General features: G+C 39.4%; 59 protein-coding genes, 2 pseudogenes and 1 riboswitch (2 of these 62 only partly in view). Of the genes and pseudogenes, 44 read left to right on the plus strand and 17 right to left on the minus strand.

Translation table 11 applies throughout. The features are described from left to right. The 3 genes from LM917_RS05295 to LM917_RS05305 form a co-directional block, all read right to left on the minus strand. Positions 1-478: the beginning of a phosphodiester glycosidase family protein gene (locus LM917_RS05295; RefSeq protein WP_232696434.1), read on the minus strand. Its footprint begins 566 nt before the window's first position; 478 of the gene's 1,044 nt are visible here — the first part of the coding sequence; its start codon is at positions 476-478; the stop codon falls past the left edge of the window. Then, positions 468-884: a hypothetical protein gene (locus tag LM917_RS05300; RefSeq protein WP_232696435.1), complete on the minus strand. Its 417-nt coding sequence runs from the start codon at positions 882-884 to the stop codon at positions 468-470. Before LM917_RS05300 ends, LM917_RS05295 begins: the two co-directional genes overlap by 11 nt. 419 nt (positions 885-1,303) lie before the next feature. Beyond that, entirely contained in the window at positions 1,304-1,495 is a 192-nt protein-coding gene (locus tag LM917_RS05305) for a hypothetical protein (RefSeq protein WP_232696436.1), read from the minus strand. A gap of 216 nt (positions 1,496-1,711) precedes the next feature. Here LM917_RS05305 and LM917_RS05310 point away from each other — a divergent pair, with 216 nt between their 5' ends. Continuing rightward, positions 1,712-2,053: a hypothetical protein gene (locus LM917_RS05310; RefSeq protein WP_232696437.1), complete on the plus strand. Its 342-nt coding sequence runs from the start codon at positions 1,712-1,714 to the stop codon at positions 2,051-2,053. Between the two features lie 79 nt (positions 2,054-2,132). On the opposite strand, the gene LM917_RS05315 is transcribed toward LM917_RS05310, so the two are convergent. After that, positions 2,133-3,437 carry a homocysteine synthase gene (locus LM917_RS05315; protein WP_232696438.1) on the minus strand — a complete coding sequence of 435 codons (1,305 nt, stop codon included), beginning with the start codon at positions 3,435-3,437 and terminating at the stop codon, positions 2,133-2,135. A gap of 281 nt (positions 3,438-3,718) precedes the next feature. Continuing rightward, a riboswitch (SAM riboswitch) is annotated at positions 3,719-3,826 on the minus strand. 757 nt (positions 3,827-4,583) lie between these two features. Here LM917_RS05315 and LM917_RS05320 point away from each other — a divergent pair. Both LM917_RS05320 and LM917_RS05325 read left to right on the plus strand, forming a co-directional pair. Further along, a complete protein-coding gene (locus LM917_RS05320) occupies positions 4,584-5,132 on the plus strand; it encodes an MOSC domain-containing protein (RefSeq protein ID WP_373688763.1) in 549 nt (182 codons plus the stop codon). Between the two features lie 287 nt (positions 5,133-5,419). Then, a complete protein-coding gene (locus tag LM917_RS05325) occupies positions 5,420-6,706 on the plus strand; it encodes an NCS2 family permease (protein WP_232696440.1) in 1,287 nt (428 codons plus the stop codon). Positions 6,707-6,830: 124 nt separating this feature from the next. Here the strand turns inward: LM917_RS05325 and LM917_RS05330 are convergent, their stop codons facing one another. From LM917_RS05330 to LM917_RS05340, 3 genes are all read right to left on the minus strand, one after another. Then, the gene (locus LM917_RS05330; RefSeq protein ID WP_232696441.1) at positions 6,831-7,724 is read right to left on the minus strand and encodes a class I SAM-dependent methyltransferase; all 894 of its coding nucleotides are present in this window, start codon (positions 7,722-7,724) and stop codon (positions 6,831-6,833) included. Between the two features lie 281 nt (positions 7,725-8,005). Then, positions 8,006-9,256 (minus strand): dicarboxylate/amino acid:cation symporter, encoded by a 1,251-nt coding sequence (locus tag LM917_RS05335; protein ID WP_232696442.1) that lies wholly within the window; start codon positions 9,254-9,256, stop codon positions 8,006-8,008. Between the two features lie 180 nt (positions 9,257-9,436). Continuing rightward, positions 9,437-10,486 carry a DctP family TRAP transporter solute-binding subunit gene (locus LM917_RS05340; RefSeq protein WP_232696443.1) on the minus strand — a complete coding sequence of 350 codons (1,050 nt, stop codon included), beginning with the start codon at positions 10,484-10,486 and terminating at the stop codon, positions 9,437-9,439. A gap of 157 nt (positions 10,487-10,643) precedes the next feature. On the opposite strand from LM917_RS05340, the gene LM917_RS05345 reads away from it, so the two are divergent. The 4 genes from LM917_RS05345 to LM917_RS05360 all read left to right on the plus strand — a co-directional run bounded on the left by LM917_RS05345 (position 10,644) and on the right by LM917_RS05360 (position 16,012). Beyond that, on the plus strand, positions 10,644-12,251 hold the full coding sequence (locus tag LM917_RS05345) for an ATP-binding protein (protein WP_232696444.1): 1,608 nt from the start codon (positions 10,644-10,646) through the stop codon (positions 12,249-12,251). 1 nt (position 12,252) lies between these two features. Beyond that, positions 12,253-12,939 (plus strand): response regulator, encoded by a 687-nt coding sequence (locus tag LM917_RS05350; RefSeq protein WP_232696445.1) that lies wholly within the window; start codon positions 12,253-12,255, stop codon positions 12,937-12,939. 112 nt (positions 12,940-13,051) lie between these two features. Then, positions 13,052-14,320 (plus strand): tyrosine--tRNA ligase, encoded by a 1,269-nt coding sequence (tyrS, locus tag LM917_RS05355; protein WP_232696446.1) that lies wholly within the window; start codon positions 13,052-13,054, stop codon positions 14,318-14,320. A gap of 267 nt (positions 14,321-14,587) precedes the next feature. Beyond that, complete coding sequence (locus LM917_RS05360; protein ID WP_232696447.1) at positions 14,588-16,012, plus strand: hypothetical protein; 1,425 nt, start codon at positions 14,588-14,590, stop codon at positions 16,010-16,012. Positions 16,013-16,246: 234 nt separating this feature from the next. Here LM917_RS05360 and LM917_RS05365 read toward each other — a convergent pair whose 3' ends face one another. Then, on the minus strand, positions 16,247-16,495 hold the full coding sequence (locus LM917_RS05365) for an aspartyl-phosphate phosphatase Spo0E family protein (protein WP_232696448.1): 249 nt from the start codon (positions 16,493-16,495) through the stop codon (positions 16,247-16,249). 599 nt (positions 16,496-17,094) lie between these two features. On the opposite strand from LM917_RS05365, the gene LM917_RS05370 reads away from it, so the two are divergent. The 5 genes from LM917_RS05370 (at position 17,095) to LM917_RS05390 (ending at position 21,103) form a co-directional block, all read left to right on the plus strand. Further along, positions 17,095-17,532, plus strand: coding sequence for a transcriptional regulator GutM (locus tag LM917_RS05370; RefSeq protein WP_232696449.1), 438 nt, complete (start codon positions 17,095-17,097; stop codon positions 17,530-17,532). Positions 17,533-17,690: 158 nt separating this feature from the next. Next, a complete protein-coding gene (gene srlA / locus LM917_RS05375; protein ID WP_232696450.1) occupies positions 17,691-18,230 on the plus strand; it encodes a PTS glucitol/sorbitol transporter subunit IIC in 540 nt (179 codons plus the stop codon). 20 nt (positions 18,231-18,250) lie between these two features. Next, complete coding sequence (gene srlE, locus LM917_RS05380; protein WP_232696451.1) at positions 18,251-19,279, plus strand: PTS glucitol/sorbitol transporter subunit IIB; 1,029 nt, start codon at positions 18,251-18,253, stop codon at positions 19,277-19,279. A 59-nt stretch (positions 19,280-19,338) separates the two neighbouring features. After that, on the plus strand, positions 19,339-19,704 hold the full coding sequence (locus tag LM917_RS05385) for a PTS glucitol/sorbitol transporter subunit IIA (protein WP_232696452.1): 366 nt from the start codon (positions 19,339-19,341) through the stop codon (positions 19,702-19,704). 106 nt (positions 19,705-19,810) lie between these two features. Further along, positions 19,811-21,103 carry an NAD(P)H-dependent oxidoreductase gene (locus LM917_RS05390; RefSeq protein WP_232696453.1) on the plus strand — a complete coding sequence of 431 codons (1,293 nt, stop codon included), beginning with the start codon at positions 19,811-19,813 and terminating at the stop codon, positions 21,101-21,103. Positions 21,104-21,432: 329 nt separating this feature from the next. Here LM917_RS05390 and LM917_RS05395 read toward each other — a convergent pair whose 3' ends face one another. The 3 genes from LM917_RS05395 to LM917_RS05405 form a co-directional block, all read right to left on the minus strand. Then, positions 21,433-22,224, minus strand: a complete 792-nt coding sequence (locus tag LM917_RS05395) for a hypothetical protein (protein ID WP_232696454.1) — start codon at positions 22,222-22,224, stop codon at positions 21,433-21,435. A 262-nt stretch (positions 22,225-22,486) separates the two neighbouring features. Beyond that, entirely contained in the window at positions 22,487-22,879 is a 393-nt protein-coding gene (locus LM917_RS05400) for an NUDIX hydrolase (protein ID WP_232696455.1), read from the minus strand. A 67-nt stretch (positions 22,880-22,946) separates the two neighbouring features. Next, a complete protein-coding gene (locus LM917_RS05405; protein WP_232696456.1) occupies positions 22,947-23,690 on the minus strand; it encodes a metallophosphoesterase family protein in 744 nt (247 codons plus the stop codon). Positions 23,691-24,157: 467 nt separating this feature from the next. On the opposite strand from LM917_RS05405, the gene LM917_RS05410 reads away from it, so the two are divergent. The 4 genes from LM917_RS05410 to LM917_RS05425 all read left to right on the plus strand — a co-directional run bounded on the left by LM917_RS05410 (position 24,158) and on the right by LM917_RS05425 (position 26,975). Then, on the plus strand, positions 24,158-25,063 hold the full coding sequence (locus LM917_RS05410; protein WP_232696457.1) for a phosphotransferase family protein: 906 nt from the start codon (positions 24,158-24,160) through the stop codon (positions 25,061-25,063). Positions 25,064-25,255: 192 nt separating this feature from the next. After that, entirely contained in the window at positions 25,256-25,573 is a 318-nt protein-coding gene (locus LM917_RS05415) for an antibiotic biosynthesis monooxygenase family protein (protein WP_232696458.1), read from the plus strand. Between the two features lie 152 nt (positions 25,574-25,725). Beyond that, on the plus strand, positions 25,726-26,091 hold the full coding sequence (locus LM917_RS05420; protein WP_232696459.1) for a VOC family protein: 366 nt from the start codon (positions 25,726-25,728) through the stop codon (positions 26,089-26,091). 173 nt (positions 26,092-26,264) lie between these two features. Further along, the gene (locus tag LM917_RS05425) at positions 26,265-26,975 is read left to right on the plus strand and encodes a DUF554 domain-containing protein (protein WP_232696460.1); all 711 of its coding nucleotides are present in this window, start codon (positions 26,265-26,267) and stop codon (positions 26,973-26,975) included. A gap of 126 nt (positions 26,976-27,101) precedes the next feature. Here the strand turns inward: LM917_RS05425 and LM917_RS05430 are convergent, their stop codons facing one another. Next, entirely contained in the window at positions 27,102-27,470 is a 369-nt protein-coding gene (locus LM917_RS05430; protein ID WP_232696461.1) for a VOC family protein, read from the minus strand. A gap of 257 nt (positions 27,471-27,727) precedes the next feature. On the opposite strand from LM917_RS05430, the gene LM917_RS05435 reads away from it, so the two are divergent. From LM917_RS05435 to LM917_RS05460, 6 genes and pseudogenes are all read left to right on the plus strand, one after another. Beyond that, complete coding sequence (locus LM917_RS05435) at positions 27,728-28,594, plus strand: AraC family transcriptional regulator (protein WP_232696462.1); 867 nt, start codon at positions 27,728-27,730, stop codon at positions 28,592-28,594. A gap of 128 nt (positions 28,595-28,722) precedes the next feature. Further along, complete coding sequence (locus LM917_RS05440) at positions 28,723-30,264, plus strand: FAD-dependent oxidoreductase (RefSeq protein WP_232696463.1); 1,542 nt, start codon at positions 28,723-28,725, stop codon at positions 30,262-30,264. 177 nt (positions 30,265-30,441) lie between these two features. Further along, positions 30,442-30,654 (plus strand): annotated as a pseudogene (locus LM917_RS05445) (YHYH domain-containing protein); the annotation flags it as partial. 578 nt (positions 30,655-31,232) lie between these two features. Further along, positions 31,233-31,658 carry a MarR family transcriptional regulator gene (locus LM917_RS05450; RefSeq protein ID WP_232696464.1) on the plus strand — a complete coding sequence of 142 codons (426 nt, stop codon included), beginning with the start codon at positions 31,233-31,235 and terminating at the stop codon, positions 31,656-31,658. 1 nt (position 31,659) lies between these two features. Next, positions 31,660-32,982, plus strand: coding sequence for a hypothetical protein (locus LM917_RS05455; RefSeq protein WP_232696465.1), 1,323 nt, complete (start codon positions 31,660-31,662; stop codon positions 32,980-32,982). A gap of 355 nt (positions 32,983-33,337) precedes the next feature. Next, complete coding sequence (locus LM917_RS05460) at positions 33,338-34,933, plus strand: amidohydrolase (RefSeq protein WP_232696466.1); 1,596 nt, start codon at positions 33,338-33,340, stop codon at positions 34,931-34,933. A gap of 110 nt (positions 34,934-35,043) precedes the next feature. Here the strand turns inward: LM917_RS05460 and LM917_RS05465 are convergent, their stop codons facing one another. From LM917_RS05465 to LM917_RS05475, 3 genes are all read right to left on the minus strand, one after another. Continuing rightward, positions 35,044-36,243 carry an MFS transporter gene (locus LM917_RS05465; protein WP_232696467.1) on the minus strand — a complete coding sequence of 400 codons (1,200 nt, stop codon included), beginning with the start codon at positions 36,241-36,243 and terminating at the stop codon, positions 35,044-35,046. Positions 36,244-37,392: 1,149 nt separating this feature from the next. Then, positions 37,393-38,007, minus strand: coding sequence for a creatininase family protein (locus LM917_RS05470; protein ID WP_232696468.1), 615 nt, complete (start codon positions 38,005-38,007; stop codon positions 37,393-37,395). Between the two features lie 26 nt (positions 38,008-38,033). Beyond that, a complete protein-coding gene (locus tag LM917_RS05475; RefSeq protein ID WP_232696469.1) occupies positions 38,034-38,444 on the minus strand; it encodes a nuclear transport factor 2 family protein in 411 nt (136 codons plus the stop codon). Positions 38,445-38,648: 204 nt separating this feature from the next. Between LM917_RS05475 and LM917_RS05480 the strand changes: the two genes are divergently transcribed. The 8 genes from LM917_RS05480 (at position 38,649) to LM917_RS05510 (ending at position 45,302) form a co-directional block, all read left to right on the plus strand. Beyond that, positions 38,649-39,083 (plus strand): VOC family protein, encoded by a 435-nt coding sequence (locus LM917_RS05480; protein ID WP_232696470.1) that lies wholly within the window; start codon positions 38,649-38,651, stop codon positions 39,081-39,083. A 154-nt stretch (positions 39,084-39,237) separates the two neighbouring features. Continuing rightward, complete coding sequence (locus LM917_RS05485; RefSeq protein ID WP_232696471.1) at positions 39,238-39,633, plus strand: VOC family protein; 396 nt, start codon at positions 39,238-39,240, stop codon at positions 39,631-39,633. A 192-nt stretch (positions 39,634-39,825) separates the two neighbouring features. Further along, complete coding sequence (locus tag LM917_RS24730; protein WP_373688755.1) at positions 39,826-40,071, plus strand: dienelactone hydrolase family protein; 246 nt, start codon at positions 39,826-39,828, stop codon at positions 40,069-40,071. A gap of 37 nt (positions 40,072-40,108) precedes the next feature. Then, positions 40,109-40,222: a dienelactone hydrolase family protein gene (locus LM917_RS24735; protein WP_373688756.1), complete on the plus strand. Its 114-nt coding sequence runs from the start codon at positions 40,109-40,111 to the stop codon at positions 40,220-40,222. A gap of 492 nt (positions 40,223-40,714) precedes the next feature. Continuing rightward, entirely contained in the window at positions 40,715-41,869 is a 1,155-nt protein-coding gene (locus LM917_RS05495; protein WP_232696472.1) for a HesA/MoeB/ThiF family protein, read from the plus strand. Between the two features lie 34 nt (positions 41,870-41,903). After that, positions 41,904-43,142: a PqqD family protein gene (locus tag LM917_RS05500; protein ID WP_232696473.1), complete on the plus strand. Its 1,239-nt coding sequence runs from the start codon at positions 41,904-41,906 to the stop codon at positions 43,140-43,142. 209 nt (positions 43,143-43,351) lie between these two features. Beyond that, the gene (locus tag LM917_RS05505; RefSeq protein WP_232696474.1) at positions 43,352-44,038 is read left to right on the plus strand and encodes a TetR/AcrR family transcriptional regulator; all 687 of its coding nucleotides are present in this window, start codon (positions 43,352-43,354) and stop codon (positions 44,036-44,038) included. Beyond that, positions 44,019-45,302 carry an MFS transporter gene (locus LM917_RS05510; protein ID WP_373688757.1) on the plus strand — a complete coding sequence of 428 codons (1,284 nt, stop codon included), beginning with the start codon at positions 44,019-44,021 and terminating at the stop codon, positions 45,300-45,302. The genes LM917_RS05505 and LM917_RS05510 overlap by 20 nt, the downstream gene beginning before the upstream one ends. Positions 45,303-45,796: 494 nt before the next feature. On the opposite strand, the gene LM917_RS24370 is transcribed toward LM917_RS05510, so the two are convergent. Continuing rightward, positions 45,797-45,919, minus strand: a complete 123-nt coding sequence (locus LM917_RS24370) for a hypothetical protein (protein ID WP_255667922.1) — start codon at positions 45,917-45,919, stop codon at positions 45,797-45,799. Positions 45,920-46,484: 565 nt separating this feature from the next. Here LM917_RS24370 and LM917_RS05515 point away from each other — a divergent pair. The 13 genes and pseudogenes from LM917_RS05515 (at position 46,485) to LM917_RS05575 (ending at position 55,877) form a co-directional block, all read left to right on the plus strand. Next, positions 46,485-46,919, plus strand: a complete 435-nt coding sequence (locus tag LM917_RS05515) for an SRPBCC family protein (protein WP_232696476.1) — start codon at positions 46,485-46,487, stop codon at positions 46,917-46,919. 93 nt (positions 46,920-47,012) lie between these two features. Continuing rightward, positions 47,013-47,187, plus strand: a pseudogene (locus LM917_RS24740) (transposase); the annotation flags it as partial. Between the two features lie 154 nt (positions 47,188-47,341). Next, positions 47,342-48,817, plus strand: coding sequence for a protein adenylyltransferase SelO (locus LM917_RS05525; RefSeq protein WP_232696478.1), 1,476 nt, complete (start codon positions 47,342-47,344; stop codon positions 48,815-48,817). A 336-nt stretch (positions 48,818-49,153) separates the two neighbouring features. Then, positions 49,154-49,414, plus strand: coding sequence for a GntR family transcriptional regulator (locus LM917_RS05530; RefSeq protein ID WP_373688758.1), 261 nt, complete (start codon positions 49,154-49,156; stop codon positions 49,412-49,414). 156 nt (positions 49,415-49,570) lie between these two features. Further along, complete coding sequence (locus LM917_RS24745) at positions 49,571-49,705, plus strand: ATP-binding cassette domain-containing protein (protein ID WP_373688764.1); 135 nt, start codon at positions 49,571-49,573, stop codon at positions 49,703-49,705. Continuing rightward, complete coding sequence (locus LM917_RS05540) at positions 49,702-49,980, plus strand: hypothetical protein (RefSeq protein ID WP_232696568.1); 279 nt, start codon at positions 49,702-49,704, stop codon at positions 49,978-49,980. The genes LM917_RS24745 and LM917_RS05540 overlap by 4 nt, the downstream gene beginning before the upstream one ends. Then, positions 49,973-50,182, plus strand: coding sequence for a cysteine-rich CWC family protein (locus tag LM917_RS05545; protein WP_232696479.1), 210 nt, complete (start codon positions 49,973-49,975; stop codon positions 50,180-50,182). The genes LM917_RS05540 and LM917_RS05545 overlap by 8 nt, the downstream gene beginning before the upstream one ends. Positions 50,183-50,608: 426 nt before the next feature. Continuing rightward, positions 50,609-51,559: a magnesium/cobalt transporter CorA gene (gene corA, locus LM917_RS05550; RefSeq protein WP_232696480.1), complete on the plus strand. Its 951-nt coding sequence runs from the start codon at positions 50,609-50,611 to the stop codon at positions 51,557-51,559. Positions 51,560-52,084: 525 nt separating this feature from the next. Beyond that, the gene (locus LM917_RS05555; protein ID WP_232696481.1) at positions 52,085-52,759 is read left to right on the plus strand and encodes a PspA/IM30 family protein; all 675 of its coding nucleotides are present in this window, start codon (positions 52,085-52,087) and stop codon (positions 52,757-52,759) included. 27 nt (positions 52,760-52,786) lie between these two features. Next, positions 52,787-53,818, plus strand: coding sequence for a TFIIB-type zinc ribbon-containing protein (locus LM917_RS05560; protein WP_232696482.1), 1,032 nt, complete (start codon positions 52,787-52,789; stop codon positions 53,816-53,818). Next, a complete protein-coding gene (locus LM917_RS05565; protein ID WP_232696483.1) occupies positions 53,815-54,606 on the plus strand; it encodes a TPM domain-containing protein in 792 nt (263 codons plus the stop codon). Before LM917_RS05560 ends, LM917_RS05565 begins: the two co-directional genes overlap by 4 nt. A gap of 20 nt (positions 54,607-54,626) precedes the next feature. Next, a complete protein-coding gene (locus LM917_RS05570; protein WP_232696484.1) occupies positions 54,627-55,610 on the plus strand; it encodes an SPFH domain-containing protein in 984 nt (327 codons plus the stop codon). 117 nt (positions 55,611-55,727) lie between these two features. Continuing rightward, a complete protein-coding gene (locus LM917_RS05575) occupies positions 55,728-55,877 on the plus strand; it encodes a DUF554 family protein (RefSeq protein WP_507236590.1) in 150 nt (49 codons plus the stop codon). 180 nt (positions 55,878-56,057) lie between these two features. On the opposite strand, the gene LM917_RS05580 is transcribed toward LM917_RS05575, so the two are convergent. Then, positions 56,058-57,389, minus strand: a complete 1,332-nt coding sequence (locus LM917_RS05580; protein ID WP_232696485.1) for a sugar transferase — start codon at positions 57,387-57,389, stop codon at positions 56,058-56,060. A gap of 189 nt (positions 57,390-57,578) precedes the next feature. On the opposite strand from LM917_RS05580, the gene LM917_RS05585 reads away from it, so the two are divergent. Beyond that, on the plus strand, positions 57,579-57,671 hold the beginning of the coding sequence (locus tag LM917_RS05585; protein ID WP_232696486.1) for an NAD-dependent epimerase/dehydratase family protein. Its footprint extends 822 nt past the window's final position; only the first 93 of its 915 coding nucleotides appear in the window; the start codon lies at positions 57,579-57,581; its stop codon lies off the right edge, out of view.

Raw genomic sequence — 57,671 nt, forward strand, 5'->3', positions numbered from 1 at the left:
CATTGCTGTATACTTTATCGTCAGCTAATACCATTTTGATTGCATTAGGATTATGAAGACGCACCTTAGCCATCACACCACGATAGCCGGCTTCTTTCAGTGAAAACACTTTAATTCGCGCATTTTTACCAAAGGTTTGTCCAATCGGATCACCCAGCATGTTGGTTAATAGGTTATCCGATACGTCTCCAGTAGTTTTGGTAGTATTTTTACTGGTTGCGACCAGGTTATTAATCATTTTCTGCTGTTCTTCAATTTCTTTCTTTTCCAGGTCGACTGCGACACGAATCTCTTGCAGAACTTTCTTTGTTTCTGAAGAGGTTTCTTCCAGCTTTTCCATCTGATTACTTAATTCTGTGTGTTTAGAAGTAAGCTTGTCCATTTTTCCTAGAAGCGGTGAAGGCTCTACAAATGCAATAACGATTCCACATACGGTAGCGAACAGAAGGAAGAAAAACAGATTCAGCTTAGAAAGCACGAGCTGCATCCTCCAGTTTCTTTAAAGAAGCTTTTAATTGAACAAGCTGTTTATCTAAAGCTGTGATTCGTTCTGATAACGCTTGTTTCGTTTTGTCTGTACCTGTAATCGTTTCGCCAGTAAGAGCCAATTCTTCTTTAATACTTGTCATTTCATTCTCAATCGTCGTAACCTTTGTAAGTAATTCAGTATTTTGTGATTCCACTGCAGTAATTCGTTGGTCTATATAGTTTTGCGAATTGGTAATATAGGTTTGTGCTAACTGGAATCCTCCATAACATAACCCGACCCAGATCAGGACACTACCAGCAATTAATAGACGCTTTCGCTTAAACGTATCCACTTTTCTTTTGGATGGTCGTGAAGCGGCAGCCGTTTTGGAGTGTTCTGCAATACTTTGATTCATTTTTATCCCTCCCGGATGATCATTACGGACTTTCTCCTGATAACCTTGTCCAGCAAAATAGATTCATCATGAGACAGTTATCCTGATGATTCCCGATTTTCCAACATTTTTGTACACGAGTTCATATTATAGCACGAGATTTCGTATCATGTTACCCGGATAATGGGAAGGAATAAAAGTCTATCGGAATTAGAAGCGATTATCAGCTTCCAACTGTCAATTTTGCTATTTCTTGGCTGCATGTAAAATGTAAGCTTTTTGCTATTTTTATCAATTTTTTCAAATCCAGTGTCTTAGACGATACCAGATCGCAGGTTGTTGCAAGCATCTTCACTATAACTGTACAGAAACAAAAAAAAGAAGCCTCCAAATAGTGGAAGGCATTGTAGTAATATGTGCTACATATTCATCTTTTCATGTTATCTTCTGGTCAAAATACAGGGGACTCCATACCCTACTTGACCGCCAAGCTGCATGCGCTTTGCATAGGCAAGTCCTCTTTCACAGGGGGTTTTACAGGCGAGACATACATCATGGGTAACTACCTTCATTTGTGGAATTACGCGTTCGTTAGAGGGGACTTGCTGTTTCTTTTTGGTATTTTTGGCCATATAACTCTTCCTCCTACTTTTCATCTACAGCCATTCTATGAAGAACAGGAATAAAAGATTTCCTCATTTTCTGAAAAACTTTATTACCGAATAGGTGAGTGGTAGAGGAGGAAGTGTCGTTCTATCCCAGTTGTGAAAGGCATACCATGTAAGATAAATGACAACATACTGTATGCGATTCACTATGTATAAGGTAGTAAGGGGAAGGAGCGAACAATGGAAGCTCATTTGGCGCGTTTTTATGAATTAAAACAAAGACAGAAAGAGGTGACTGACGAACTAGAAGAAGTTCGTCGTATTCTGTTAGCAATTTATCCTGAACCAGTGGTGAAAGAAGAGGGGAAATACAAAATCAAGGTCACCAGACAGGAAAAACGTGAATTTGATGATAAGCTCCTGTATGAGGCATTACCTGACCCTGAATTGTGGAGGTTAATGTCGCGAGCAGATACGAGCAAAATAAACAGTCTGCTTAAATTAGGTGTCATATCAGAACAAATTCTGGCAAACACCTTTGAGAAAAAAACCATTCCGGTTATTCAAATCAGTAAAAAATAAGTAAGAAAATAAAATAATACGTTGTTTATCATGATTACGATAAGGAAAAGCACCTCAGAATTAGAGGTGCTTTTCTTTGTTATAGAGGTAATGAAGCGTTTTGAATTGCAACAGAAATCGCTTGCTTCAAATCATCGAGGATATCATCAATCGATTCGGTACCAATAGAAAGTCGAATCATACCTGGTGATACGCCTGCTTGTTTTTGTTGTTCAGGTGTTAGCTGTAGGTGAGTCGTGCTTGCAGGATGAATAATTAGTGACTTGGAATCACCAACATTTGCAAGGTGAGAAAATAATGTCACGGATTCAATCAGTTTTTTACCTGCTTCCAAGCCACCTTTTATTCCAAAGGTAAGGATAGCTCCTTGTCCTTTAGGTAGATACTTTTGGCTGTGCACATAATCTGGACTCTCTTCTAAGCCCGGATAGTTTACCCATTCAACATCAGGGTGAAAATCTAAGAATGTGGCTACTGCTAGCGCATTTTGACTATGACGTTCCATGCGCAAATGCAAGGTCTCTAATCCTTGAAGGAACAAGAATGAGTTAAATGGAGAGAGAGTAGAGCCGATATCGCGTTGCAACTGAACGCGTGCCTTGATGATATAGGCTGCTTTTCCTACTGCTTCTGCGTAGACGATATTGTTATAGGTCGGATCTGGTGTTGTTAAGCCTGGGAATTTCCCATTGTTCCAGTCGAAAGAACCACCATCAATAATTACTCCACCAATTGAAGTACCATGACCACCAATAAATTTGGTTGCCGAATGTACGACGATGTCAGCACCATGTTCCAGTGGACGGCATAAAATTGGTGAGGCAAATGTATTGTCAACGATTAAAGGTATACCGTTTTCATGAGCGATCGCAGCAATTGCAGACAAATCGGCAACATTCATTTGTGGGTTACCAATCGTTTCGCAAAAGATGGCTTTTGTTTTTCCGTTAATTTTTTCTCTGAAATTCTCAGGATTACTTTGATCTACAAAATGAAAGTTGATCCCTAGTTTAGGTAGAGTATGGGCAAACAGATTGTAAGTTCCACCATACAAACTGCTAGATGAGACTATCTCATCTCCCGCACCAGCTATGTTTAAAATAGAAAATGTAATAGCTGATTGACCAGAAGCAGTAGCGAGGGCACCGATCCCTCCCTCAAGCTGAGCAATCCGTTGTTCAAAAACGTCTTGTGTAGGATTCATGATGCGCGTGTAGATATTTCCAGATTCTTGCAGGGAAAAAAGATTAGCAGCATGATCAGTATCTCTAAAAACATACGAAGAGGTCTGATAAATAGGCACCGCTCGAGATCCTGTCGTTGGATCAACTTGTTGACCTCCGTGAAGGGCAATCGTTTCAGGCTTCCAATTTTGGTTACTCATCGTTACTCATCCACTCCTACTAATTATTTTAAATTATTTGAATCATCATGAGAGAGAAGCTGGGTATTTCGTTAACATGGCGTCGTTTCGCCAGTGGCTAGGAATGCTATGCAATCTTAACCATATAAAAAACTTCTATTGAAGTCTTTCGAAGAAGCAGGTCCTTCCTTAGAGGAAATTTTTCATGCGTATCAGGTTGAGTTGCTCGCAGTTTATACTTTCTGATACAGTCAAAAAAAGCCTTCATCTCTAGAGAGAAGAAGGCTCGTTAACACGTAGCAAGTTCATCTCTCAGAATCTTTTTGATCCTGCAGGATTTAGCACCTTGAGCATATTGCTCCGGTTGCCGGGTTTCAACGGGCCAGTCCCTCCACCACTCTTGATGACATATATGGTTTTTATTTATCAGTAGAAGCTATTCTTACTGATATGTGCGAGATATCCTGTAAAGAACCAAGTTCTTCGATAGGAATTCTTCGGTAGTATTATTTTACATTGTAAAAAGTTACTAGCCTTCTGTCAATCATTATTTCAAATGAAAATGTGCCGGGAGTATGGAAACGACTCCTGTTATATGTTGAGCAATGGTTTTGTAAGTGAGCACGACTGATTTGAAATCGTGTAGTGGAGTGGTGTGTTGTGAAAGACGATGCTACTTTCTATTTTGGCTGTTATCAGATGCTATTTTGGATTTTTTGCATGAACGAGCGTTCCTTGATAAGATTTGGAAGACGGTAGAAATGGATTAGGTAACCATTCTAGTTATTTAAACGTAACTACATATGATATCAGGAAGAAAAAGAACGAAAAAAAAGACAACAAGAAGAAATTTAGAAGTGTATCTCCAGAAGAAAAGACAGCTACTTTTCACCAAACTGAAAGCTTGTACCTGGTAAAATCCAAAAAAAGAATAATAGGTTATGCAAATATACAATGATGCATAAACAGATAATCAGCGCCAGTATAGGGGTATTGGTTGTTTGGATGCGACTAATTGTATAAAAATTCATCTATGTATAATTATGCATACACATCTGTATAGTCTTTATATATGTATGCATAAGGTTTTTGTTTAACGAAATTGAACATCTAGATTTTATGATAATAAGTATCTGTTTAATACTATTAAAAAAACGGAGTGGGTAAATCATGAAAGAGTTCATTGTTAAAGTAGAAGCAGTTTTATCTGCGCAATCTGATACTAATTTTGTTACATCCAGACAACCTAATATTGAAGTAACATACGGAGGGATTCCAGGAGATTTACATTTTGGCCTAACTAGATTAGCAGGTTCGAGAGAGAAGATGTATAAGCGTGGGACAGAAATCTTTAACCGTAGACAGCTTACATTGGTCTCGATAGAAGAGTGTGAAGAAGTAGCGAGGAAACTGGGGATACCACACGTATTACCAGAATGGCTCGGTGCTAATATTCTCGTTAGTGGTTACCCGGAAATCACCACCATACCGGTGGGAAGTCGATTCCTCTCTAGTAATGGAGTGGGCTTGTACAATGAAGGAGAAAATGAACCGTGTATTGGACCTGGCGAGATTATTGCGGCACAATATCCTGAGTTTGAAAAGCTTGCACCACGGTTTGTTAAAGCTGCATACAAGTCACGGGGAATCATTTGTTCCGTGGAAGTACCGGGTAATATTAGTGTGGGAGAAGAGTTACGACTTATCCTTGCCTGATAAGAAAAACTTCTATTGAAGTCTTTTCGAAGAAGCTGGTTCTTCCTTAGAGGATGTTTTTCATGCGTATCAGGATGAGTTGCTCCGCTGTTTATGCTTTCTGATACAGTAAAAAGAGTTGCTTTCCCATTGAAAAAAACCTTGGATGTCCGATTTTTTTCCTTTAGCTATTAACGTTTACCATCTTTTTTGTTACTATGGGAAAAGGTGTCTTGCCCTGATACACTTTCAGGGTGAACTGGCACGGGTGGGCCGAGGGATTGTTTCAAGTTAAGAAGGGGTCATCATTGTTTTCTTTTTTCAACAAGCATTTTGATTTGCAAGGTCATCAAACTACATGGAAAAATGAAGTGTTGGCGGGGATAACCACATTTTTTACTGTGGTATATATAATCGCTGTAAATGCATTTATCTTGTCAGATGCAGGTATTCCATTAGAAGCGGGGATAGTTGCTACGATCCTCATTTCGTTCATTGGATGCTTGATTATGGGCTTTTGGGCTAATGCACCAATTGCTCTTGTTCCTGGAATGGGTATTAATGCTTTCTTTTCATACACAATTGTACGTTCGATGGGTTTTTCCTGGGAAGAAGCACTAGCTGTAGTATTTTTATCAGGGATCTTGTTTATTGTACTAACGTTTACACCTGTTGCAGGGCTGTTAGCGAGAAGCATTCCTGATTCGTTAAAAGAAGCGATGACAGTTGGAATTGGTTTATATCTGACTTTTATCGGTTTGCAAAAGAGTGGGCTTGTTGTCCCGAATCCGACTACTTATATTGCGATGGGTGATCTGGGAAGTTTACCTGTACTATTATCAATAAGTAGTCTGGTTATTACTCTGTTTCTTTTTTTACGGAATGTAAAAGGTAGCTTTTTGATCAGTATTATTGTGAATACGTTGATCGTTTTCGCTTTCGGTCAATTAGAACCAGCAAGTGAGAGTGCAGGGTTTTCCTTTGCCAGCTATCTGTCTGTTTTCGGTGCAATGTCCTTTGAAAGAATCGGCACATCTTTATTTTGGGTTGCTATCTTTCCGCTAACGATGGTTATTGTTTTTGAAAACATGGGAATATTGCACAGCATGGTTAAGCCAGCCAAATTCAAGCGTTCTCTTCAAGCTAATGGGATTGTTGCTATGTTATCAGGAGTATTCGGTACGAGTCCGACAGTCTCTTCCGTTGAGAGTACCGCAGGGATATCAGCAGGCGGGAAAACAGGTTTGACTGCTATAACAACAGGAATTCTGTTTCTCTTCTCAATCTTCTTTATCCCTGTGGTTCGCTATATTCCAGATAGTGCAATCGCTCCCATATTAATCATCATCGGTAGTTTGATGATGACGAGTGTGAAAGGGATTAACTTCGAGGATATGTCAGAAGGGATACCTGCATTTCTGATCATTGTCCTGATTCCATTTACTTCGAGTATCGCAGATGGAATAGCGTTTGGTTTCATGTCATATCCGCTGGTTAAACTGGCAATGGGTAAACTAAAAGAGGTTCCACTTCCTCTAATGGTTATCTCCATTCTATTTTTCATTAACTTTGTCGTGTTAACATTGCAAACGTAAGAGTAGGAAAGCCACGAGTACCAAGATGGGTATTCGTGGCTTATTACATGTATCAGAAGGTATTAACTGCGCAGTATTCCTACCAAAATCGAATGAGAAGCATCATTTTTGTTCAATCCTCATTTTATTGTTTAACGGCCAATAGGTAATTCACGTTCTCAAAAGAAGTCATTTCACTACCGTGTTTACTAAAATATCGCTCAGTAATTTCTGAAGGATTCAAATGTTCATAGATTGCAAATCCACAACGCTGAAGTAACTGCTCGATCTGTTCGTAGCTGTATGCTGCAAGCATGGATTCACCGCCATAGCTTGCCATTTCTAGTTGTTTTTTCACCCGATAGCTAGCATTATCTGTAAACGTAAATTCATCCGGATAATCAAAAACCAGACTGCTTCCTTTGATTAATAAATGAGAGATTTTTTGAATCATTCTTTCAAAAGCTTCAGGAGTTAAATAGTAGCTTAGCCCTAGAAGTGTACAAAAGCTGAGCGCCTCTTTTTGAAAGGATCCATTATTAAGTAAGACGTTCTCCCAATCAAGATCGTTGAAGTCGCATGAAAGAAACTCTGTATTTGTTGGGACATCCAAATGTTTCTCGGTAAGCCGATTTTTCTTAAAACTCTGGGTGAGAGGGTGATCTAGCTCAAAAATGTGGAGCTTATCAGAAAAATCAGGTTGTCGCAGGCAAAAGGTGTCCAAACCTGCTCCGAAGATCATGTACTGTGTTACTCCAAGTGTAACAGCGGTTGCGAGACTTTCTTCAGCATAGGCAGTTCTGCCAAGAGGAGTAGGGCTAAGTTGATGGTTTACTACCCAACGTAAAGCCTCGTTATCATCTCCCTTAAAATCTGGATTGAAGAATGAAATACCTTTTGTCATGTTTAATGCGATATTTTCATATTCGTCATCAGTTAGTAAATTAATTCTGTCATCAAAAATCTTTTGAAGATTGTTTTTTGCATGGAATACTCTCGCGAATGCGCTTACCAAGGCTGTTGTGCTTTCCTTTTTCATTACATGACCCCCGATACAATTTTAAATAAAAAACGTTGACAAATAATAAATTTTATGATATAATATTATGTTGTGATTCGGTTATAATATTGTATTGGTTTGCTACATCTTAGTCAACGATCTTTTTCGCAACATGCTTGCCATAGAAAAGTGGAGTATGACATATGTCTTGCGTGGGTATCAGAAGAAGGGGATATCAGACATAATTCTTCGATAAGCAGGTAGGTTAATAAATCACAAAAAAGACGCTTTTTAGCAAGCGTCTTTTTTGCTGGTTACTATTAGGAAGCAATAGCATTTGTATTCGCAGCATTCTGTGCTGGTGGTGTAAATTCTCCCTCAGCTTTTGATATTACAACAGTAGCTACACCGTTACCAATCAAGTTGGTTACTGCACGAGCTTCAGACATAAAGCGGTCAACTCCGATTAGCAGAGCAACACCTTCAACAGGAATGGACGGGAATGCAGCCAGTGTAGCAGCTAATGTAATGAGACCAGAACCTGTTACACCTGCAGCTCCTTTTGATGTTAGCATTAGTACGGCTAGCAACGTTAACTGCTGCACGAGCGTCATTTCAATTCCATATGCTTGAGCAATGAAAAGGGCACCCATGGAAAGATAAATTGACGTTCCATCTAGATTGAAAGAATAACCAGTAGGAACAACCAAACCTACTACTGATTTCGAGCAGCCATATGTTTCCAACTTGCGCATCATGTTAGGAAGCGCTGATTCGGAAGAAGATGTACCAACAACAAGTAGGATCTCATCCTTGATGTAACGGATGAACGAGAAGATGTTAAACTTATGAACCTTACAAATCGTACCAAGAACGATTACGATGAACAGGAACATGGTGATATAAACAGAGCTCATTAACAAGCCAAGGTTTACAAGAGATTTGATTCCGAACTTACCAATCGTGTAAGACATTGCACCAAAAGCTGCGATTGGAGAGACTTTCATGATCATATTTACAACACCGAAGAACCCTTGTGTCAATCTATCAAACAGAGTAAGTACTGGAGCTGCTTTTTCTCCCATTGCTGTAAGAGAAATACCGAACAGTACAGCAAAGAATAAGATTGGAAGTAGCTCGCCGCTTGCAAATGCTGCTACAACGTTACTTGGGACAATGTTTATCAGGAAGTCTACAAAGCTTTCCGATCCAGCAGATCCTGTGTATTTAGAGATGTCCGTACCTGCAGCTGCAGAAGGATCAATGCCGACACCTGGTTTTACCCAGTTAACTACGACAATTCCGATTGCTAATGCGATGGTGGTTACAATCTCAAAATAAAGGAGAGCTTTACCGCCAATACGGCCAACCTTTTTCATATCACCCATACTCGCGATACCATGTACGATGGTAAAGAATACAATTGGTGGGATAACCATTTTAATCATATTGATGAAAACATCTGCGAGAACTTTTAATTTGGCTCCCATTTCAGGGTTAATAAATCCAAAGATAATACCAGCGATTACTGCAATAACTACTTGAACGGTCAGGTTTTTTAAAAATTTCATGTTGGTTTCACATCCTCTTTGAAAGCGCTTTTTTACTATAATGATATTGTAAGAGTTATGTGAAAATTAGAAAATAATCTGGTCGTATTGTTCTTTTTGGTTTTTTTGGTCAACAAAAAAAGCCGGAAAAAGGAGAAAAAATTCCACCTTATTTCCGACTTTATATTTGCAAAACTCAGGTTATTCGTTATGATTCTTTTTAATCATACCCATTAGCTCATCTCCAATAATGGAATGAAATTGGTCATAAACAGGCTGAAGGGTTCGTACCCATTCTTCTTTTTGTTCGGGTGTAAGCTCATAGATAGAAATATTCGTTTTTTCTTCAAGTAATTTTTGCTGTTGATCGTTCATTGCAATTGCCTTCACTCTATTCCAATAGCTTGTTTCTAGCATAGCCTCTTCAATTTGGTCACGTAGTTCAGGTTCCAATGAATTCCAAAAATCCTCATTAACCAATACTGCATACCCAAGATAGGCATGATTACTAATGGTAACGTGACTCTGAACCTGATAGAGCTGCTTTGTATAGATGTTTGAAAAGGTATTTTCCTGGGCATTTACGATACCAGATTTAATATTGCCATATACCTCAGTAAAAGGCATGACAACTGACTTTGCTCCAAGAAGATTCATTTGGCTTTCAATTGCTTTACTGGACATAATGCGGAAGGTATGACCCTTAAAATCTTTCGGGGTCAACAACGGTTGTTTGTCACTTGACATTTGCTTGAATCCATTGCTCCAAAATGCGAGCTGCTTAACATTTTGTTTTTCAATCGAATGAAATAAAATTTCTCCAATAGGTCCATCAAAAGCCTCATGGATGGAAACTTGATCAGGGAAAGCATAGGGGAGATCAAAGATTAAATATTGTGACGAAATGTTTGACAGTTTAGAGAATGCCGGCGCGATCATTTGGACGTCACCGCGTTGTAATGCCTCAAATTCGTTGTTATCCGAATACAAAATACCATTGGGAAAAACCTGTACCTCAACACGATCATTTGTTTTTTCTTTTACCGTCTGAACGAATTTTTCGGCAGCTAATCCTTTAGGGGTGTTTTCTGCCACCACATGACTAAATTTAATCACAATTCGCTCTTTCATTCCTTCTTGCAGCTCATCATATGGTTTTTCGGTGGTCCATAGTTCGCTACGAAATCCGAAAAGTATGGCAGTTAATAATCCGACTACAAGGAAGAAAATAATGCTGACTGCTGATTTCAAGATGTTTTCACCCTTTTCCTAGTTGAAGAATAGTGAATTTTCATCCAAAATAAAACATACAAAACGGTCATTACCGTTTTGTTGGACCGCAAGCGGCTACATCCAATTTTATGAAAAACGTCGAGACGTTTTTCACAGAAAATGACAGGGAAGGAATGTGACCGATCTGCTTCAGAACATGCGTATTCAACATAAAATAACAATCCTTTCACTAGGTATTGTACTATTTTCTCTCTTAATTGGGGGAATAATTGTGGTTGGAACTCTCTCTCATGAAAAAGAAAGAGAAGTGGGGCAACGCCTTCTAGTAACTGCCCGCACTGTTGCTGAGTTTCCAACTATACCTAAACAGATAGTAGATAGAGATCAATGGAAAAATATTCAGCCATTAACGAAGCGAATCCAAATTGTTAATAACGTTTCGTATATTGTGGTATTAAATATGGAGCGGATTCGTTTAGCAGATGTAAAAGAAGACAGAGTTGGAACAAAGTTTTTAGGCAAGGAAGCGGAAACAGCTTTTGCTGAGCATACTTTTATCCAGAAGGTAAAAGGGGAATTAGGTAACGCATTGCGAGTCTATGTACCGATAATGGATCAGGATCACCGGCAAGTAGGCGTCGTTATCGTAGGTCAAGTCTTGCCATCTCTATCTGATGCGATTCGTAGTAACAAAGAGAGTTTAACAATTACCTTGTTGTTATCGCTTCTTTTTGGAATGATTGGTTCCTGGCTATTAGCACGCCACATGAAAAAACAAATGCTGAATCTGGAACCACATGAGATAACCCGACAAATGATCGAACGAACGGCTACTTTCCAAGCGATGCACGAGGGTGCGATCGCCATTGATAAGAACCTGATCATAACGATCTTTAATGAACAGGCAAAACAGATTTTTCGGATCAAGGGTGATGTAATCGGGAAGAAGATTACGGATGTGATACCTGATTCCAGGCTACCGGAAATATTGTTGCTAGATAAACCAATCTATAACAGTGAATTACACATGAAAGATGCGTTAGTCTGGTCGAATCGTTTTCCTATCAAGGTAAATAACAAAACGGTAGGTGCATTGGCGATTTTTCAGGACCGAACGGAATTTGCTAAGATTGCTGAGGAGTTAACAGGGGTAAAAGCTTTTGTAGAAGCCCTTCGCTTGCAGAATCATGAACATTCTAACAAAATGCATACAATTGCAGGATTACTACAATTAGGACAGACAGAAAAAGCCCTTTCTTATCTGTTTGATGTGACAGAACAACAGGAAGAATTAAGTGACTTTTTGACAGAGAACATATATGACCCTATGTTATCAGGTTTGTTGTTAAGCAAAGTAAGGAAAGGGAATGAACGAGGTGTCAACGTCATTATTGATCGAAACAGCAGATTAACGCATTTTCCAGAACGGATGGATCATCATGATTTTGTTCATATGATTGGTAATTTGGTTGAAAATGCTTTTGATGCCTTGGAATCAAGTGAGCAAACCGATAGGGAGATATTTATCAGTCTGTATCAAGACGAGGAGACTCTTTCATTGCTAGTGGAAGATAACGGTTCTGGGATGGATGAAGAGACGAGAAATCAGATATTTACCAGGGGTTATTCAACGAAAACATCTTTGGTCAATCAAGAGAATCAAGGGCTTGGATTATATCTTGTACTAAATTTAGTTAATAAAGGCAAAGGAACGATACAAGTAGAATCTTTGCCGGGAATGGGTACTAGCTTTATCATCCACTTCCCAATGAGAGGAGAATAACATGACATTTCAAGTAGTCATTGTTGAAGACGACCTGATGGTACAGGAGTTGCATCGACAGTTTATTGAACAGGTAAGCGGATTTGAAGTAGTTGGAATGGCTAGTAATGGTGCTGATGGAGTTAAGATGGTGGAAGAGCTGAAGCCGGATCTGGTTATTCTGGACTTTTATATGCCTTCGTTAAATGGGCTTCAGGTGATAAAAACCTGGAGAAGTAATGATATTCATGTTGACGTTATTGCTATTACGGCGGCAAAAGATTTAGATACCATTCAAACAATGTTTCGTAATGGTGTATTTGATTATATTATTAAACCATTTACCTTTGATCGGATGAAGCAGACATTGGTAAAATATCGAGAATTCGTAACCTCGATGAACAAGCAAGAATCCCTGACACAAGCGCAGCTGGACATTATGTTTAAGGGTGAGTTTCATGAGTCAAAACAAGTAAAAGAGGGTGAACTTCCCAAGGGGCTCAATCCTCTAACGATGCATCAGATTAAACAAATCTTAAATGTGCAAATCACATCTATTTCGGCAGAAGAAGTGGCCGAAAAAGCTGGACTTGCCAGAGTTACAGCTAGACGTTATCTGGAATATCTGGAGAAAACCAACATGGTAGAATTGGATATTCGATATGGTGGAGTAGGACGACCTATAAACCGCTATTTGCTTAAGAAATAAGAGGAAGCTACAATATATTCATTCAGATTGATTTTTTTCCTGTAACTTAACCAGACACCTGTGCTATGATTAGAGGATAATTAAATTGATTGTAAAGGAGATTTTGCTAGCAATGGACATTATACATGAGCTTGAAAGCAGAGGACTTATCTATCAAACAACAGATAAGGATGAGTTGAAAAAACGTCTTGATCAAGGGATGCTCACGTTGTATACAGGCTTTGATCCGACTGCTGATAGCTTACATATTGGGCATTTACTCCCGATATTGACACTGCGCCGTTTTCAATTAGCAGGTCATCAACCTATCGCGCTTGTTGGCGGAGGTACGGGAATGATCGGCGACCCGAGCGGTCGTACATCAGAGCGTTCATTAAATACTCCGGAAGTAGTTCAGGGTTATTCTGACAAGCTAAAGGGTCAACTAGAACGTTTTCTTGATTTTGATCGTGAAGGTAATCCAGCGGTTATGGCTAATAACTATGACTGGTTGAGCAAAATTACCTTTATTGAATTTTTACGTGATATCGGAAAGCATTTTTCCGTTAACTATATGCTGGCGAAAGACTCCGTAAGCGCTCGTCTGGAACAAGGGATCTCATATACTGAGTTCAGTTACATGATCATGCAATCTTATGATTTCAAAAAGCTGAATGAAACGCTTAACTGTGAAATGCAAATGGGTGGTAGTGATCAGTGGGGAAATATTACTGCTGGTACAGAGTTGATTCGCAGAACTTCAGGCGATGAAGAGAAAAAAGTATTTGGTCTTACGCTGCCGCTCGTACTTAAAAGCGATGGTACCAAATTTGGTAAAACAGCAGGTGGGGCAGTATGGTTGGATGGAAGTAAAACATCCCCTTATAAATTTTATCAGTTCTGGTTCAACACAGATGATCGCGATGTAATCAAGTTCTTACACTACTTTACTTTCCTAACTCTTGATGAAATTAAGGAATTAGAAGATAAAGTAATAACAGAACCAGAAAAACGTGAGGCTCAGCGCACACTAGCTCGTTCCGTTACTACTTTGGTACACGGCGAAGCGGCAATGAATCGTGCTGAAGAAATTTCTCATTCCCTATTTAATGGTGAATTGAAAAACCTGACTCCTTCTGAAATCGCAGATAGCTTTAGCGATGTTCCTTCCACGACTATTGAAGATGGAGAATTAACAATGGTTGATGTCCTGACTCAGGCTGGAGCTGCTAAATCTAAGCGTGAAGCTCGCGAATATCTGAATAACAATGCCATCACTGTTAATGATGTTCGTTTCAACGATCTGGAAACAAAAATTGCTGATCTGGAACGTCTGGGAGATAAATACTTTGTCATTCGTCGTGGTAAGAAGAACTATTACCTTGTTGAATACAAAGGCTAATACACGAATTACAACGTAAATCGTTTATATCTGAAAATAAATTGTTCAAAGCTGATCTGGTTACATAGATCAGCTTTTTTTCATTTAGGGAAATCATTTTTTTATAAATTCATAAAAGTTGTAACTTTTTCCCTAATTTTGCAGTCTTATTACATGAGAACATGGTGTGTAGAAAAATTAGTTAGTACGAAAGATTTCAACTAGTGCCACCAAACCTTATAAACAATTATGTACGTCAAAAATATGAATTGAATAGGGGTGTATAAGTTGCGAACATGGTCATGGACAAAAATAGTGACCAGTTGCAGTCTTACTGTTATGCTAGTTTCTGGAAATGCTACAATTACGTCAGCTAGTCCATCTACTTTAACTGATGTACATAAAAAGATAGAAACCAAGCACTATTTGGAAAGGGAAAAGTCAATAGTATTTCCAAACGAAGACCGTTACTGGATTAAGCGTATTCAAAACAAGCCTGGTAGCAATCAAAAGTTTCAAACAATCCGATACTTTATTCCCGGAAATACGGGTGTTTATAAGTACAAAGCATTTAATGGTGGCGAGCTTGCTTGGCAGGAAGTAAATCTATCCGGGTCATTACCGTATCAAACAGGGTACATAACCACAGATTATCAATCCGTAATTATGAGTCAACCCCAAGTATACATACCACGTTCTCATCATTCAATGGAAGTAGTTCCAACTTATAATGCGCAGATCAAAATAAATGCGCAGAAAACATTTGGTGGCTATAATATTATCGTCACCATCCCTCTGGAGTCTAATATGTTCGGTGAAATATGGGCATTGACTTCAGCCCATGAACTGATTGACTGGGATAAGAAGAACATGGAACTAATATGGAAAGGTCTTGATTTTGAAGGTAATTTACGTTGGAGCTGGGATGGTTTTTATGCGCGCACACCATCTTCGTACACACCAACAGGGAAGAATTATTTCTTCCGTAACCCTGATAATTATTTTGCCAATTCCTTTATCATCACGAATGGCAGCCGTGCAGCCACTGATCTTGGTTGGATGATGATGCATACCATTCTACCTAATCAGAATAGTCAAGGTTATTGGATAACTCCACCACAATCTGAATGGTTGTTTAAGGATTACGGAATCCAAGCCGGTTTTTATGACACCAGATTTAATACCGATATTGCTTATCTCTTGTTAAAAGGATACCAAAAGTATAACGATCCAAGATTATTTGATTCAACGAAGAGGTATGCCGAGTTCTTTTTAGCTTATAGCGAGACCAACCAGTTCAAAATCACTAAAAATGGAAGAGAAGGAATACTCGTGGCGGACTATACTCATGAAAGCCCCCACAAAATAACACATAGCTCACTTAATCACCATCTTATGGAGATGATCTATCTCTATGAGATGTATCTGCAAACGAAAGATGAACGATACAGAAAATTGGCAGACAAAATGCTTTGGGGGGTAAAACTGACGCGGGACAAATGGGTCATGCCTAATTCCAACTTGCATTATGCTTACTTACCTAATGGAAAGATGGGCCTTTCGGATTATCCATTTTTGACATACAACGATCTCTATAAGACACAAAATGTCTTAATGAAAGTATATAATTGGAGAGACGAAGATCTAGATTATCTCATGCACGCGAAAAGAGAATGGATGGATGCAAACGGCGTAAAAGGATATCTGAAATAGTATGAAAAGGGAAGTGAGGGATCGTAGCAAGATATGATTCCCTTGCTTTTCTTGCGTAGTGGGAAGTAATCCGATGAAGCGATACATCTGTACAATCTAAAAAATGAAGGAGTCTTTGCCTGGATATTCTGGCAAAAGACTCCTTCGTTTTTTTTCTACAAAAATGCAGTTTTTCATGAAATCCTCCGAGCTAGTTACCTACGCAGTTTTCTGTACATGGTTTATTGAGACAAGTTAAGCAAGTTTTATTGCAGAAAACGTTGATCGAAAGGGCTTTTTTCGCATGTGTTGCCTTTGAAACTGAACGATATACAGATCTAGTTTTTGACTAAGATGAATGACAGATTGATCTAGAAAACTACCTTTCTCATTAACCAAATCAACAAGTTGTTTTTGGAGCTCTTTGATTTCTTGTTGTAATACTAAAGTAGATTGGGATTGTCCGGGGGTATCCTCGCCTTCATTCAGATGTTTGAGGTCCATGAAAAATCTCCTTTCAACGTTTTCTTAAGAAAAACTATATGTGGGATTTCAAGAATTAGATGTTTTTCGGTAAGGAAGAAACATCTTACACTCTTCGACAGCATCAGCATTGATTCGAACAGACATGATTCAGCATGAATTATCTGTAAAAAATAATCAAAATGTTAATGCAAAAAGAAAATAATATTGTTAATAGGCGAACGCAACCTTACAAATGTGGTAATCAGTGGAATACAAGGATAATACGCTTTCTTTTCGAATCATTTACATCATGTTTAGCATAACTTCACATAAAAATTAGTTACATTTTAAAAAAGTAAATACGAAAAGGATGCCTAACTTTTACAAAAATTGGGTGGATGAGCAATCCAGCGTTCAATCAATGTCGACTGTTTCTCTATTTTTAGTTAGGCTACCATAATCTTCATCATATAAATATTCAATGATATCCTAAGACACATAAATTTTAGTATTATTTTAAAAAATATAGATTAGTAAATAAAATCTGAATTTATAATAAATTATGATTGACGAGTAACCGCTTGCAAGTTACAATTGTGTCACTAATGAACAAATGTAAGGCGGTGAAGGACAACAAAATGGGATTCTTACTTATTGGTTTATTCGTTGTGATGTGGGTTCTTCAAGCGTATCTATCCATTAGACAAGCCAAACATTATCGAGTTCAGATGAATGAATTGAGACAACAGTCCAGCGGTTATCTGGGAGTAGGTGTACATAAGAAACGGTTTTCTGTTGGTTCTGTTGTTATGATTACTACTAACTTGGAAGGGATTATTACTCAAGCGAAAGGGATGACAGGGGTAACGGTTTTTGCCCGTTTTAAACTCATTCCAGATCTGATTGGGATGCACGTAAATGAATGTGATAAAAACTATTCAGATAAACCAGAAGATTCAGCCATTACAATGGCCATTCAAAAACTGAAAGCAGAAAAAGAAACGAAAGAGAAAGCTTATATCAAAAGTGATGTTACAAATAGGGATGATAATAAACTGGAATTTCAAGTAACGTAGCAATAGGTGGGGTCACGGACCAAGCTAATGCGTCAGGCATTAACTTGGTTTTTTCTCATAAATAAGCATTATGTTTTTGAAAGAGGGGGTGTTTAGAAAAAAGAAGAGTACGAATTCTACTTGAGGAAAATTGAAGCATTAGTGAAGGAGGTAATGAGATGGATTTCTTCATTCAACTGGCAGAAGGATTTATCGGAATGTTTCAAGAAGGTGGAAAAACATTTGTTGGTCTGGTAACAGGCATCATCCCGACCTTGATTTGTCTAATTACTGCTGTAAATGCAATTATCAAATTTTTCGGAGAAGAGAGAATTACCAATTTTGCACGAAAATGCACTGGTAACATCATCCTTCGTTATACAATTTTCCCGATAATGGCTATGTTCTTCATGACTAATCCTATGGCGTATACATTCGGACGATTCTTGAAGGAAGAACAGAAGCCAGCGTTCTATGATTCAGCAGTTTCATTCTGCCACCCGATTACTGGATTATTCCCACATGCAAACCCTGCTGAACTATTCGTTTACATGGGTATTGCTACTGGACTAACTCAATTGGGTCTCTCCTTGGGACCAATTGCCCTACGCTTTTTCCTTGTAGGTATTATCGTGATTTTAATTCGTGGAGTGGTGACGGAATACATTACGAAAATGATGATGAAGCGTAGAAATGAACAAATGGGTATTGAATCGTAACGGGTAAAGGGGGAAATGACATGGATAACTACAGAGCAGTCCGAATTATTAAGGGTTCAGGCGGTTGGGGAGGTCCATTAATTATTAAACCAACTGATAAGAAGAAATATATTGCTTGCGTCACTGGTGGCGGAATTCATCCCGTTGCTCAAAAAATTGCAGATTTAACAGGTGGAATTGCCATTGATGCTTTTAATACGAAAGTAGAGCCTGATGAAATGGCATGCGTTGTTATTGATTGCGGAGGTACTGCCCGCTGTGGTGTTTACCCTCGTCTGAATGTTATGACAGTAGATATCACAGCAACATCACCTTCAGGTCCATTGATTCAATTTATCAAGGAAGAGATTTTCGTCTCAGGTGTACGAGAACAACACATCGAATCAGCTGAGGGTGAAGCTGGCACCCAGGTAGCTGCTGCGGAACAAGTAACGTCTGATCATGCTCCTAAATCAGCAAAGGAAATAAAAGATGAAGCAAAAGCTAAGGTTGCTCAAATGAGAGCAGGTAAAAAGCCAAATTTCATTGAAAAAATTGGTCGTGCAATGGGCGGTGTAGTTAACGTCTTTTACCAGGCAGGTCGTGAAACCATCGAGCAGGTAATCAAAAATATCCTGCCGTTTATGGCATTCGTAAGTACATTAATCGGGATTATTACCTTCTCGGGAATCGGTGACATCATTGCCAAATTCGTCTCGCCATTGGCTGGTAGCCTCGTTGGACTATTAATCCTGTCAGTGATTGCATCCTTGCCATTTTTGTCGCCAGTCCTTGGTCCTGGTGCAGTTATTGCTCAGGTAGTTGGGGTCTTAATCGGGGTTGAAATCGGTCGTGGTAATATTCCACCTAGTCTTGCGTTACCAGCACTATTTGCGATCAACCCACAGGTAGGTTGTGACTTCGTACCGGTTGGTTTAACACTTGGGGAAGCAGAGCCTGAAACCATCGAAGTAGGTGTACCAGCAGTTCTCTTGTCCCGCCTGATCACAGGTCCACTTGCTGTTGTTATTGCTTTTATATGTAGCATTGGCTTGTATCCAGAAAGCTAAAAAATATCCATTTAAAGGAAAAAATAGAGAGCAGTAAAGAGTGTAGGAGGGAGAAAACCATGAAACAATTACTAGATGTAAAGACAACAAGTATCGGAAGTTTAGAAGAAACATTTTTGGCTGAGAATACACTGATTATCTTTAATGAGGATATCCCCGCAGAATTGCACAATATTGCAGTGCTTCACACAAAATGTGAGCTCGCTGACCCAGTTCAGGTAGGAGACTCACTCATGCTCGCTGATGTTGAATACATGATTACAGCCGTTGGAATCAATGCAAATGATACATTGGCGAGCATGGGGCATTGCACGATCAAATTCGATGGGGCCTTGATCCCAGAATTACCAGGCACAATCCACGCGGAAAAAAAGGATATTTCTGTTCCAGATGTTGATATGGTACTCCAATTTATCCGTAAATAGTTATCAAATAAAACGGTCACATCTAATTTTAGAAAAACGACGAGACGTTTTTCACAGAAAAAGGCAGAGTAAGAGACATAAGCATTACTGGAGGAGGAGAAAACAAATGTTAAATATGAACAGAAAACTGGCTCAATTAGAAAAACAAGGTGGAAAAATCCGCGTGGGCTTGGTTGGAGCAGGTCAAATGGGACGAGGCATGATCTCTCAAATCGAAGGAATGAAAGGCATGCAGGTTGTAGCTACTGCTGATATTCAACCGGAGAATGGAGTAAACGCCTATCACAATGCTGGTGTTCCAACTAATCAGTTACTACAAACAAATGATGTAGACAAAGCAGATCAGGCTATCGCACAGGGAAAAGTAGTTGTAAGTAGCGATGCTTCATTAATTACGAATCTGGATCATGTAGATGTAATCGTAGACGCGACAGGAGTACCTGATATTGGGGCGAAAATTGCCTGGGACAGTATCATGAATCGTAAACATATTGTGATGCTAAATGCGGAAGCTGATGTAACAGTAGGACCCATTTTACACCAAATGGCTCAAGCTGCTGGATTAGTCTACACAGGTACGTTGGGTGATGAACCAGGTTGTATTATGGAATTGCATGATTTTGCAGACTCTTTGGGATTTGAAGTAGTAGCGCTAGGGAAGGGGAAAAATAACCCCCTCAACTTTTTCTCCAATCCTGATACGACCAGAGAAAAAGCATTGCAAAAGGGATCTAGTCCAAAAATGATCGCTTCCTTTGAAGACGGTACCAAAACCATGGTCGAAATGACGTGTGTTGCTAATGCAACTGGGTTTATCCCGGATATTCCAGGTATGCATGGAATAACTGCAACAGTAAAAGAATTGCCTGATTTATATCGTTTAAAAGAAGAAGGCGGAATTTTAGGTCAGAAGAAAATTGTTGAATTTGTTAATGGAATTGCTCCTGGTGTATTTGCCATTGTTACCTCGGATAAAAAAGAAGTTCACCATGAAATGAAGTATCTTAGCATGGGGGATGGACCTAACTATATTTTGTATCGTCCGTATCACTTATGTAGCCTAGAAACTCCATTGTCCGTAGCAAAAGCATATTTTGATAACGAGGCTACCATCGTTCCGCACTACGGATCTGTGGCAGAAACAGTTGCTATCGCGAAAAAAGATTTGCAACCCGGAGATGCACTAGACAGTATTGGTGGGTTCACCGCATTTGGGCGCATTGTCACAGCAGAGGATCAACGGAAGTGGAATGCTTTGCCACTCGGACTAATTGGACCACATGTACGTGTAATAAAAGCTGTGAAACAAGGCGAATACATTACCTATGATGACGTCGAATTTACTCAGCAAAATACAATCTATCGTTTGCGAAGCATGATGGATGTATTGGCAAAATAATAGAATAAAAGAAGCTGTTACATAATAGAACGAGCCTACTAGCGCAACTTATCCACGAAGTTGTGCTAGTGGGCTCGTTTTTTTGTCATATTTATTTCTTGTCGTAGGCATATTTTTTGAGTGAATCAATGAGGAGTATCAGGTCTAATTCGTAGAAGGTTCTTCCCTCAAATCGACCAGTACCTTTTTTTCTGTCTACGTGAGAATCAAATTGCGATTTCCCCAGGTGCACTACTTTTAGCGGAAACTCATGTTTTCCTTACATCTCCACTCAAGAGATCACAAACCCTTGAAAAATAGGAGTATACCTGAGATACGGGGTTTTTTGGTTAATTGGATGGGCTCTCTAGCAGTATGAAATTATTAATATAGCTGTCGGTGGAGACAGAGAATAATCTGATTACTTCTTTTGCTTTGTATAATTCTCTTTGTTTTATTTGCTCTCCTTGATTCATATCGTATTCGACGACACGGTGAGTGGCCGCATCCACGTCAGGTGCTTGTTCTTTCGCTGCTTTTCTGGAAAGTGCTTTGCGTTCCTGAGTAGAATAGAGAGTAGCATACAGCTTTTTTGTAAATGGGTTATACATTAGATGTTCTACTGCGGTATCGTCGTCATCTGGGGTAACCCAAAATGATAGTTTTTTTGTTTGTAAGTCATACGAAGCCAATTGAACAGAGGTTTTTGTTTTTTCGGCAGCTGCTACAATAATTTGATTTCCCACTGGGATAATATAATTGATAGCAAATAAATTGGAGGTCAATTTCTCCTTCTTTTTCGTAGCTAGATCAAGTTTTACCAGTTGGTCGGATCCTGTAGAATCACGTTCGGAATAATAGAGTGACTGATTTTTTAGATCAATGACTCCAAGAGGATATTGAGCGGTATCAGGGGTTTTGGCGACTTCTTTTAAGATTTTCGTATCTATATCGTATGTATAAAAATAGTTTTCACTTTGTTTGTTTGTCAGGGTGAGAGAAAAATAGCCAGAATTGTTATGTTCTACAGCATTTGTGGCTGAGGGTGGAACAGTCGTAGTATTGGTAGTGCTTGTATTTGGTGTACAGGCATTCATCGTTACAGATACAATAAGAATAAACATGTTTAAGATTTTTTTCATCTGAGGGAACCCTCCTTTGTAACAAGTAACACTCGAAAAGCACAGTTAGATTTCTAGTGAAATCGCTCAAATGGGTTCATCATAATACATTATTTTGACCGAAATATACTTTTATTTACAATTATTTTTACAAATTTTAAAATAGTTATATATTAATCTGAACATTTGGGAAGGGCTATGCTTTAGATCTGCTCGAGAAATAGACTTGTTCTGTAAACTTTTAATAAGTAAAGAGTGGTCATTCTATCTATATAAATAGTAATTAAAATAGTAGCGCTCTTAATATAGAGTCCTTATAGCCATCTGGCATAGGGAGTCTTTGACACTCAAGTATAGAAAACCAATTACCCTCAAGATGCTCGTCGCTTATGCGGAGTGAATCCGAATCGGGCAGCAATATATGACAAAGATAGGTAACAATAAATACTTGTTTGCCTTTTGCTACGGTATACACCCAAGTATCGATTAAACCTGTTGTTGTACATATTAGAGCAGTTTCTTCTGCTATTTCTCTCAGTACACACTCTTCGGGAGTTTCATTTTCCTCTAAACGCCCCCCAGGAAGCTCCCATTCATTACGTTCATTCTTAAGCAACAACACCTTGTCATGATGGACAATGACACCCTTAATTGAAATCGGTAATCGCAAACTCATTCTGTTACCCCCGTGTCATGCATCAAATTTCATGGAATTTTTCCATATAGAACCTTTCCTTACATGGTTATGCTGTACCATGCAACAACCAATGATTCCAATCTGAACGACCATTACGTAGCGCCATAGAGGCGGCGTGTTGCCAATCATACTCTATCTGAATGAATTCCACTTGCCATTGTCCATCTTCATTTGTTAGAATTGCATATTTTGCATGAGGGCTCATAGATTCCATTGCATGTGGTACAGGAAGATCATCGGTATAAGCAGGAAGACCGACACTTCCTGGATTAACGATAAGCTGACCATTCGGAAGGACGATCTTCTTAGGTATATGACTATGCCCAAATAATATAACAGGATACGGAAATTCTGTAAGCTGGCTTACCAACAAATTAATAGGCTTTGGAACTATGTTATTATTGATAAATTCATCTACTAGATAGGCTTCATCTGATTCTGGCGTACCATGACATAAGAAAATCTCATCATTCCAAACATAAGTAGAGGGGAGGTTTTCTAACCAAGTAAATGATTCTACAGCTAATTGACTACGAACCATAGATAAAGTAGGGGAGATTGCACCAGATGAGTCTCGATCTATAATTAATCGATCCTGATTGCCAGAAATGGTGATCATGTCTTCACTGCGTATTCGCTCGAAAGTATCCAGGGGCGACAAGGACCCCATTAAACTATCTCCTAAATTAAACAATTGTTTAATTCCTCTTTTCTTACAATCATGTAGCACAGACTCAAGTGCCCATATATTTCCATGAATGTCTGAGAGTACAGCAATCTGCTGGTTCATGAGATCTCTTCTTTCCTAGCATAATGTTGAGTCGTTGTCAGCAAAATTTTTTATGTATAAGCATTAAAGATCTAGTATCAAAAAATTGGGACAATAGGAGCGGTCGGCATACATAATACAGGTATAGGAATGCTTGTAACGGATTTTTACTTAGAAGATGTGCTGAGTTGCAACCTGGAAGCGATACTTAGCCCTGCAAGCAACGTGAGTAATCATCTACCTGCTAATCAACAGGTGGTCAGGACTAAATCATTTTCCCTGATAAAAAAGGTTTATCAGCCGTGGAAATGTCATAGAGTAACTGTAACATATTTTTTTGAAGGTATCATTTTTGAATGAGTTTATTAAAAAGTAATAAGGTACATGCAATTCACACTGTAGAAGTAGTAAAGTCCCATTAACATGTCCTTGAAATTAATTATAATAAAATGAGATCATTACAAACAACTTACGTATTAGGAGATAAGATGGACTATCTAAACACGATTCAAACTTTTGCTGCACATATTCAGATCAACTCATATGAAGTTCATTCAAGTGGCTGGGATAATATTGGAATTTTGATTAATGATGATTTTCTTTTCCGATTTCCACGAAGCAAGGAAGCCTATGATCGAATAAAACAGGATGGTGTACTCCTTTCATTATTGCAGGAACCAATGAAAAGAATTGGTATTAACGTACCTATTTATCAGTTCTTGCGTGACTCAAAAGGCGAGATCATCTGTTGTTACTATCAGGCAATCATGGGTGATTCTTTAACGAATGTAATACTCATGAGTTTACCCTCCCATGAACAAGATATCATTGCAAAGCAATTGGCATCATTTCTACAAACCTTACATCGAATGAACTATGACGGCTTAGGCTATCACCGAGAACATGACAAAAAATGGTGGCATACACATCTAAAAGAAGTAGAAGAAAATATATATCCAATTCTAACAAAACATGAGCAGTCAGCTGTAGCTAATTTTTTTGCTGAACTAATAAGGACGGTGGACCAGGAGGGTGTCTCGGCAAGTATCATACATGGGGACCTTGCACACACCCATATCTTGTATCGGGATGGTTTAGAAGGAGTTATTGATTTTGGAGATGTTTGCATAGGTGATCCAGCGTACGATTTTTACCGTTTGTATGAGGATTTTGGAGAGGGATTTGCTAGGAACGTGTATCGATATTACAGTGAACAGCATCCTTTTCCACAGGACCAAGGTTTTTATTACAGAATAGAAAAGTTTTATCGATATCATGCCACTTTTCACGAACTATTACATCGTATTGAAATGAGTGACGAAATACAATGCAAAGAACAATTAGTAGTCCTTCAAGCGAGAATAGCCCAATGGAAGGAACCGGGAGAAGAATAGAATGTTTTTCGGGTTTTTTCTGTTATTCGTAAGTAGTGGTTTTTGTGAGCTTTAACAATTATTTATGAAAATGTAATGAACCAGAGAGCAAACTGTGGTTCATTACATGTTAAATGTTGACAATGATAATCTTTATCAATAAAATTGGATAAGGGACTTTTCTTTTAGATAAAATAAGGGGGTTATTTATCCATGTTTTTTGAAACGAAAACCTTTACAGTTAAAGAAGGCACATCCGATTTGGTAGTACAACGTTTCACAGGTGAGGGAATTATCGAGAACCAAGAAGGCTTTATTGATCTAAGTGTATTGGTCAAAAAAGTAAGAAGAGGCGATGAAGAAGTAATTGTTGTGATTCGCTGGGAATCTGAAGCAGCATGGAAAAAGTGGGAAACTAGTGAAGAACATATCGCTGGACACAGAGCGAACAAAGGTAAACCAAAACCAGAACACATTCTGAATGTAGACTTCGCCCTATATGATTTGAAAAGTCATAAAAAAGCGTTATAGTATCTATTGCTACATAATATGAAGGTCAACTTCCTGATTAGGAAGTTGGCTTTTTTGACTGTATTAGTGTTTTACTTTTGAATTGGGATAAGCTTAACAAAGAAAGATAAGCAGTAGATCGAAAGTGATCAAACTGACATGGAGGCAAAACAATGATTAAAAAAATGGCAACAGTAGCGGTTTATGTGGAAGATCAGCAGAAAGCGAAAGAGTTTTGGACAGCGAAAGTAGGTTTTGAGATAAAACGTGAGACCCAGATGGGACCAAATGCCTTTTGGTTAGAAGTGGCGCCACCAGGACAAGAAACTGCCTTAGTCATCTATCCCAAGCAAATGATGAAAAACTGGGAAGAATGTAAAGCGTCTATTGTTTTCGAGTGTGAAGATATGGATTCAACATATCAAAGATTAAAAGAAAATGGAGTCCAATTTCAAGGTGAACCATCAAAAATGGAATGGGGTACCTACGTATCTTTTACTGATTTAGATGGGAATTCCTTTCTATTAAAAGGAAATTAAATACTCGCACGTACTAATCAGAAGGAAGTACCACTAGGGGATTTCATACCTAGTGGTATTTTATATGTTCAGCTATTATTAATCTCTTTATATTTACTCTTGTTAAAAATGAAAAATGCGTCCACAATGGGAGAATGAATAATCAGAATAGAAGCTAAAGGTGAGCAGACGAGATGATATTACTAGGCGCAATCGCAAATGGAGTAGCTATTATAGTAGGTACGTTAGCAGGTAAGTTGATTCGAGGCATTCCTGAGAGCATGAAAAATACAGTTATGCATGGGATTGGCCTAGCAGTTACGGTATTAGGACTACAGATGGCGTTGAAGAGTGAAAATATTCTGATTGTTATCGTTAGTTTAGTTGTCGGTGCCGTTTTAGGGGAGTGGTGGGCGCTAGAAAATCGCTTGACAAAGGCGGGAGACTGGTTAGAATCAAAGATTGGAACAAAAGGTGAAAGTAGTATCTCGGTAGGCTTTGTGACTGCCACGCTCATCTTTGTAATAGGCGCGATGGGCATCATTGGTGCCATGGATAGCGGAATTCGTGGGAACCATGATGTGTTGTATACAAAAGCAATTATTGACGGATTTATTTCTCTCATTTTAACTTCCACATTAGGGGTCGGGGTTCTTTTCTCAGCCGTACCGGTAATCTTGTATGAAGGTTTGATCGCACTTTTTTCTAAACAAATTGATCAACTCGTACCTGAAATTTACATGAATGCATTTATTACAGAAATGACAGCCATAGGTGGTGTGATGATTTTTGCCATTGGATTAAACCTGGCTGATATTACAAAGATAAAGGTAGCAAACCTGTTACCAGGTATATTGGTTACGGCTGTATTGATTGCTGGAATGGCTTTAGTTGGTTCCATGTAACATCCATAAAGGAATTACTTCCCAGAAATTTGTAATTGAAAAAAGCACGGGTTGAATGATTATTTGCAACCCGTGCTTTCTTAACTAAGCTGATAGACGTAACCCGCATTAATAGTCGTTACGTTCTTATTTCAAGAAATAATTCATGACCCAGTTAACATTATATTTGTCAGTAACTTGACCATGTAAGGCTCCAAAAAATGTTTCCATTAAATCAATTGTTACTTTACCATCTTTACTTAATTCTTGAAAAACATGTCTGATTTCTTCTTCACTCTCAAATACCATGATGATACGGGTATTATCTCCAGGAACAATTGGTTTACCAAACGAACCAGAAATATGAATATGACTGTTGCCAACATGAAGTTCGGCATGATTCATTTTCTCTGGAGAACCATTCAGTAATTTGATTTCTCCACCTAAAATACTTTGATAGTACTCAATCGTTTCTTTGCAATCTTCAACAACTATAAATGGGCTTACACTGATCATCGTGATACCTCCGTAAACAATTAATCATTACAATTGATAGCAATTCTCTATATGAGTTCCCATTATATGAAAGAAATAGTTCATGAGTCAAATCTAAAAAGAAGTTTAACTCTTTGACCGTCCCATTCTACTATGATTGATTTCAAGTGTACCTCCATATTCGGTGTTATCGTAAAAAAGCACGCATGATCAAAAAATACCATATATCTTTATGTACAATGAAGGTAATTAAACTTGTATGAAGAGGTGTTTGTCCATTGGATCATTACAATCGAATACAACATGCAATTACCTTCATTGAACAAAATCTTCAAACAGAGCTGACTATTACAGAAATTGCTTCACATGCATTCTTTTCAGCCTTCCATTTTCAAAGGCTGTTTCAAGCTATATCTGGTTTTACCGTGCACGAGTACATAAGAAAAAGAAGATTGTCAGAGGCAGCCACTGTATTGAAGGAGACAAACTCTAGCATTTTGGATATTGCCATTTCGTTTCAATACGGATCACAGGAGGCTTTTTCACGAGCTTTTGACAGTTATTTTGGCATAAGTCCGGCAAAATATCGGAAATCAGATACGGACATTACTAAACAATTTCCACTGAATTTTCTTGACTTTAGCACGTCTACCGGGAGGGAAATATTCATGAACAAGCCTATCATTATGCAACTGGAAACCAACCTTATCTATGGGTATGAATATAAAACGAATCTTAATAATGAAAAGCATTATGAGGACATACCCGGTTTTTATCAACATTTTGGCATGAATGAATACTTTTTGCGAATCTCTCATAAAAAAAGACCTGCTTTTTCCTATGGTATTTCAACCAATTTTGAAGATGATGGTGAATTTTCTTTTATTGTTGGTGAAGAAGTACATCAATTCGCTGAAGAAGCGGAAAGTGGATTCGTTCAAGTCGAACTTCCAGCTGGGACTTATGCCATGTTTGTTGTGAAAGATTCCGTCCAACAGACCAGAGACTATATTTATGGCACATGGTTACCTCAATCCAAATATGAACGCAGAGAAGGTCCAGATTTTGAGATCACCGATGTGTGTCATTCAATTTTCCCTCATGATATGAAAATTGAGATATACATACCAGTTCAATTATATTGATAGCTAATGTAAGCAATGGGTTTTTAAAGTTACGAGGTTTACATTTTTTCTATAAGGTTATATCCATACATTCATTTCCTTTTTCTGGGGAACATATCAGACAGGAAGTATGGACAGGAGGGTATAACGTGCAACAATCGACAGACAAGTTCAGTGGATTGCCTCAATTTCCAGAATCGTACTGGCTGGATTCCACAACATTACCGAAGTATCCAAAGCTAACGAATGATGTAAAAACAGAGGTTGCAATCATTGGTGGTGGAATTACAGGGATAACGACAGCCTATCTGTTAGCGAAAAAGGGGATTTCCGTAGCTATTCTAGAAGCAAGTACATTGGCGAATGGAACAACCGGACATACGACTGCTAAGGTAACAGCCCAACACGATGTGATCTACAATGAAATTATACAGCATATGGGGATTGAAAAGGCTAAACAATATTATCAGGCTAATATGGAAGCATTATCTTTTATCAGAAAGACAGTAGAAGAGAATCAGATTGAATGTGATTTCGCTACGGAGGATGCCTATTTGTATGCAACCTCGTCACAGGGGACTACCAAGTTACAAGACGAATGGGATGCATACCAAAAGCTTGGAATAAATGGTGAATTTGTTGATAAGATACCGCTAGCAATCCCTGTAAAAGCTGCACTAGTTATGAAAGAGCAAGGGCGTTTTCATCCTCTTCAGTATGTGAAACACATGGTTGAATTTATTGATCGAGCAGGTGTGAAAATCTTTGAACAGACAACCGTTACGGGCGTCGAAATGAATGATCATCCTGTAGTCATTACCAGAGATGGTTACAAAGTAACTTGTCAGCAAGTTGTTTCCTGTTCTCATTATCCCATTTACAACAACGGCTTTTATTTTGCGAAATTACATGCGGATCGTTCTTATGTACTTGCGGTGCGCACGAAACAAAGCTACCCTGGTGGAATGTATTTAAGTGTAGATGAACCGAAGCGCTCCATTCGAAACGTGACCATGAACGGAGAACCTCTCATTTTGATTGGCGGGGAGGGTCATAAAACGGGTCAGGGCATTAATACCATGAAACATTACGAGGCTTTACAGGCATTTGCCCGATCCCTATTTGGCGAAGCGGAGATTGCAAATCGCTGGTCAGCGCAGGATCTAATCACGTTAGACAAATTGCCCTATATCGGAAGAGTTAATGAAGCTAATCCTACCCTGTATGTTGCAACCGGATTCAGAAAATGGGGTATGACCTCAAGCACAATTGCTGCCCGACTTATTAGTGATCTCATCTTAGAAAAGGAGAATCCATTCAAGGAGCTATTTAATCCCTCGCGTTTTTACGCTGATCCGAGCATTGGTACGTTAATCAAAGAAAATGCGAATGTGGCCAAGCATCTGATTGCAGGAAAGTTGGAGAGTATTTCCAAAACTCCTGAAGAAGTAGGTGTAGATGAGGGAGCTGTGATTCGTATTAATGGCAAAAGAGCAGGAGCCTACCGTGATTTGGATGGAAAATTACATGTGGTCGATACAACTTGCACACATATGGGGTGCGAGGTTGAATGGAATGAAGGCGACCGCTCCTGGGATTGTCCGTGTCATGGCTCCAGATTCTCCTGTAAGGGAGAAGTTATGGAAGGACCGGCGGAAAAGTCGTTAAAAAAAGTAGAAGGCTATGAGTAAAGACTACAGAGAGTGAAAAGCTTGTATAGGATGGAATAGGCGATGAGATTTGACATTAGCTTTTGCTAATGTCCTTTTTTTGTTGTAAATAATTTTAATAATCATATAATTATTGTTTTATAATAATGTAAGTGAATTATATGAAAGATAACATATTTATTTTTAGGAGGTAGTCTCATGAATAAGATGTTGAATATTGGATTGATCGTATGTTTATTATTAATATCTGTTGACTTGGCTGCAGCTCATCCAGGTCGTACCGATGCTAATGGTGGTCACACTTGCAGAACAAACTGTGAAAAATGGGGGTTACAATACGGAGAATACCATTATCATAACGGTGGGAAAGCATCTAGTAATGGTGGAACAACTACTCCCAAAAAGCAGCAAGTAGTACCAGTAAAACAACAAGCTCCCGTTGTACAAAAGAAAACAATTGTAGCTATTGATCAAGCGAATGTACTTGAACATCCAAATAATTTACAAGTAGTTACCACTCTATGGTACGGATATGAGGTAAAAGATCAAGGAAGTCTTTTTGAAGGATTTATCTTACTAGATCAAGGGTATCTGTCCACCTCTGTGCTGACAAATTATGATGTGATTAAATCGAAAGGCTTGAAAGTAGCTGCAGAAAAAGCTTATTTCTTCCCTGTGCCCAATGCAACAAGTAAGGCAAGAGGTAGTGCGAGTAAACATGCAGTAGTTAATGTTGTAGGTGAAAGAGATGGATTTTATTATGGTTCAACAAAAGATGCAAATGGAAAAACTCTTGTTGGCTTTGTTTCAAAAACGGTGGTGAAATAAGTGGAGCATTATTCCAGAACATGAAATAACAGTGGAGAGAATTCAATAGATTATATAAATCATGAACAATTGAAGGTAGATGCATATGGTATCTATCTGATACAGTCTTCATTAATAATTAGTTATAATGCTATAAATACATAATAGGTAGAAGGTGTCTTATGCTAATTTTATTCTTAACTGTCATTTTTTTCGGTATACTAAAATTTTTGCAACCGTATTCTACGGAATTAGTTGGCCAAGAACCGACCTTGGTCGCTATAATAGTGGTTTCGTCTGGCTTAGCCTTCCTAATTGGACTACCCTTACAATTCAAAAAGGTGATAAGAAGATATGATGAACTTACAGAGTATGAGTTTCCATCTCGTAACGAAGACTCTGCTATCTTAGAGGTATTGTCTATTGCGAGTTCACAAAAGGGATATGTCTCTATAATCGATGTAGCAGCCCAATCTGAGATGACAATTGAGCGTGCTCAAAATATCTTGAATAAATTGCAAAAATCAGGGTATGCAGATTTAAGTGTGGCTGAAACAGGTGATGTTATCTATTATTTTGTAGGTTTTGAGGAATGGGAGGAGGAATAATATGAGTGATGATAATAGAACAAGTCTTCATGAGGAAATTGTGTCTTTACTAATTAAATTGGCTGTGATTGTATTTGGTATACTCTTCCTCGTTGCATTGATCGGCAATAAAATCGTTACATACGCATTTTTATTAGGCATCCTAATGGCTGCAATTACGATTATCTACATTTTATTCCTTGTTGAAAAAAGGAGATTTTTGAAAAAACAATTACTATGTGCTTATCAAGCGAAAGCACTAGAGATTGCTGACTATAATCTTGGGATCATTACCGCCCCTGTTTTTGCGTTACAGTCTTCGTTAGATTTGACCTTATGTGACCAAATTTTAAAGGATTTAGAGAAAAAAGGTGTTTTGTTTACAACATCTATAACAGGTGTAGGTGCGATATATAAATTAGATGAACATTTTCCTTATGAAAGGTTCGATAATACTGACCTTGACTACGAGGAGTTTACAGACTCGATATGGGAAGAGATCGAAAAACAATCCATGTCGAGAAAGAAAACATTCATTTGGACTATCATCGCACTATTTTTGCTACTTTTTTTCATAGACAAAGATTATATGTTATTACATAAAGATTCATATATGCTTTCAGCAGGAGTAGTTATTTTTTTCTTATTGATTAGAATCGTCCATGAATGGAAGATATTTCGGAAAAAGCATCAACGTATGATTGAATATGACGTTTTGGAGTATGCCTTGTATAATTATGGGAAAATGTATCCAAGAGAAATGCCCATGTATACCTATGAAACGATAGAAACAGCGAGTTCAATAGTCTCAAGTTGGCACCAAGACAATTATGCCTCCGCGGTCCAAGTGGAAGATGGAGGGATGCTTTACACACTTCCAAATTGTACGAAGGATTCGATTGTCTTGTATCAAGATAATAATTATAACCCTATGATTCCACTTACTTATAAGATCAAGAACTTTATCTTGTATTGCTGCTTCGCATTTATAGCTATTTTCATTGTAGCTTATGCGGCTATCAATTGGGGGAACCTGTTTCTTTACATTACAGCAGGAATCATCCTAGTTCTGTATGCATTTATTTCATATTTTCTAGGTTTAATGGATAAAGATCAATATGAGAAAGTAGCTTTACAAGTTGCTGCAAGGAAACAAGGCAAGCTTACTGTTCATGAATTAGCATACAATGCAATGATCACCATGAAGGAAGCAAATCGAGTATTAAAAGAATTGGAGAAAAAGGGTATTGCACGCAAAGTGGCACAGGATGATGAGTTGATTCCGCTATATGTGATAAGCGGTGTACTTTCAATGGAACAACGTTTGGAATCAGAGCGCGTGTAAAGTGAAAAGGTAAAAAAGTTATTTCGAGAGGGTAAGATCTCCATACGATAAAACAGTAAAGTGAATTCATGATACATTGAATTCACTACTGTTTACCGTTGAGGATTTTTTCGATGAACCTCAAATAAAAGGTATTGGAAGAAATAATACAATATAGATGTGGGATATAATTCTTCCTCGGATATAATCAGTTAGCAAGATATTTTACATGCTTTATCGTGCTAGATCAGTGTATCATGAAGATACAAGCAGAAACTATTGAACGAACGTAAGTAGGTAGAAAATAGCTCTCTTTAGTTTTGGAGTTGTGCTAATTATCAGGAAATATTACAAACTGAATAAGAGGTGAAGTCGTATGCCTAAAACCATTTACACAAATGGAACAATCTACACCCTGGATGCTTCTCAACCGATCGTTGAAACAATTGTCGTGGAAAACGGAAAAATTATTGATGTCGGAACACACCAGGATATGATTCTGCAATGGGGCAGAGTCGACAGCACTATTATTGATTTAGGGGGAAGGATGGCTACGCCTGGACTTATCGATAGCCATCTGCATCTGTCAGGTGTTGCCTTTCAATTATTAGACCTTAATGTGACAGGTGTAAGATCGAAGCAGGAATTGTTAACGAAAATAAGAGAGAAAGCAAGTACTGTTCCACCAGGAAAATGGATGCTTGGGATGGGCTGGGATGAAAATCTCTTTGATGACGGGACAATCCCAACGATAGAAGAATTGGACCATGTCGCACCACATTGCCCTATTTTTCTAAAAAGAATTTGCCACCATGCCTATTTGGTTAACAGCAAGGCTCTTGAAATGTGTAACTATTATTCTGGAATGGAGATTCCAATGGGTGGAGAAGTGGTTCTTGACCCCGTTACACAAAAACCTACGGGACTTTTGCTTGAATCTGCATCCGAGCTTATTACTAGAAATATCCCCGAGCGAACCTATGATGAGCTGAAAAATGCGCTAAGACAAGCAATGAATGTTGCCATTAGCCGAGGATTAACCAGTGTCCACACCAATGATCCTAACTACCTGGGTGGATTTGATCAAACATTTAGAATGTATGATGAATTACTGAATCAAGAACTAAACAGGTTACGATGTAATTTGCTGATTGATTATCCATACCTTAATCAATTGAAGGAAAGAGGCATGTATGCAGGCTATGGCAATGAAAGAATGCAAATTGGAGCGATTAAAATTTTCGCAGATGGAGCATTCGGGCGAAGAACAGCACTGTTATCAGAGCCATATCACGATAATCCTCTACAATATGGTGAAGCAATGCATGATCAGGAAACACTTTATACAATGATCAAAGAAGCTCGGGACCTGTCCATGCCAATTGCTGTTCATACCATCGGTGATAAGGCATTGGAAAATGTTTTAGACATCCTTGATAAACTGCCAAAAGTAAACCATCGTGACCGTCTCATCCACGTTTCCCTGCTGCGTGAAGATTTGATTAAACGATTAACTGATGCCAGTCGAATTGCTGACATACAGCCAAGATTTGTGGTTGGCGATTACCCATGGGTCCAAGAAAGAGTCGGGGAGCAAAGAGAAGAGTTCTTATATGCATGGAAGTCTTTACTTTCCTCAGGAGTTATTTGTGCTGGTGGATCAGATACGCCTATCGAACCAATTGATCCATTGCTTGGTATTCATGCTGCTGTTACCCGACGAGCACCAGGAGAATCTCATAATGACTGGAACCAAAAAGAGAAGCTGTCGATGCTAGAGGCAGTAAAGTTGTTTACGGTTGGTGGTGCGTATGCGACCAACGAGGAACATAAAAAAGGGACATTATCCAGAGGAAAGGTAGCTGATATGACGGTTTATTCGAGGAATCTATTTACGTTGGAAGATCCGGATGAACTGCTTGGCACAACTATTGAAATGACAATTATTGATGGGGAAGTGCAGCAGCTGTAGGCAATATGAGCTAATTGTCGAATATAAATAGATAATAATGAATGATTATAGCCAGTCAAACGCTCTTCATATGTTTGACTGGCTTTTATTTACTGGAACAGATGAAAAAATTATCGCTGTTGCTGCACGTTTACGTTCTTTCTCATGAGAGGAGTAAGCAGTAAAGCACCAATCACAAGTAAGAAACTACTTATGACATATACCGTCGTGAGAGAAAGCACATCTTTTAAATAGCCAGATAATGACATACCGATAACCATCATCCCCATAAAAATCGGTGTAATCGCACCACTGACCCGACCGATAAATGCGCTTTCTGAATTTTGTAAGATCATGATTTGGATGCCGACTTGAATACAAGGATAGAATAATCCACTGATTATCTGAAGCAAAATCGTTATGAGAATTGACGTAGATGCCCCAACTCCCACTGTACAAAACGCGCTAACAAGGAGACCTGTCACAAGTAAGATCTGAGGCTTCAGCTTTTTGGCTATTCCCATAATAAGAATTCCACCGATAAGCATTGCGGCACCATTTGCCATAAGTACCCATTGCAAAAACTGCTTGTTTTGTCCTAATTTTTCAATAACGATGAAAAGCGTAAGTGGAGTAATTAATCCTACTGCGAAACCAGAAGATGCGAAGGTGGCACTTAATGTTCGTAGCGAGCGATTAGCCCATACATAACGAAGGCCGTCCGTCATTTCCTTCATAAAGCTGCCTGCTTCTTTAGAAATAAGATCCTCTGTATCGCGTGGAAGCCGCATCAAAATAAGTGCTGACCCGAAGAACATCATTACAGTTAATGCAAGAGAAACCTCTATACCATATTGAAGATAAATAAAGGTACCGATGAGAGGTCCAACCACCATAAAAATAGCAATCAAGGATTGAGACATTGCCATCACAGCCTGCAACTGTTCATTTGGCACATGCTTTTTATACAGTTTCATCGCAGAAGGTTGTGAAAATTGAGATAGGCTAGCTGAAACAAACGTCCCAAGTAGCAAGGCAATCCATGTGCCGTTCATTACTGTAAATAACACGAATAGTACCGATAGAGCAGATAGCAAATCGGACCATACCATCGTTCGTTTTGGTCTCCATCTATCTGCGAAGGTCCCCCCGATGATGGCAAAAATAAAGATGGGTGCATATTCCACGACTGAAATAAGTGATACATATAATGGATCATTGTTTGTTACATCCGTAATAAAGAGAAGAACAGCAAAGTTTCTTATCCATATTCCAAGCTGTAAAAGCACACGGGAGAGGATAATTGTGCGAACGTACCGATTTTTTAACACTTAGTATCATTCCTTTTCTCATCAGATTAATGAAGTTACATGATTAGTTCCCAACTCCTATTTCAATGTCATTTGGTACGAGCACGTTTTCCAGCAGTCAATTCTTCCTTCTGTCTTCCATCTTCCATATTCGAGGAGAATCATCCCAGAAAGTTGGGTACATCTTTTTTTAGCGGATGCAAGATGTATACAACAAATGTAATCAAGGAAATAATAAACGTTTATAGTTTTTGTCTACGTATTTTATAAACATTATATTTATTTGTCTATAAAATTGCAATGGATTTATTTTTGTTTCATAGACATTTTTTTCGTGTGTTTATTAATCATCAAACAAATTGTAGATGTATAAGGGGGTTTGTTTAACAATCTTGTTTCATCCATAATGATGAACAAGATTATTGATATCTCTTTAGATGAGTGTCTTTTTCGAAAAAACGAAGGAAAAGTATGTAGTTTACTCGTTCTGGTAAAGAGGGGAGAATTCTGAAGAGTAAGGAGCGGAAAAAGGAGTTGAATTATCATTCATGCTGAAAAATGGCCTTGATTGCTTCAATGGGGAAAAGTCAGAGAAATTAGTAAAGAGGTTTTTCATGAGACGGAAGTTGAAATTGTAGTCTGTACGTTATGAAGAAAGTATAGGTCAATTTATAACAAGCCTTTTAGGTTTGCCAAAACAGCCAAAATAAAAGAACCCCTCGATGTTGGACGATCATAACCAACACAATGTCCAGATTCAATAAGGGGTTTAAGACACTCCAGAAGATAGCATGATCTTCCCGTTATCAACAATTTGAACATCATGTCGTATGGTAGATGATGTTGGTAACATTATTAAAAAACAAAATTGCTACGTTTCTTACTTGCTGTACCTCCTCCATAGGATAATCTCCCATTAAGAATAGCAACAATCAAAGTGAATAAAACTAATAACTTGAACGACTCGAAAAAGTTAGTAGAAAAACTGAAAATGTAATTAGTTATGGAGTCTTACAAATTCAATTATTTAGGATGCAACAAATTCGGCATACCCTTGAATAAAATCAAGCTGAACATCAGCATATGAAGCGGGATCTCCAAAATAACCAGAAGGGGTCATTTGCTTTGTTATTTCTCCGCCTTTCGTCCAATGAACAATATCATCATAGGTTAAGGTAGTCGGAGAAAGGCTATTTGTTTTTTCTGGTCTAGTAGAGCAGAATAGTGTTTAATCATCGTGGCTGTCACATATTTACCAGCATGTACATCATCCGGATAAATGGAACGTGGTTGATCAGGTACATCTACTGAGAAAATGAGGAAGTGGGGATCATCTTCTCCAATTTTCAATTGTTTTGCTATCCAATTCGAAATGATAGAGCGTACATCCAGTCCTAATACTACTCTAGCTTTCGTAATTGCTTTGTAGATTGCGATCCCATTTTGATGATCGCCGTGGGTATCTACATGAAAAACATGTTTCACTCCAAAGCGTGACAAGGAATCATAAATATCAAACAGTAAATTTACTACCGTTTCTTTTCTGGTAGTAAAAGAGCCAACGAATGAACGAGTAACGTAGTTCATTCCCCAATAAAACGGTGGAGCAAGTAATACCTTTACCCCTTGAGCTTCCAAAATGGACTTGAGTAACAAACAAATTTTGTAACTTACATACAAGTCAGTTGTGATAGGTGAATGTGGCCCTTGTTGTTCCATAACACCAGAAGGAAGTAATACAATAGCGTCTGATTTTATTGAATCTTCAATACTTTTATAATCCATGTTTGCTATTGTATCTGTAAAAATATTTATGATACTGCAATTACATATGAAGTTATTTCTTTAATTTTTGCATTTTTAGCCGAGCCGCTGAAAACATATACATTAGAGAACGCATAACTTTTTTTTTGTTCAAAAATGAAAATTCCATTAGCAGCACCAGATTTTCCATGTGTTATGATGTTATTGATTTGTAATTCTAAAACATTACTATTTTTCATTTGTCTCAGGTTTTCTGCAATATTATCCTTCCCCTGAATAAGTTTATAACCGACTATATTCCAAAAAACATCATCGGCAAGATGCTCAATAATAAAGGCAATATTTTTTTTAGCGAATGCAATGTTGAGTTCCTTAAGCAAATTTTTTTTGGGTGCGTTGTCGCAATCTTTTGGGCAACTAATTAGTAGTTCTCCGTATATGTTAGTAGTATTATCCATAATTCCCCTCCTTTATTTTATATGGTAATAACGAAGAAATGTCTTAAGTATTTAATATAGCATAATACATATATCAATATTATTGTGTGTTGAATGCCGCATTCTATATGATACAAGAGCTTTTGAATAAGTAAGGCTAAAAAGATACATGATAAGTTAGATGTATTGGTACATACTTTTGCAATTCATAAAGGAGTGAAGGGCATGTCGGTTGATGCTTATTTGAATTTTAATGGAAATTGTCGTGAAGCAGTGGAGTATTACGCAGAAGTGTTTGGAACAGAGAAACCGGAAATGATGACTTTTGGAGAAACGCCGCCAAGCCCGGAATTTACTTTACCAGAGGAAGCGAAACATTTGATCATGCACACGAGGTTAAGCATAAGTGGAAGCAATATTATGTTTTCGGATGTGTTTCCCGGGATGCCTTTTGTGGTTGGAAACAACATCAGCCTTGCCATCGTAAGTAACAACAAAGATGAAATTCAATCCATATTTACTAAACTAAAAGAAGGCGGCACTGTAGGTATGGAGTTGCAGGAAACATTTTGGAGCAAATATTATGGTATGGTGACCGATAAGTTTGGGATAACTTGGCAACTAAACTTAGGTATGGAAAATTGTGAGGATAAAACCTGAAAAAGTATAGAAAAGTAAACGAAAAAGCGACGCTTCCGCATAGTGGTGCCGCTTTTTTTATGTAAAAAATAAATACCTCATTTATTGCTGATGTTAAAAATGAGTGTTCCCATGCTAAGGCATACAAAAAATAAAAACTAGGAGTTGATTCAAAATGCAAAAGGTTACACCATTTTTAATGTTCCAAGGAAATGCAGAAGAAGCCATGAATTATTACACTTCTTTACTTGAGGAGTCAGAAATAATCAGTATCATTCGTTATGGAGCAAATGAAGCAGGTGAAGAGGGAAGTGTTATGCAAGCTTCCTTTTCATTAAAGGGACAGGAAATTATGTGCATTGATAGTAATATTAAGCATGAATTTACGTTTACACCGTCGTTTTCCTTGTTTATCACATGTGATTCGGAAGAGGAGATCAACCGACTCTATGAAAAATTAACTGAAGGCGGCGGGATTCTAATGCCTTTAGATAATTATGGCTTTAGCAAAAAATTTGGTTGGATTGAAGATAAGTTCGGTGTTTCATGGCAACTTAATCTCCCAAGCTAAAACGATGTAACTAAAGAAGCGTGGATATACTTTTCGTATTTATAAATTGTTTATCTCTGTTCATTAACTATATGGAGAGAGCTAAAAGACACTAATTTTGCTTTAGTGTCTTTTGTTAATTTTATTCGTTAAAATTAACATAGAAGAGTAGTAATTGTTATACAACTGATAAATCAAGCAGGGGTGTATAAAGTGATCCATATCCACAACAAATCAGATAAATTAATCATTGTAGTACACGAAATTTATGGAATAAATCAACACATAAAAGATATATGTGATTTATTATTAGAAAAAAGTTATGATGTCATTTGTCCAAATTTATTAGAAAAAGAGATACCTTTTGACTATTCACAAGAAGAGGATGCTTATCGTAATTTTATGGATAGTTTAGGTTTTGCTATTTTTTCCGAAAGTAGAAAAATCATTTCAGGTTGACAAATTAATTTCAACATTAGAAAAAGAGAAGATAGAAGTGCATATCTATGATAGTCAACACGGATTTAGTGATCCATACTCACCAAAATACAATGAAGAATCAGCACAAAATACATGGAACGAAGCATTAAACTTCTTAAAAACCAAGTAAAACTTGAAAAATATGAGCGATTATTGCGTTTTCCTATACGACTATACGTAAAACAGTATTATTTAAAACATCCGTCCGGGCAGGCAAAGGAAAACAGATATCAATGAATACAAGGCCCCCAATTAAAATCTATTCAGATAAAATGGGGGTTTTCATTTTGAAAAATCACCGTAATTACAAAAAATGGAAATAAAACCCTATTGACTCTGCTGAAGGTAGGCCTGTTATACCAAAATTTACTAAATTTTCAAAATATTATAGAATTTTATAAAAATTTAAAATATAATTAGCTTGTCAGTATTTTTTATAGAGAGGAGGAACAGACTATGAAAATCCAAGCCAAAAAAGTAGAAAGTGTTCGCACAACTTTGTTGAATGCAACGTAATTCTCTTGTAAAGGGGGGAATAGCACTCGGGCTATTCCCCCTTTTTCATCCATAACATCCAGAAATGCACCTGGTTGTACTAACCCTATTTTCGGAGGTGTTTTATATGGATCGTCGTCCTTTATTTAAACCTGTGCATCCCGTTTATGAAGTAACGGAGGGGATTATCCGCATGGGGGAAGCTCCCGGTTTTACCGTTGAAATGGAAGATGAGAATGGGTCCATACGTAAGATGGTGAAACTGATGGACGGCACTCGCAACGTCGGGCAAATACATAACTTATTGCTTGTTGATTACCCCGAACTCACTTATGAAGAAATAATGGAAGCGGTGGAAGCACTGAGTGGCCTGGGCTTCCTCATGGACCAAGCAAAGGAAGAGGCTTCCGGGCTAACTTTGGAACAAAAAGAAAGGTACAAAGCGAATATCCGCTACTTCTCCCTGTTTACCAATATCGATCAAAGTCCAAGTCGGCTGCAGGAACAGTTGAGTGGAAAAAAAGTTACAATACTTGGAATGGGTGCCTTTGGCTCCACGCTGCTGGTCAATCTTGTCGGTGTGGGAATTCAGCATATCAAGCTCGTAGATTTTGACAGGGTGGAACTCAGCAATTTGAACCGACAAATTGTATTTAACGAAAATGACATTGGTCGTCTGAAGGTAGAAGCGGCACGTGAATTCATAGCCAGGCTCCATTCAGAGGTGTTGATTGAAACGGAAACGCTGCAAATCAAGTCAAGCGATGATGTGGAACGGGTTGTTGCAGGAAGCGACTTTGTGGTACTCGCAGCCGACCAGCCCTTCTTTATTCTGCAGCGATGGGTAAATCGTGCCTGCACCAATCTTCAAATCCCTTACATTGCTGGGGGATTCAACTTGATAGAAGGACAATTCTTCTTGGTGGAACCGGGGAAGACAGGTTGCATCGACTGCATGCATCTGCATCGTTACAGACAGTTAGAGGATTATCCTCAGTTGATTGAAAATCTGCTCATCACCAATTTTGTCCCGCCCACCGCAACGATTGCACCCAATATCATGATGATCACCGGAATGATGGCTTCCGATGCAGTCAGATATTTGACAGGTATCGCTCCCGTGCAATCTGCGGGAAAACTCATATTGTTCGACTTCAATACGTTGGAAAAGAAAGTATTCTTCGAGTGGGAAAGAAATGAAAACGAATGCCCCACTTGCGGAATGGGCAGTGGAACGGAACCGATTTTCCAAATCATGAGAAAAGAAATGTACGTGGAGTGAGGAATTGTTTTCAGATAGAGGGAGGTGTCCGTCAGTGAATCTTACAGGCGATAGCATTCTCAAGATGCACCAGCTTGTTCGCCGGGTGGAAAATGAAGAAGAAATCCTCATTGGACGAGCAGATATCAGCAATTACATCGTGCTTCCGGCCATTGGTGTTGAGATTGTCGACATGCTGGATGAAGGAAAGAGTATCAATGAAGTCGCGGTCATTATGGAGGAACGGTTAGGAGAACCAGTGGATGTGCTTGACTTTGCGCAGGATTTAATTGGTTCGTATCAATTTGTGCACATGGTGGATGGTGAGGTTGTCAACGAACTAGTTCCGGTCGTAGATCATTTGTCTTGGATCAAAGAAAGGACGGGCCAGTTTTTCTTTAACCGTGTTACCTTTGGATTTTACGGTCTCATATTTCTCGCGGGCTTAACGATTTGTATTTCGACCGGCAAGTATGTACCGGTCTTTTCCGATATTTTTGTTTCTTCTTCTGTGACTGTCTCGGTTCTTGTCTCATTCGTGACCACTTGGGTTTTCCTTTTCTTCCATGAACTGGCGCATCTGATGGCGGCACGCTCGTTAGGTATCGGCAGCCGCATCGGTCTAAGTCATCGTCTTGTTTTTGCCGTAGCGGAGACGAATATGTCCAATATCGTTCTTATCGAACCCGAGCGCAGATACAAGGCGTTTGTGGCGGGAATGTCCTGGGATGCGATGTTTTGGGGAATCGGTGTCATCCTGCTGTTTGCCCATGACGCAGGTTGGATGTCTCTGATGCCCGCTTTGCAGGCGTTCATTCGGATGATCAATGTTATCCTGCTCATGGCCTTAGCGTTCCAGTTCATGGTTTTCATGCAAACAGACGTGTATTACATGTTGGCAACCAAGTTCCGATGCACCAATCTGATGGTGAACACACGGTTATTTTTGCGGGAAAAATACCGTTTCTTGACGCAGGAAGAGCGGGAGGAATGGGAATATGTGGCCGACCACGAGAAAAGGGTCATCCGCTGGTACAGCTGGGTATACTTGATCGGTTCCGTGTGGGGCATCTGGTTCTTTGCTCAGTACCAATTGCGAATGGCGCTTGATTTTATCTGGAAGATCGCAGACGACATGAAAAATGCTTCGCTGGGCTCATGGGAGTTTTGGGATGGAATCCTGTTGATCTTACTGGTTCTGGTTCCTTTCCTCATTGTGGGCTGGTCTTGGATAAGGGCCTATCGGCAAAGGAGAAGCGAAAGAGAGCGGGCAAAATCCCTGCAGGGAACATGATTTGCGATACACAAATCGTTCACAGAGAATGAGTGTAAAGAAACCACCGTTTCTTTACGCTTTTTTTGTTTCGATCAAAAGACTTCCCCTATTTCTAGTAGATTTTTACTCTATAGGAAAAGGAAATGAAACCAATAATTGACATAGTTAGAAAAATCACTATAATTATATTGGACCGACCGTCAGTCTATAAAATGGAGGCAACGAAATTGAGAATATCCAAAGAACCTGAAGAACGCAGAAATGAAATTTTAGATACCGCTGAAATGCTGTTTTTCACCAAAGGTTATTCCAAAACGACAGTGAATGATATGTTACAGGCCATCGGTATCGCCAAAGGTACCTTCTACTATTATTTTAAATCGAAGGAAGAGGTTATGGATGCTGTTGTCATGCGATTCATCGATGCCGGGGTAGCAGCAGCAAAGAAGATTGCCGTAAGTAAGGAGCTTACAGTTCATGAAAAGCTGTTTCAAATGATTATGGCGCAAAAGCCAGATACGGACAGAAAAGGGCAGTTGATTGAGCAGTTTCACCAACCAGATAATGCAGAAATTCATCAAAAAAGCTTGGCTCAAACCATTTTAAAGCTAACGCCTGTTTTGACTGAGGTAATCGAGCAGGGAATAGAGGAGAAGCTATTCCAAACTCCTTATCCGAAAGAATCGATGGAATTTTTGCTGATCGCCTCTCAGTTTTTGTTTGATGAAGGAATATTCGAGTGGCAGCCTGAAGAAATTACCCAAAAGATACAGGCTTTTATTTATAACATGGAGATTATGCTCGGGGCAGAAAAAGGCAGTTTCACCTATGTAGCCAAATTGTTTGAGCAGCTTCCAATGGCTGAGGGTGAGATTGAAAGGATGGAGAAGGAGAATGGAGAGATTGAGCAATAAATCCTTCGGAAATTTTTTAGTGCTATGGACAGGTGAATGGATATCCAGTATTGGAAGCGGTTTGACGGCGTTTGCTCTGGGTATTTATGTCTACCAAATGACACAGACAGCCACCAGTGTTGCACTGGTAACCCTTTGCGCATTTCTACCTTCCATTGTACTCAGTCCAATCGGTGGAGTGTTGGCAGACCGTTTTGACCGGCGGCTGATGATGATTGTGGGCGACCTGTGTTCTGCTTTCGGGCTTGTCTTTATTCTAGTGACGATGCTGCTTGGTGATCCTCCCCTTTGGCAAATATGCCTTGGTGTTACGATTAGCTCGGTTTTTGTTTCCTTGTTGGAACCGGCCTACAAGGCTAGCATAACGGATTTGTTGACAGAAGAGCAGTATGCCAAGGCCAGTGGCCTGGTACAGCTTGCCGCATCCTCCAAATATCTTCTCTCTCCGGCCATTGCTGGAATTTTGTTTGGCATCATGGACATCAAGGGCATTTTAATCATTGACATCGCCACTTTTTTGGTTACCTTGTTTGCGGTTATGGCAGTGAAAAGGAACTTACAGGTTATACAAAAAGCCAAAGCGCATCAGCCTTTTGTAAAGGACTTGAAGGAAGGCTGGGATGCTCTCGTTTCTGCAAAGGGTGTTTTGCAGCTTACCATCATTCTTTCTGTTATCACTTTTTATGTGGGCTTTCTCCAAACCTTATATACGCCCATGCTTCTGCCCTTCACGGATTCAAAAACCCTTGGTACGGTAATGTCTGTAAGTGCAATAGGGATGCTACTCGGCAGCCTGATCATCGGTATTTTCAGCATCAACAGCAAATATGCCAATGTGCTAGCTATTAGCTTAGGCTTTGCCGGAATGTTCTTTTCCCTGGTGGGTATGACCACGAATATTTACTTTATCGCAGGAGCCGGATTTCTGTTCTTCACGGCGCTACCGTTTATTAACACCAGCGCTGACGTAATGATCCGTAGAAGAATCGCTAATGAAACCCAAGGCAGAGCATGGGGAATCATTGGCATATTATCGCAACTCGGTTATGTGGCCGCGTATGCTATTGCCGGCGTTTTGGCGGATCATGTCTTTAATCCGCTGTTACGAGAGGGAGGTATGCTTGCTTCCACAGTGGGTAAAGTGATAGGTACAGGTGAGGGACGTGGTATTGGCTTATTAATCATCGTATCCGGCTTTCTTATGGTCCTGTTAGCCTTTGTTATTCCCCGAATAAAATCCATCCGAACCCTGGGAAATCAGTAGCTGATTTCAGCTGAAGAAAGGAGGAGAGGCAGTCAGATGCTGTTACAAATTGTAAAACGAGATTTTCAATGAAATAAAACTTCGACTGATAAAGATCCAGCTGCACTCAGAAAATATGCGGAGGTTACTGAAAACGAAAATCTACGTGAGGATATCACTAGAAGGCTTGATTCTATTGAGGATGGGGATGCGTAATGATGTGCTACTACTGTGAATCTATCAAGGCTACAACTACAAGATATGGTTAAACGATTTGTAATAAATGTAACGAAAATGAAATCAGAACAATTCAACACAAACCAAGAAAACTGACCGAACAAGATAAAGCAAAACAATTGAAGTTCATCTTGTGGGCTTTGAAAAATCAGAAAGATGACGAATAGGAGGAAGCCAAATAGCAGAGAGATTGATATGAAATTTGCAAAGTACTTTGGTTACGAATGAAAGAAAAATTGATACCGCCCGAATGTTCGGACGGTATCGGGTTAACCCTATTAGCAGAAGAAACCACAGCCAAAGCGACGACGGCGACGGCGACAACCACAACCAAAGCGACGACGGCGACGGCGACAACCACAGTCAAAGCGACGACGGCGACGACCACAGGAACAAGACATAACTCCACCTCCTCATCGTTTCATACTATATATGTAATCAGAAATAGCAGAAAATGATTGGACTAACCATAATGAAAATATATCTATTTATGCGATTATGGGCTATTCTCACAATTTCCTTTTATCAAGATCTTTAGTTTTATCACAAAGAAGAAATAAACTATTTTCCGACCATTTTGGTTTTATCTTAGTTACAAGCCAAAGGCGTGGAAATTAAGCCTTATGTGGTGAAAATAGACTAATTAACGAAAAAAGACCGTATTTACTTCAACTTGCCATTGGTGTCAACTACATTATTAACAGTATAAGAACAAGGATCAGACCACTCGTAACGTCTTGGAGAGATAGACAGCGGTTACTCCATGAACTTTTTCAGGAAATTGTTGACATACACCATGGAAAGAACGAAAAGAAAATAGACATTTTACAGAATTCTTTAAGAAGAGGTACAAACGTGTTAAGAAGCACTATTTATGAGGTAAACCTTTTTTTGGAGATAATTAATATAAAACATCATGGAAAACCATAACTATTTTGTACTCATGGAAAGAGAGCTGATATTGTAATGAACAACCTTACGAAATTTAAAATAATAAAGCCAGCTAATGAAGTATTTGAAGCCTTCGTAGATCCTGCAGAAATTAGGAATTTCTGGTTTTCGTCGAGTTCTGATAGGTGGGAACAAGGAAAGACGGTTACATTGAGATATGATGAATACGATGCTCAAGGGGATATAGAGGTATTGGAAGTGGAGATAAATAAGAAAATCGTATTCAAGTGGGGTGCAAATGGGGACGGGCATATTGTTACGATTACACTGAAAGAATTGGAAAAATCGAGTACAATAATTGAAGTTAACGAAGATGGTTTTAATGAAAATGATGATAATTTCATCAGTCAATTGATAGATAATAAAGAAGGCTGGGTTTATATGTTGACCTGTTTAAAGGCTTATTTAGAGTTTGGTGTTAAAAATTTGAGAGCTGGATTAGTTAAATAACTTTAGTGCCTGTTGGCTCTTTTTTTTATTGGTTCAGGGTATGTTAAGTTAGACGTATAAGGAAATTGAGGAACTAATGAATGGGGTTAAGGAAAACAGGACGACATCATGGTGAACAAGAACAAGGTAGTTTACATGGTCATCGGGATCGATTTAGACGGCAACAAGGACGAGAAGGGCATGTGGATTAGCGAGAGCGAGTCGGGCCAAGTTCTGGCTCAGCGTTTTAAACGATCTGAAAAATTGGTGTGTCCAGGATATCCTCATTTCCGCCCCATTAATTTAACGGGCAGAATAACACAATGGAAAGGGAATAATAAATTGGCAAAGGTAATCACTAAAAGGACTGCCTTGTGATGATATAGAAAGTAGATATAAAGAAGAAACTAAGATAAAAAAATACATAAGAATAAGGAGATACGATGACAGAGAAAAAAGCAATAATAGAGTCAGGATGGAACTTCGACAACAGTTACACTCGTCTTCCGAAATCATTTTTTACCAGGCTGGACCCAACCCCTGTACGCTCACCGAAGTTGATCATTCTTAATGATCTGTTGGCAACATCTCTGGGATTGAACGTCCAAGCGCTGCAAAGCAATGATGGTGTAGCGGTGCTTGCTGGCATCCAGATTCCCGAAGGAGCTCTGCCTCTTGCTCAAGCTTATGCAGGTCATCAATTCGGGCATTTTACCGTGTTAGGCGACGGCCGGGCTCTACTGCTTGGCGAACAAATCACGCCCCTAGGTGAGCGGGTTGATATTCAGCTTAAGGGTTCAGGTAAAACGCCGTACTCCCGCCGAGGCGATGGTCGAGCGGCACTTGGACCGATGCTGCGTGAATACATCATCAGCGAAGCAATGCATGCGCTTGGTATTGCTACTACCCGTAGCCTAGCGGTGGTGACTACCGGTGAGTCAGTATTCCGCGAAACCGAGCAACCTGGTGCCATTCTGACCCGCGTGGCTGCCAGTCATCTGCGCGTCGGCACCTTTCAATACGTTTCAAAATGGGGCACTTTTGAGGATCTCCGGGCCCTGGCTGATTACGCATTACAGAGACATTTTCCAGAAATTTACGCTGTTGAGAGCCGCTATCTTTACCTACTTCAGGAAGTGATCAAGCGTCAGGCCGTGCTGATTGCCAAATGGCAGCTCGTTGGCTTTATTCACGGGGTGATGAACACCGACAACATGACCATTAGCGGAGAAACCATTGATTATGGTCCTTGTGCCTTCATGGATACATATGATCCAGCAACGGTATTCAGTTCCATTGACATTAATGGCCGGTATGCCTATAGTAATCAGCCGTATATTGCCGCGTGGAACCTCGCGAGATTTGCTGAAACCCTATTGCCGCTGCTCCATGTCGACGAGGCGCAGGCTTTCAAACTGGCCGAGGATGCGATATCAGATTTTACCGAGTTGTATCACCGTAATTGGCTCGCGGGAATGAGGGCAAAACTGGGAATCTTTAACGAAGAGCTACAGGATGAATCCCTTATTGAAGGCCTCCTTAGCATGATGCAGAAGTATCGTGCGGACTATACCAATACCTTCCGCACACTAACTTTTGATAAGCCTGAGGATACGGTCCTGTTTGGCACCACGGAATATGCTCAATGGCATGAGCTATGGCAGGCGAGACTAGGTAGGCAGCAGGAAGAAAAAGCCGCCTCTCATCAGTTGATGAAAAACAGCAATCCTGCGCTAATCCCTCGCAACCACCGGGTAGAAGACGCACTAGAAGCCATGGTGAAACAAGGAGACTACAGCGTGATGGAGCGGCTTCTTGATGTTCTTTCGAGCCCTTACGTGCACTCCCCTGAACAGGCTGATTACTCCTCACTACCTTCGCTATCAAACCGTCCTTACCAAACCTATTGCGGTACTTGAACGAGAGTAAGTCTCGAGGCAAAGAACTGGATATTTGATGGAAGGGACCTTCCCAGCCTTCATACTCAAATCTTGATAGTGCTTGAAAGCGCAAAGGGCACAAGGGACGCCGGCGTATAGACCATGAAAAAGCTGAATGTATAGGCTATTGTCGCAACTGGTATACAAGTAGAGACAGCGTTCCATTAGGATGCTGTTCTTTCTATCTATGCGTTAGTTAGATGTCTTACTAATTGTTTGAAAAGCAAGGGAAATACCCCTTGCTTTTCCTGTTGTAGCAGTGTGCTATTTGCCTAGTACACTAAGTCAACCGTACAATAGAGAAGGGAGATATCCATGACACATTCGTTTCAGCATTCACAGCCGATATACACCCAGATCATGGATATATTCTTCCAGCGTATCTGCAGGGGGGAGCGCGGGCCTGGCGATAAGCTGCCGTCGATAAGAGATACGGCAGTTGAAGTAGGCGTTAATCCGAATACCATTCAACGTTCCTATATGGAGATGGAAAGGCGTGGCGTAGTGGAGGACGAGAAGAGGCCAGGGAACATTCGTTACAACGGATATCGAGCTGCTGGAGTGGCTCCGGCATGAGCTCGCCCGCAATCAGATTTTCCTCTTCCTCGAGAGCATGAGTCAGCTCGGCTACTCTACGCACGAAATTATGAGCAAGATCAACAGCAGCATGCAGGCAAAGGAGGATTCCGAATCTTGAGCTTACTTACATTTGAGCAGGTCCGTTATAAGAAGATGCTCCACGATTTGAGTTTCTCTGTGCCGCATGCCGGCATTATCGGTCTGATCGGGGCGAACGGGAGCGGCAAATCAACCGTGCTCCATCTGATAGCCGGTCTGGTCCGTCCGGCGAGGGGCGCATATGCATGAACGGGGAGCCGGTCGGTCGGCACACGAGAGAACAGGTGGCCTTCTCGCCTGAACGCGAGTGGCTGTATCCGTTCTTTACCGTCCAGCAGTCACTAGAGTTGGCTGTCCAGCTGTATACGGACTTTCAGATGGCGGAAGCGCTAACCCGCCGCAGAAAAGAAGAACTAGCGGCGTTTGAGGGAACTCGAGTATTTGAATTAGAAGCAAGTGGGTTATTTATTGGAACGATGCATAACGAATACGCTATGACAGGGAAGGGAGAATCCGATGCATAAAGCAGACGATAATATAGAGGAGCGGAGATGCCCATTATGCGGTGGAGTCAATGCTTGTAGTGTTACATCAGGTGATTGCTGGTGTTTTCATATGAAGGTACCTCAAGAGTTGCGAGATCAAATACCTTCAGAGCACCGGGGTAAAACCTGCATTTGCCGTAAATGTGTTGAAGAGTATCTTGCAAAGCAACGAACATTATAAAATCATTAAACGAACCAAGTTGGCATTCCTATTTCACACGCTCTTGGTGTGCATATTAGAATTAATCAGGAGGGAATGGGTTCTTATTTTTGAATATTTTCTTGTTTAAACAATCCTGGTCTACAAATAAGTAGAACCAGCTGTAGATCTTACAATGCAAGATGAATTAGGATCAGATACATATACCTTCTACGCCGATCTCGGAAAGACACAGTACAATTTACTGTGTCTTTCTTGTAGTATGAGTAGCAATTTGCCTTGTGCAAGGGGCGATCTTTGATTTAGGATGTTTTTCTATAACAAGGGCGATATGAATTCCATAGGTACTATACATGTACGACAAAAAGTGAAAGTCGCACGAATAGCAAACAGAAAATGCTCGAACAATAATCCATGTTTAGGATTTTTGATAGAGGGTGATACTGTTTGCTTCGATCAATTGCTGTAACTAATGACTTCAAAGTGATCAAAGATATACCAATACAAAACCTAACTGATTCAAACATTAAATGGTTTTGGGTTGATTTCTATTCTCCGACTGAAGATGAATCAAAGTTATTGGAAACCTATTTCCACTTCCATCCATTGGCTATTGAAGATTGTTTCCACATGTTGCAACGCCCAAAAGTAGACCATTATGAGGATATTCATTTTTTTGTGCTACAAGCTATTAATCAAAAAACGTTGGAAGCCGAAGAAATTAATTTGTTTTTAGGTAACAATTTCTTAGTTTCATTTCATTTACATAAATGCAAAGAGGTCGATGAAGCCTTGAATCGGATCAGTGATCATAAAGCTTTATCCGAAAAAGGGCATATTTATATTGCGTATACCATTATGGATAATTTGGTCGACAATTATTTTCCGAGTTTGTATCAAATTGAAGATCAATTAAACGAAATTGAAAGCAATGTTAAGAATGAGAGCATTGAAAAGTTAATGGATACAATATTTGATATACGCTCAAATTTGCTCAAGCTCCGAAAAACGGTTGTACCTATGAGGGATCTTCTTTACCGAGTGATTAATTCAGAAAAAATTGATGGGGTTAAAGAACAATTAGTTTACTTTACCGATATTTACCACCATTTGCTAAAGCTTTCCGAAATGATTGAATCAAATCGAGAAGTAACGGCAGATATGCGAGATAACTACGTTTCAATAAATTCAAATAGAATGAATATCATTATGAAGACACTAACAGTTATGACTTCTATTTTTATTCCTTTAACATTCATTGCGAGCATATATGGGATGAATTTTGAATACATACCTGAATTGACGTGGCGGTGGGGTTATTTTGGGGTATTAGGGGTTATGCTTGGAGTAGGTTCTGGTATGTTATTATGGTTATGGAGAAAGGGTTGGTTTAAGTAATAGTAAATAGGATGATTCTCAAATGAGAAAAAGTAGAATTCTTTATATACTGCTTCATTTGAGGACTTTAACAATATCTCGTATGCCTTCATCGGATTAAAAGGAAATCCTGAAGAAGTAGGGGAGAGTTTCCTAATTCCATTCAATTTAAGAACGTAATCTGACATAAACGTCCTCCTATTCAGATTCCCTTTACCTGTGTTTGCACCTGTTTTATTTTTATTTTTTTGACTATACATATACTGTTTGTGTTGCATATGATTAATTTTGTCTTTTCCATTGTTTTTTGTTTTTCAACAACGTGTAAAAAGAGCCACTTTTTCTCAGAAGAAGTGGCTCTTTTTCATTGCCGATGCCCAAATACAGGGACTTGGCCTTTATCCAATATCCTGGAACTCGCCGCGATTTTACAGTCACCTCCAATATTGCCCAGCAATGAGTAGGGCTACTTTAATTAGAAAATGAATCCTTTTGGCCAAATAAGATGTATTATTATAATAAGCAGATATTTATGGGGAGGTCCTTATGGGAATCTTGTCAAGGGTCAGAGAGATTATGTCCAGCAATATTAACGCTTTATTAGATAAGACCGGAGATCCGGAGAAGACGATCGATGACTTCATGCGGAGCTTAAACAGCGACCTAGGAAAGGTTAAAGCGGAAACGGCTTCGATGCTGACGGATGAGAGAAGGGCAAAGAGAGCGCTGGATGAATGCAATGCCGATATCAAAAAGCTGCAACATTATGCTGAGAAGGCCGTGGAAGCCGGCGATGACGAGGATGCCAGAAAGTTCCTGGAGAAGAAGGAGCCGCTAGCAGAGAAAGAAGCTCAACTCCAAGCCGCGTATCAATTAGCTTCATCGAACGTCGCTAGCATGAAGCAAATCCAGGATAAGCTGGTATCGGATATCGGACAGTTGGAAGCACGGCGTACGAAACTGAAGGGGAAAATGGCGGCGGCCAAAGCCCAGCAAAGCTTGAATTCCATTGGCTCGTCCGATGGCGGCAATGATGCTGTGTTCGACGCCATGGAACAGAAGGTAAACAGAGCTTATGACGAAGCCATGGCCATTGCCGAGCTTCGGACAGAAGCGAAGGACAATCTTGACGATTTGTTCGCGCAATATAAGAAAAGTACGAACCCAAATGTCGAAGATGAATTGGCTGCAATCAAAGAAAAAATGAAAAAGAAGGAATAACAGTTTCTTTATTACAGAGGTGAGCGAATGAAAATTATCGATTACAAATGCCCAAACTGCGGTAGCGACATGGTCTTTGACAGCGAAACAGGGATGTTATCTTGTCAAAGCTGCGGAAGAAACGACAATATTAACCTTATACCTGATCCTCTGACGAAAAATGTTTTTTCAGAAGATGAGACAACGGAGTATCATTGCAAAAGCTGCGGAGCAGTCGTAATGACCGAATCTGAGACGGCTGCAACGGTTTGCAGTTTTTGCGGGTCTGTCATCGTACTTAGCGAACGACTGACTGGGAAGCTGACCCCGGCGCAGGTCATCCCTTTTGCAATTAGCAAGGAAGAAGCGATGCGAGCTTTTCGGAAATGGTGCAGGAAAGGCTGGCTGACGCCAAACGGGTTTATGACGGCGGATCGTATCAAGGGAATAACCGGGATGTATGTACCCTTTTGGCTATATGAATTAAATAATGCAATTGAGGTTCATGCTCGCGGTACGAAGGTAAGAACTTACGAGCGAGGGGACTATAAGTATACGGAGACGCAGCATTTCGATGTATACCGGAAGATCCGCCTGAATTATGTGAAGGTTCCGATCGATGCTTCGGAGAAAATGAACGACGAGCTGATGGATAAATTAGAGCCTTTTCCTTACGATCAGCTGAAAAGCTTTAAAACGGCATATCTCGCCGGCTACGTCGCGGAAAAATATAGTTACGACGACAAGGAGCTTTTCCCGAGGGCGAAAAATAAAATTAGCGAGTATATCGAATCTTATATTCGGTCGACGATGGCACAATATACCACGATGAATTACACCGATAAGCACATTGATACACAATTCAAACATGCGGAGTATACACTGCTTCCCGTGTGGGTGGTACATTATGATTATAATAAATTGGAATATACGTTTGCCATGAACGGTCAGACGGGCAAAGTGGTCGGAAAGCCTCCGATTAGCATGGCGAAAGTGACCGCGTGGTTTGCGAGCATTTCCGGCGTTTCTTTCCTTTCACTGAAGCTGATCTCGTGGATGATGGGGGGAGGATTTTGGTGAGAAGGAGCAGTGCGATCGTTACATTCTTGTGCTTTTTTGCTGTTTTTCTTGCGTTTCCCTTGGTGATGAAGACGGGAGAGGCTGCAGCAGCGGAAATGAAGCAGTTAGTTTATGATGATGCGGGTTTGTTAAATCAGGAAGAGTATGATGAGTTGAACGTGATGGCGAATCAATATGGAGTTAGAAGAGAAACGGACATCATCATTTTGACTTCCAAAAACACCGAAAATGCCGATGTCGAGAAAATGACGGAAGATTTTTACGACAAGCACGCACTTGGATATGATAAGCCTCATGGCAATGCGGTTATTTTGACGCTGGACATGAAAAATAGAGAGGTGTATTTGGCCGGGTTCTATAAAGCGAAGATGTACCTAGATGACGATAGGCTTGACAAGGTACGTGCCAAGATTATCCCAGATATAGCGAGCGGCGATTACATGCTTGCTTTCCAAAAATATATTCAAACCGCGGACAAATATATGGGATTCCGCCCAGATATGAACCCGGACAACCTATTATTTAATGGTTGGTTTCAATTGGCGGTTTCATTAATCATCGGGGGAATTATCGTCGGCATGATGGCCATTCGTTCCGGAGGCCGTGTTACGGTTAATCGGCAGACCTACGAGGATGCAGGCACATCAGGGGTTCTGGAGCATCGAGATCAGTATCTTCATACAACTGTAACGAAACAGAAGATCGCAAAGAACAACAGCGGCGGCTCGGGCGGCGGCGGGACTACCAGCGGTGGCCACTCGCATAGCGGCAGCAGAGGATCTTTTTAAACGGAAGGGATGGGTTCACAATGACGTTTTTCGGAAACCAATTTGCGAATGTGGTGGAATGGGAAGAGTTTAGGGACGATATGATTTTTTGGAAGTGGAGTAACCGGGAGATTAAAAAAGGAAGCAAGTTAATCATCCGCCCCGGTCAAGACGCGATTTTCATAAATAACGGCAAGATCGAAGGGATTTTTGAGGATGAAGGGGAGTATCACATCGCTTCTGAGATCATCCCGTTCTTATCCACGTTAAAAGGGTTTAAATTTGGCTTTAACAGCGGGATGAGAGTGGAAGTCTTATTCGTCAATACGAAGGAGTTTACCGTCAAGTGGGGGACGCAGAATCCGGTTCTGATCCCGACTCCCCAACTCCCGGGCGGCATGCCCATCCGCGCGAACGGCACGTTCAATTTTAAAGTGAACGATTACGTTACGCTTATTGATAAGATTGCCGGGGTGAAAGACAGCTATCTTGTTGAGGACGTCAAAATCCGGATTACTTCTGTGTTGGATCAATTAGTAATGAAGTGGATCAGCAGAGAAGGGAAAGATATGTTCAATCTGCAAGCGAATGCGCTCGATATTGCCAAAGGCATTCGTGAAGATCTTGATATGCAAGTGATGGACATCGGTATGACAATTACAGGCTTTCACGTGATGAGCTTCAATTATCCGCAAGAAATTCAAGATAAGATTACAAAGACGGCCTCCTACGAAATGATCGGCGATCTGCAAAAGTATCAACAGGTTGCCATGACGGACGGTATGGCATCCGGCAACGTAAAAGGCGGTGGCGCCGCTTCGGACATGGCAGGCATGATGATGGGGATGAACATCGCGAATGAAATGATGAAAAATATGAACGCCAGCCAAAAGCCATCGGTTGATCCTAATCCTGCTCCTTCAGCACCGACACCTGAGGGGACAAAGCCGAACTTCTGCCCAAACTGCGGTACGAAAAACGAAGGGGCCAACTTTTGTCCGAATTGCGGCCAAAAACTGAACTAGTATCGCGGACAGGCGTCCATGAACAGGCGCGTACCGAAAAACCACAACGCAAATCGCGTTGTGGTTTTTCGGTAAAGATAGGGAGGGCTAATAATCTCATTAACCCTTCAAAAGCAAATAAGACAATTTATATCTGAAATTTCAAATAGGAAAATTGTAGGTATTGGGCTTAATTTAGTTGGGCTAACAAATATGCGCGTCGCTAATTTTTTACCAGGAATTCTGGTTACAGCAATTTTAGTATCGTGCATGTACTTCATCCAATAACAAATAGATTAAATGTTAAAAAAGAATAAAAAAGCGACTCTCAAAATAAATGGAGAGCGCTTTTTTTGTACGAACAAAAAGTATAAACACCCAAGAATAGCATCATGGTACGCATGAAAAACTCCCGCTAAAGAAGAACCAGCTACTTCGAAAATACTTCGATAGAAGTTTTTCTTATTTTCATGCATTAATGTTTTCATTAACCGTTTCTATGCCTTTCGCACTTTCTCTCTGCAGCAGGATATAGACTGTTTGGCAAAGGATTTTAAAATCGAGCACCCATGAATAACCGAATACATACAAAAGATCAAAGCGTAATTTTTCTTCAGCAGTGGAGCTATATTTACCCATGATTTGAGCGAGACCTGTTATACCTGGTTTCACATTCGCACGATACGTATATCCCTTAATGGAATCGTTAAATTGATTAACGAAAAAAGGTCGCTCTGGTCTTGGCCCTACTAGACTCATGTCCCCTTTTACTACATTAAAAAGCTGGGGAAGTTCGTCGAGTCGTGTGGAACGCAAGAATTTCCCGATTTTCGTAATTCTTGGATCGTTTTTGGTTGCAAGTACAGGTCCGGAACGATCTTCAGCATGGACAAGCATGCTCCTTAATTTATAGATCTGGAATGTTTTATTCGATAGTCCTGTTCGTTCTTGCTTATAAATGGCCGGCCCTTTTGAAGTGAGCGGAATCAAAATATACAAAATGAACAGGACTGGGCTGCACATGATGAGTAATAGGGATGAAATGATCACATCAAATATCCGTTTGACTAACATTTGAAGTGAGCTTAAACGCGGCGGCCGAATCAGAAACAGTAATAAGTCATTGATATGTTTAACTTCTGCATGAAAAATTGACAAATCTTGGGCCTCAGGTATGAGCAGGACTTGCTTTCCGTGATCCATTGCGGAACAGATTACATCATTTTTTTCTTTCATTTTGGAACTAATAATGACTACATCGCTTTCCTTTACATGATTGTCCCATTCTTCTTTTTTAGTTGGGATAATCCACTTCGTATTTAATTTTAAATAATGTGAGGAGAGTTTATGTTGAATGTCTTTTGATAAACCTTGATTTTCCGCAAAGATTAATGCTTTCTTATTTAAGAATAAATTTTGATATAGCCAATGAAACAAAACATGTAAGCAAACAATGAAAAACATTTGAAAAAACGTAGTTAAAAGAAAATCGGAGAAAGAAAAATCAGAGACAGGATAAATATCAAGATACAAAAATATGCTGAGTTGGCTAAACAATATGGATACGAATGTTGAGGAGGTAACAGATCCTGTGTTTTTGTAATGATCTTCCGAATAAATGCCAAATAAATAGAAGACTAGTAAAGGGACCAATAGTCCTAGTGGAAAAAATTTAGCAATATTATTGGTACCTTGATGCCAATAAGTGGAAAAAGTAAGTATAAAACTAGCATATACAAAAAATAAATCAAAAGTTAATTGAAATAACGTAATGATGCGCATTTTAATCGTACGTTCCACAAAGCTCACCCTTTTCAAGTTTTGGCAATAAAGTTTTTTTAAAAAACGTAGCTGCAATATTCTTTGGGGAAATCTTCACATTTTTCATCTGCTCATGATTATTCCTGATCAGAAGGTAATATTACATTGGACCTATTCATATAATTGAAATATTCCATTTTGGGACATACGAGAAAGGTAGGATGCTGGATGAAGGTTTTAGTGACTGGTGGATCCGGTTTAGTAGGGGGACATACTGTTGAGTTTTTGCTTCAAAGTGGATTTGAAGTAGTGGTTGTAGAT

It is taken from the genome of Brevibacillus daliensis (assembly GCF_021245735.1).
In the GTDB taxonomy this organism is placed as follows: Bacteria; Bacillota; Bacilli; order Brevibacillales; family Brevibacillaceae; genus Brevibacillus_B; species Brevibacillus_B daliensis.

Bases quoted from the DNA above. Each gene is read 5' to 3' on its own strand.
- LM917_RS05300 (WP_232696435.1), bottom strand. From the start codon at position 884: ATGAATCAAAGTATTGCAGAACACTCCAAAACGGCTGCCGCTTCACGA.
- LM917_RS05305 (WP_232696436.1), bottom strand. From the start codon at position 1,495: ATGGCCAAAAATACCAAAAAGAAACAGCAAGTCCCCTCTAACGAACGC.
- LM917_RS05310 (WP_232696437.1), top strand. From the start codon at position 1,712: ATGGAAGCTCATTTGGCGCGTTTTTATGAATTAAAACAAAGACAGAAA.
- LM917_RS05315 (WP_232696438.1), bottom strand. From the start codon at position 3,437: ATGAGTAACCAAAATTGGAAGCCTGAAACGATTGCCCTTCACGGAGGT.
- LM917_RS05330 (WP_232696441.1), bottom strand. From the start codon at position 7,724: ATGAAAAAGGAAAGCACAACAGCCTTGGTAAGCGCATTCGCGAGAGTA.
- LM917_RS05335 (WP_232696442.1), bottom strand. From the start codon at position 9,256: ATGAAATTTTTAAAAAACCTGACCGTTCAAGTAGTTATTGCAGTAATC.
- LM917_RS05350 (WP_232696445.1), top strand. From the start codon at position 12,253: ATGACATTTCAAGTAGTCATTGTTGAAGACGACCTGATGGTACAGGAG.
- tyrS (WP_232696446.1), top strand. From the start codon at position 13,052: ATGGACATTATACATGAGCTTGAAAGCAGAGGACTTATCTATCAAACA.
- LM917_RS05365 (WP_232696448.1), bottom strand. From the start codon at position 16,495: ATGGACCTCAAACATCTGAATGAAGGCGAGGATACCCCCGGACAATCC.
- LM917_RS05370 (WP_232696449.1), top strand. From the start codon at position 17,095: ATGGGATTCTTACTTATTGGTTTATTCGTTGTGATGTGGGTTCTTCAA.
- srlA (WP_232696450.1), top strand. From the start codon at position 17,691: ATGGATTTCTTCATTCAACTGGCAGAAGGATTTATCGGAATGTTTCAA.
- srlE (WP_232696451.1), top strand. From the start codon at position 18,251: ATGGATAACTACAGAGCAGTCCGAATTATTAAGGGTTCAGGCGGTTGG.
- LM917_RS05385 (WP_232696452.1), top strand. From the start codon at position 19,339: ATGAAACAATTACTAGATGTAAAGACAACAAGTATCGGAAGTTTAGAA.
- LM917_RS05390 (WP_232696453.1), top strand. From the start codon at position 19,811: ATGTTAAATATGAACAGAAAACTGGCTCAATTAGAAAAACAAGGTGGA.
- LM917_RS05395 (WP_232696454.1), bottom strand. From the start codon at position 22,224: ATGAAAAAAATCTTAAACATGTTTATTCTTATTGTATCTGTAACGATG.
- LM917_RS05400 (WP_232696455.1), bottom strand. From the start codon at position 22,879: ATGAGTTTGCGATTACCGATTTCAATTAAGGGTGTCATTGTCCATCAT.
- LM917_RS05405 (WP_232696456.1), bottom strand. From the start codon at position 23,690: ATGAACCAGCAGATTGCTGTACTCTCAGACATTCATGGAAATATATGG.
- LM917_RS05410 (WP_232696457.1), top strand. From the start codon at position 24,158: ATGGACTATCTAAACACGATTCAAACTTTTGCTGCACATATTCAGATC.
- LM917_RS05415 (WP_232696458.1), top strand. From the start codon at position 25,256: ATGTTTTTTGAAACGAAAACCTTTACAGTTAAAGAAGGCACATCCGAT.
- LM917_RS05420 (WP_232696459.1), top strand. From the start codon at position 25,726: ATGATTAAAAAAATGGCAACAGTAGCGGTTTATGTGGAAGATCAGCAG.
- LM917_RS05425 (WP_232696460.1), top strand. From the start codon at position 26,265: ATGATATTACTAGGCGCAATCGCAAATGGAGTAGCTATTATAGTAGGT.
- LM917_RS05430 (WP_232696461.1), bottom strand. From the start codon at position 27,470: ATGATCAGTGTAAGCCCATTTATAGTTGTTGAAGATTGCAAAGAAACG.
- LM917_RS05450 (WP_232696464.1), top strand. From the start codon at position 31,233: ATGCTAATTTTATTCTTAACTGTCATTTTTTTCGGTATACTAAAATTT.
- LM917_RS05455 (WP_232696465.1), top strand. From the start codon at position 31,660: ATGAGTGATGATAATAGAACAAGTCTTCATGAGGAAATTGTGTCTTTA.
- LM917_RS05460 (WP_232696466.1), top strand. From the start codon at position 33,338: ATGCCTAAAACCATTTACACAAATGGAACAATCTACACCCTGGATGCT.
- LM917_RS05470 (WP_232696468.1), bottom strand. From the start codon at position 38,007: ATGGATTATAAAAGTATTGAAGATTCAATAAAATCAGACGCTATTGTA.
- LM917_RS05475 (WP_232696469.1), bottom strand. From the start codon at position 38,444: ATGGATAATACTACTAACATATACGGAGAACTACTAATTAGTTGCCCA.
- LM917_RS05480 (WP_232696470.1), top strand. From the start codon at position 38,649: ATGTCGGTTGATGCTTATTTGAATTTTAATGGAAATTGTCGTGAAGCA.
- LM917_RS05485 (WP_232696471.1), top strand. From the start codon at position 39,238: ATGCAAAAGGTTACACCATTTTTAATGTTCCAAGGAAATGCAGAAGAA.
- LM917_RS05495 (WP_232696472.1), top strand. From the start codon at position 40,715: ATGGATCGTCGTCCTTTATTTAAACCTGTGCATCCCGTTTATGAAGTA.
- LM917_RS05510 (WP_373688757.1), top strand. From the start codon at position 44,019: ATGGAGAGATTGAGCAATAAATCCTTCGGAAATTTTTTAGTGCTATGG.
- LM917_RS24370 (WP_255667922.1), bottom strand. From the start codon at position 45,919: ATGTCTTGTTCCTGTGGTCGTCGCCGTCGTCGCTTTGACTGTGGTTGT.
- LM917_RS05515 (WP_232696476.1), top strand. From the start codon at position 46,485: ATGAACAACCTTACGAAATTTAAAATAATAAAGCCAGCTAATGAAGTA.
- LM917_RS05525 (WP_232696478.1), top strand. From the start codon at position 47,342: ATGACAGAGAAAAAAGCAATAATAGAGTCAGGATGGAACTTCGACAAC.
- LM917_RS05530 (WP_373688758.1), top strand. From the start codon at position 49,154: ATGACACATTCGTTTCAGCATTCACAGCCGATATACACCCAGATCATG.
- LM917_RS24745 (WP_373688764.1), top strand. From the start codon at position 49,571: ATGCTCCACGATTTGAGTTTCTCTGTGCCGCATGCCGGCATTATCGGT.
- LM917_RS05540 (WP_232696568.1), top strand. From the start codon at position 49,702: ATGAACGGGGAGCCGGTCGGTCGGCACACGAGAGAACAGGTGGCCTTC.
- LM917_RS05545 (WP_232696479.1), top strand. From the start codon at position 49,973: ATGCATAAAGCAGACGATAATATAGAGGAGCGGAGATGCCCATTATGC.
- LM917_RS05555 (WP_232696481.1), top strand. From the start codon at position 52,085: ATGGGAATCTTGTCAAGGGTCAGAGAGATTATGTCCAGCAATATTAAC.
- LM917_RS05560 (WP_232696482.1), top strand. From the start codon at position 52,787: ATGAAAATTATCGATTACAAATGCCCAAACTGCGGTAGCGACATGGTC.
- LM917_RS05570 (WP_232696484.1), top strand. From the start codon at position 54,627: ATGACGTTTTTCGGAAACCAATTTGCGAATGTGGTGGAATGGGAAGAG.